The following is a 56024-nucleotide window of genomic DNA, read 5'->3' as shown; positions in this document are numbered from 1 at the left end:
TCGGAAATCAAGATCTCGGTGCTGATCGACGAGAAGTACATGGAACTGGCCGTGCGCGCGCTGCACAAGGCCTTCGAACTGGAACAGGCGTGATCCGTTCGTGAACACTTCTGGCGGGGCCGCGATTTTTGTGTTGAGTGATCGATTTTTCGTTGACCAACACGTGCGGCGCCGCTAGAATACGCGCTTCGTTGTGTGGCTCCCTCACACAACGCAAGTTTGGGAGACGTGGCCGAGAGGTCGAAGGCACTCCCCTGCTAAGGGAGCATCCGGGCCAAAACCTGGATCGAGGGTTCGAATCCCTCCGTCTCCGCCAGTCATGGCGGCGAAACCCCGGAAGATCGCGGTCTTCCGGGGTTTTTGTTTTTCTGGCCCATCAGATGCCTTGTGCCAGAGGATCGCGCATTCAAGGCATCTCGGACATCCCGGCGCGATGAGCGATCCGCGCTGCGATTTCAGTCCTGCGGCACGATCACGGCGATGGCGTTGTTGATCAGCGCACCGGTCTCGCTTTCGTCCGGCCGCATGCCGGTTGCCAGCGTCCGGTGCAGCACGCTGGCCAGCACCATGCCGTGGAAGAGCCGGGCGCTGGCCTCGGGACTTGCCGCAAGACGGATGCCGTTGGCCTGCTGCGCGGACAGGAAGGCCGCGATATAGGCGCACGTTGCCTCCGGGCCGCGCGTGTACCAGGCACTGCCCAGCGCCGGAAAGCGCCGCGACTCCGCAAAGATCAGCCGCAGGAACGCCAGGTGCCGTTCTTCCAGCAGCGAATGCAGGAAGCTGTGCGCAATCCTGTGCAGGCCCTGCGCGGCGTTGCAGCGCGACAGGTCCAGTCCTTTCTCTGTCTTCTCCAGGAAGCGGTCGCATAGCCGCTCCACCACCGCGACGAAGAGTCCGTCCTTGCCGCCGAAATAGCTGTACACGTTGGTCTTGGAGCCGCCGCACGCCTTGACGATGTCATCCAGGCTGACGCCGTCATAGCCATGTTCCAGGAACATGTCCGCGGCGGTGCTCAGGATCAGCGCGCGTTTCTCTTCGCCGCGGCGCGTGATGCGCACGGGCGGGTGGTGGACCACAGGGGGGGAAGCGCTTTCTGGAGAGTTCATCTGGTGCAGGCGTGGCGGCGCACCCCATGCCGGGGGCCCTGCGCAGTCTACCAAAAGCCGGCAGGCTGCTGCGTTTCCCCATGTGACAAGCTCATGGCTTCAATAAATCAGAACGACTCATTTCGAATTTAAGAATACCATACGGTACGGTTTTAATTATATTTGCCACCATGGGCGACGCGCTGAAGGGCTGGACCCCAGACCCCGGCCAGAACCGGCGCTCTTCTCTTCGATGCTTAACAGGAGCAAGTGATGAAAACGGCAATGTTTGGCGCAGCAGTGGTGCTGGTGATGGCTTCGGCGGCCCAGGCCGCGGTGCGGTCGCCCGATGTCTATACAGATGGCGCACGTGCGGCACATGGCACGATCCCCTCGGCCGGGTCGGCGCAGCGTTCGCAGCCGGGCCGGCTGGTGGACGAGCAGTTCCGCAAGGTCGCAGCGCGCAAGGCCGATCCGTACCTGGACGGCGCGGTACGCGAGGTCGATCCCTTCACCGATGGCGCGCTCGCCCGGATCGGCGAGACCGATCCGTCGGACCGTGCCTGATGATGTGCCGGCGCTGCGCCTGGCGCAGTGCCGGCTGGCTCCCGGTGCAGGTATTCCCGACCTTGCAATGCACTGTGGCACGCCCTAGAATAATTCGTATAACGCATTAGATTGCGCGTAGCGCAAAAATAGGAGACAACGTGACGGATGCCAAACGCACCGGCCACACCGCCATTGCCCATGTGGAACTCCACGGGGTGTCGGTGCATGGCAAGGATCTCAGCCAGGAACTGATCGGCAAGATCGGCTTTACGGCCTACTTTCTGTTCCTGCTTACCGGCCGCCAGCCGGACGAAAAGCTGGTGGCCATCACCGATGCCTGCCTGGTCGCCATTGCCGAACACGGACTGGTGCCCTCGGTGCAGGCCGCGCGCATGACGCTCGCCGCCGCCCCCGACGCCCTGCAGGGCGCGGTGGCCGCGGGCGTGCTGGGCTGCGGCTCGGTGATCCTGGGGGCCTCGGAAACCGCCGGGCAGATGCTGGCGCAAGTGCTGGCCGGCCGGGACGCCGGCACGCTGGCAGACAGCGCGCACGCGGTGGTGCGGGCCTTGCGGCAGGCGCGGCAGCCGCTGCCGGGCTTCGGCCATCCCACGCACAAGCAGGGCGATCCGCGCGCGCACCGCCTGCTGGCATTCGCGCGTGAACTCGGCATCGCGGGCGACCACGTCGCCGCGCTCGAGGCGGTGGCCGCGGCGGTCCCCGAGCACTACAGCAAGGCCTTGCCGCTCAATGTGTCGGGCGCGATCCCCGCGGTGCTGCTCGACGCCGGCTATCCCGCCAGCGCGCTCAAGGGCGTACCGATGCTGGCCCGCGTGGCGAGCCTGATCGCCCACCTGCAGGAAGAGCGCGCGCAACCCATCGGCTTTATCCTGGCCGACGCCGCCGAACACGCCATCACCTACAGCGCCGCGCCGGCGCAAGCATCATGAAGCCGCTCGCATCCCCGGCCGGCGACGCGCTGGTGGCGCCGCTCGATGTGCTCAGGCAGTACCGCGCCCACGATGCCACGCTCACCGGTTTCCTTGCCGCCCGCGTGGCGGCGCACCCGGACAAGCCGGCGCTTGTGTTCGAGGGCGAGACCTGGAGCTATCGCCAGCTCGACCAACGGATCGGCCTCACCGCGGACTGGCTGGCGCAGGCGATGCAAGTCGGACCCGGCGACCGTGTCGGCGTGCTCTCGACCAACCATCCGTCCACCGTGGTGCTGATGTTCGCGCTGGCCCGTATCGGCGCGACCATGGTGCCGGCCAATCCCGAGTACCGGCTCGACGAGGCGCTGTACGTATTCCGGCACGCGCAGGTGTGCGGCCTGGTGTGCGCGCCCGGCACGCTGGCGACCGGCGCCGCCGTGGCCGCGGACCTGGGCGGTGACGTCTGGCTGCGCGCCAACGAGGATGGCGATCACGGCGTGCCGACGCTGGCCGCATCGATCGCGGCGCATGCGGCGCAGCCGGCCAACGCTGCCCCGGGCGTCGACAGCGACCGCAGCACCGCCCTGATCATCTACACCTCAGGCACCACCGGCTTTCCCAAGGGCGCCATGCACAGCCATCGCGGCTACGTGCTGACCGCCGAGGCCTTTGTCGGCCGCCTGCACTTGCAGCCGGACGAGCGCGTGATGTGCGTGATGCCGCTGTTCCATATCAATGCGTTGATGTATTCGGTGGGCGGGGCGCTGGCCTGCGGCGGCTGCCTGGTGCTGATGCGCCGTTTCTCGGCGTCGTCGTTCTGGCGCTTCGCGGCCGAGAGCGGCGCGACCGAGGTCAACCTGGTGGCCGCCGCCGGCAGCATCCTGGCGCGGCGCCCGCGCGCGGAATTCGTGCCGGGCCATCACATTACCAAGATGTTCATTGCGCCGCAGACCCAGGAGATGGTGCGGGTGATGAAGCAGGAATTCCACGTGCCGCGCCTGATCGAGTGCTACGGCATGACGGAAATCCCCGGCGTCATCGCCAATCCATTCAACGGCCCGCACAAGCTCGGCACCATGGGCCTGATCTCGCCGCACCCGGACCCGGCCGTGCCGGTGCCCGAGGCGCGCATCGTCGATGACGACGGCCACGACGTGGCACCCGGCGCCGCGGGCGAACTGCTGATCCGCACCCCGACGCTGATGCAGGGCTACTACCGCGACGCCGTGCAGACCGAGGCCGCGTTCCGCGACGGGTGGTTTGCCACCGGCGATCTGGTGCGCCAGGACAGCGATGGCTACTACGTCTTCGTCGCACGCAAGAAGGACGTGATCCGCCGCAAGGGCGAGAACGTGTCGGGGGCCGAGCTCGACCGCATCTTCGGCGAGCACCCCGCAGTCGAGGAAGCGGCGGCCATCGGCGTGCCGGCGGACCTGGGCGAAGAAGAGATCCTGCTGGCGGTGCAGTTCCGCCCCGGGCAGTCGGTCGAGCCGGGCGAGTTGCTCGCCTGGGCTCGGGACCGGCTGGCCGTGCACAAGCTGCCGCGCTATGTCGTCGCCGTGGATGCCATTCCGCACACCCCGACGCACAAGCCGGCCAAGCACAAGCTGAAAGCGGATGGAACCCTGTTCGCCCGCGCCATCGACATGGCCGCCGCCGGCCACTGACACAGAATCACCGGAGACAGCGATGAACAACCCCGACAACTACACCCTGCAACGTGCCTTCGATGCCATGTGCGGCGATGCGCCCGGCGCGGACCCGGTCCTGCAGGCGCAGTTCCGCGTGGCGCTGAAGCACTTCCACGCCATGCTGGACGAACTGAAGCTGACCGACCGGCAGCTCTACCGGATCGCCACCTGGATAGGCAAGGTGGCCCAGCAGGATGAACTGATCATGCTGTGCGACATGATGGGCCTGACCATGCGCGCGCTGGACCTGGCACGCACCGATGACCACGCCACGCCGCAGAACGTGACCGGTCCGTTCCCCAAGGACGAGATCGCCGAAGGCTCCAACCCATGCCATATCGCCACCGACGACGAGCCTGGCCAGCGGCTGGAGGTGCGCGGCCGCGTGCTGGATGCCGCCACCGGCAAGCCGGTACCGGGCGCGATGATGATCGTATGGCAGCCCAACCAGTTCGGCCGCTATGAGAACGAAGATGACTCGCAGTCGGAAGACAACCTGCGCGGCAAGCTGCGTTGCGAGGCCGATGGCAGCTTCCAGGTGTTCACCATCCGCCCGGGTGGCTACATCATCGGCCGCGAGGATACCGAAGTGGGCGTGCTGATGAAGCGGCTGGGCCGCAACCGGCAGCGCGCGCCGCACATCCACTACCGGGTGATGCAGCCAGGCTACCGGAACCTGACGTCGCAGCTGTATTTCGCCGGTGATCCGGCCAATCCGGTCGACTGCATCTTCTCAACCATCGACGACCACATCGTCGACGCGCTGCCGCACCCGGAGCGCGACGGCTACCAGCTGGTCAACCTGGATATCGTGCTGCAGCCTGAAACGGCGCAGTAAGCCGGCGCGCGAGGCCGCTCAGGAGGCGGCGGTAATGGAGTGCGCCAGCGCCGGTGCGCGCCGGATCGCCGCCTCGATCGACGCGGCGGCTTCGCGCAGCGCCGGCAGCCGGGTGGCGACCAGTTCGTCCGGGCTGGTGCGCTCGGTTTCGGTGGAGCAGTTGATGGCGGCGATCACGCGCTGTTGCGGGTCGCGCACCGGCACGGCGATCGACAGCACGCCCAGCTCCAGCTGGCTGTCCTGGATGGCATAGCCCTGCTCGAGCGCGCGTGCCAGCGCCGCGCGCAGCGCGTCGGCATCGCTGAGTGTCAGCGGGGTGAATTTCTGGAATGGCGCCTTGTCGAGGATCTTGTTCTGCTGGGCCTTGGGCGCGTGCGCCAGCAAGGCCAGGCCAAGGGAGGTGCAATGGACCGGCAGCCGGTAACCCACCGAAGCCCGGAAGGCGATGCGCCGGCGGCTGGGCACATGCGCCAGGTAGACCACGCTGTCGCCGTCGAGGATGGCAAGCGAGACCGAATCGCGGAAGCGCTCGGCCACCTCCTGCAGGAACGGCTGCACGATGTCGCGCAGGTTCATCGAGCTGAGGAAGGCGGCGCCCAGCGACAGCACCTTGGGCAGCAGCACGAAGCGGCGGCCGTTGGCGCCGATATAGCCCAGCGCCTGCAGCGTCAGCAGCGCGCGGCGCGCGGTCGCGGGCGTCATGCCGGTGGCCTGCGCCACTTCGCTCAGCGTCAGTTCCGGCGTGGTCTCGGTAAAGGCCTGGATCACCGCCAGGCCCCGCGCCAGCGCCGCGACGTAGTCGCGGTGGCCTTCCTCGAGCTTCGGCGGAGCGTCGTTGTCGACGGGGGCGGACGGTTTGGCGGCGGAGGTCATGGCCGTATTTTAGCCGCAACGGACCGTATGCAACACAAGGGCCGGGGCCATCGCAGGCCACCGGATCCGGGAGACATCGCATCATGAGACTCGACCCCACTTCGCTGCGCCTGTTTGTCGCCGTGGCCGAAACCGGCTCCATCGCCGCGGCGGCGGAGCACGCGCACCTTGCCGCGGCCGCAGTCAGCAAGCGCGTGAGCGAACTGGAGCAGGGGCTGGGCACGGCCTTACTGATGCGCAGCAACAAGGGCGTGCAGCCGACCATGGCCGGGATGGAGCTGGCGCACCTGGCGCGCGGCGTGCTGCACAACCTCGATGACATCCTGGTGCGCATGCGTGACTACGGCGGCGGCTTGCGCGGGCAGGTGAGGGTGATGGCCAATATCTCGGCCATCACGCAGTTCCTGCCGGCGCAGCTCAAGTCGTTCCTGGCCGAATACCCGCTGATCGACGTGCACCTGGAAGAGCGCGTCAGCACCGCCATCGTGCGCGCGGTGGCCGAGAACGCCGCGGACATCGGCATCTTCACCGCGGGCGCGGTGGGTGCGGAGCTGGAGACGTTCCCCTACCGGCGCGACGAACTGGTCGTGGTGGTGCCCGGCGCGCATCCGCTGGCCGGGCGGCACTCGGTGACCATCCGCGAGGCCTTCGACTACGACTTCGTCAGCCTGCACGCAGGCAGCCAGATCCACCTGCAGCTGGCCAAGGCTGCCAGCGAGGCCGGCCGCGTGTTCAAGCCGCGCATCCACGTGCCCGGCTACGACGCGCTGTGCCTGATGGTGCAGGCGGGACTGGGCCTGGGAATCCTGCCCAGGTCCAGTGCCGGGCCTTACCAGCAGACCCTTGGCATCCGCACCGTCGCGCTCGATGAAGCGTGGGCCGCGCGCCAGCTGGTGATCGGCGTGCGTGCGTATGAGGGCCTGTCCGCGGTGGCGCGGCTGCTGGTGGACCGGCTGCGCGAGGATGAATAGCGCGCCAGCGCTGCCATCGTTTTTCGCGATGGCGGGCTCGCCAATGGTTGCTTTACCGCGCGCGCGGGTTCTTCCAATCTTGCATCACAGACCACCGTATCCACAGGAGCAGCAAACCGCCATGGCTAACGAAGCGAACAACGGAACGATGCCGCTGCAGGGCGTTCGCGTGATCGAACTCGGCTCGCTGATCGCAGGCCCGTATGCGGGCGGACTGCTCGCGCAGTTCGGCGCCGAAGTGCTGAAGATCGAATCGCCCAAGGACGGCGACCCGCTGCGCAAGTGGCGCAAGCTGTATGAAGGCACCTCGCTCTGGTGGTATAGCCAGAGCCGCAACAAGAAGTCGCTGACGCTGGACCTGCGTTCGGCGCAGGGCCAGGAGATCGTGCGCAAGCTGGTCACCGAAGCCGATATCGTGATCGAGAACTTCCGCCCCGGCACGCTCGAGAAATGGGGCCTGGGCTGGGAGGACCTGCGCAAGGTGAACCCCGCGCTGGTCATGGTGCGCATCTCCGGCTACGGCCAGACCGGACCCTACAAGGACCGCCCCGGCTTTGCCGCGATTGCGGAATCGATGGGCGGGCTGCGCTATGTCAGCGGCTATCCCGACCGGCCGCCGGTGCGCTCGGGCGTGAGTATCGGCGACACGCTGGCATCGCTGTATGGCGTCATCGGCGCCTTGCTGGCCATGCACCACCTGCGCGCCAACCAGGGCGAAGGGCAGTTTGTCGACGTGGCGCTCTATGAGTCGGTCTTTGCCGTGATGGAGAGCCTGGTGCCGGAGTACGCCAAGTTCGGCCATGTGCGCGAGCGTTCGGGCGCCAGCCTGCCGGGCATCTCGCCGTCGAATACGTATCCGTGCCAGGACGGCCAGTACGTGATCATTGCCGGCAACGGCGACGCCATCTTCCGGCGCTTCATGGCCGCCATCGGCCGCGACGACCTGGGCCAAGACCCGCGCCTGGCGCACAACGACGGGCGCGTGCAGCACAACGCCATGCTCGACGACGCCATCACCGCGTGGACCTCCGCGCATGACCTCGACACAGTGCTGGCAACGCTGGAAGCCGCGGCCGTGCCCTGCGGAAAGATCTACACCGCGGCGGAGATCAGCAGCGACGCGCACTACCGCGCGCGCGACATGATCGAGCCGCACCAGTTGCCGGATGGCTCGCCGGTGGAGCTGTCCGGCATCGTGCCCAAGCTCAGCGGGACCCCGGGGCGCACCAGGTGGATCGGCCCCGAACTGGGCCAGCACACCGAAGAGATCCTGGCGGGCATCGGTATTGCCGGCGACGAGCTGCGCGCGCTGCGCGCCGCCGGCGTGGTCTGAGCCCGCCCCAACGAAAAGGAAAGAAAGGAAAGAACCATGTGGCTTCCTAACGCCCCCCGGCGCGTGCGCATCAATGAAGTGTCCGTGCGCGACGGCTTCCAGATCGAGCCGGAATTCGTCCCCACCGAACAGAAGATCGCGCTGATCGACCGCCTCTCGGAAACCGGCCTGGCCAGGATCGAGATCACCTCGTTTGTCTCGCCCAAGGCGATCCCGAACCTGCGCGATGCAGGGGCGGTCGCGAAAGGCATCCGCCGCCAACGGGACGTGGTCTACACCGCGCTGGTGCCCAATGCGCGCGGCTGCGAGCGCGCACTGGAGTGCGACCTCGACGAGATCAACCTGGTGATGTCCGCCAGCGAGACGCACAACCTGGCCAACATGCGCATGACCTGCGACCAGTCGCTGGAGCAGTTCCGCGGCGTGATGCAGCTGGCGCAGTCGGCCGAGCTGGCCGTCAGCGGCTGCGTGGCGACTGCGTTCGGCTGCCCGTTCGAAGGCGAGATCGCGCCGGAACGGGTGAAGTGGGCCGCGGGCCGCTACCTGGACCTGGGCATGGACAGCATCACGCTGGCCGATACCACCGGCATGGCCGACCCGCGCCAGGTGAGCAAGCTGGTCGAGGCGTTCCTGCGCTGGTTCCCGGGCGTGCCGCTGACCCTGCATTTCCACAACACGCGCGGCATGGGCCTGGCCAATGTGCTGGCCGGCCTGGCGGCGGGCGTGGACAGTTTCGATGCGTCGCTGGGCGGGCTGGGCGGCTGCCCCTTTGCGCCGGGCGCGACCGGCAACATCTGCACGGAAGACCTGGTGCACATGCTGGAGTCTTCCGGCATCGACACCGGTGTCGACCTGGACCGGCTGCTCGGCGCGGCGCGCGAGCTGCCGGCGCTGGTCGGACACGATATTTCCGGGCAGGTGGTCAAGGCCGGCAAGACCACCGAGCTGCATCCGGTGCCTGAGTGGGTGGGCGCAAGGTAACCCGCGTCCGCCACGAGAAATACAAGGAGAGACCCCCATGACCGAACCCGACCGCCCGGCGAGCCTGCTCGACAAGCTCTGGGCCAGCCACGTGATCCACCAGGAGCCGGACGGACCCGCGCTGATCTATATCGACCGCCACCTGGTCAACGAGGTGACCAGCCCGCAGGCCTTCGAAGGCCTGCGCCTGAACGCGCGCAAGGTGTGGCGCGCCGCTTCCGTGCTGGCAACGGCCGACCACAACGTGCCGACCACCGCGCGCAAGCTGGGCATTGCCGATCCCGTCAGCCGCGCGCAGGTCGAGGCCCTGGACCAGAACTGCGCAGACACCGGTATCGTCAACTTCGGCATGGACGATCCGCGCCAGGGCATCCTGCACGTGGTCGGTCCGGAGCGCGGCGCCACCTTGCCCGGCATGAGCATTGCCTGCGGCGACTCGCACACGTCAACACACGGCGCGTTCGCAGCGTTTGCGTTCGGCATCGGCACCTCCGAAGTGGAGCAGGTGCTGGCCGCGCAATGCCTGTGGATGAAGAAGCCCAGGTCGATGCTGGTGCGGGTGGACGGCGAGCTGCCCCGTGGCGTGTCCGCCAAGGACATCGCGCTTGCGCTGATCGGCCGCATCGGCACCGCCGGCGCCACCGGCCACGTGATCGAGTTTGCCGGCAGCACGATCCGCGGCCTCAGCATGGAGGCGCGCATGACCGTGTGCAACATGGCGATCGAAGCGGGCGCGCGCGCCGGCATGGTGGCGGTGGATGAAACCACGCTGGCCTACCTGGACGGCCGCCCGCAAGCACCGGCCGGTGCGATGTGGGACGCCGCCACCGGCTACTGGCGCACGCTGCGCAGCGATCCGGGCGCCGCCTTCGATGCCGTGGTGGAGCTGGATGCCACCGCGATCCGCCCGCACGTGACCTGGGGCACCTCGCCGGAAATGGTGGTGGCCGTCGGCGAGCGCATTCCCGATCCGCGCGACGAGCGCGACCCGGTGCGGCGCAAGAGCATCGAGCAGGCGCTGGACTACATGGGCCTGCTGCCGAATACGCCGATCGAGGCGGTCGCGCTGGACAAGGTATTCATCGGCTCATGCACCAATGCGCGCCTGGAAGACCTGCGCGCCGCGGCGGCGGTGCTGCGCGGGCGCCATGTCTCGCCGCGCATCAGGCAGGCGCTGGCGGTACCGGGCTCCGGGCTGGTCAAGTCGCAGGCCGAGGCCGAGGGGCTGGACCAGGTGTTCATCGCCGCCGGCTTCGAATGGCGCGAACCGGGCTGCTCGATGTGCCTGGGCATGAACGATGACCGCCTGGCGGCCGGCGAACGCTGCGCTTCCACTTCCAACCGCAACTTCGAAGGCAGGCAGGGGCCGGGCGGGCGTACCCACCTGGTCAGCCCGCAGATGGCGGCCGCGGCCGCGGTGGCGGGCCACTTCATCGATGTGCGCTCGCTGTAGACCACCGGAGGAAACCGAGCAATGAGAGCCTTTACTACGCTGGACGGCCTGGTGGCGCCGCTGGACCGAGCCAATGTCGATACCGACGCCATCCTGCCCAAGCAGTTCCTGAAGTCGATCCGGCGCAGCGGCTTCGGCCCCTACCTGTTCGACGACTGGCGCTACCTGGACCACGGCGAGCCCGGACAGGACTGCAGCAGCCGGCCCCTCAACCCGGATTTCGTGCTGAACCAGCCGCGCTACCGCGGCGCCTCGATCCTGCTGGCGCGCGAGAACTTCGGTTGCGGCTCATCGCGCGAGCATGCGCCGTGGGCGCTGGAGGACTTCGGCCTGCGCGCGCTGATCGCGCCCAGCTTTGCCGACATCTTCTACAACAACTGCCTGAAGAACGGCCTGCTGCCGATCGTGGCGGCGCCGGACGTGGTCGAGCGCCTGTTCGCCGAGACCGCGGCCACGCCGGGCTACCGGCTGCAGGTGGACCTGGCCGCGCTGCAGGTGGTGACGCCGTCGGGCGAGGCCATTGCCTTCACGCTGGATCCGTTCAAGCAGCACTGCCTGCTGAACGGCCTGGACGATATCGCGCTGGCGCTGCGCCATGCCGGGCAGATCCGGGATTACGAGCAGGCGCGGCGGCAATTGGAGCCCTGGCTCTTTGACTGAATGATCCCCTGACGGCAGCCGGCCGTCCGAGCCGGCACCGTCGACACAGACAATGGATGGAGACCCTATGTCCTGGCAATTTCATACGACCCACGCGCTGCGTGCCGCAGCCTTCGGCCTGGCCTGCCTGGCAGGCACGGGCGCCGCACTGGCGCAGACCTATCCCGCGCAGCCGATCCGCATGGTGGTGCCTTACGCACCGGGCGGAACCACCGACATCATCGCCAGGCAACTGGCGCAGCGCATGTCCGAGAAGCTGGGCCAGCCGGTGGTGGTGGAAAACAAGAGCGGCGCCAATACCGTGATCGGCGCCGACGCGGTGGCCAAGGCGCAGCCCGACGGCTACACGCTGCTGCTGACCAACGATGCCACCTTCGTGCTCAACCCGGTGGTGCTGCCGTCGGTGTCGTACAACGTCGCGCGCGACTTTGCCCCGGTGGCGACGATCGGCTACGTGCCGCTCGTCATGGCCGTCTCGGGCAGCCTGCCGGTGGACAGCGTCAAGGACCTGGCCGCATATGCCAAGGGCCGTCCGCAAGCCCTCAGCTACGGCTCGTTCGGCAGCGGCAGCCAGCCGCACCTGATGGGCGCGCTGTTCAACAAGCTGGCCGGCACCGACCTGGTCCACGTGCCGTACAAGGGCTCGGCGCCGGCGGTGGCAGACGTCGTCGGCGGCCAGATCCTGATGACCTTCCCGGCGCTGCCGACGATCCAGAGCTTTGTTGCGGCAAAGAAACTCAAGGTGCTCGCCGTCAGCGGCGACAAGCGCACGCGCGCGCTGCCGCAGGTGCCCACCTTTGCCGAGGCCGGCTACAAGGACATGGACATCTCGGCCGTCTACGGCGTGCTGGCCCCGGCCAAGGTGCCGCGCGCGGTGGTCGACAAGCTGAACGTCACCATCCGCGAGATCCTGGACGACAAGGACTTCGTCGAGAAGCACTTCGCCGCGCAGGGGATGGTGCCGATGAAGCTGAGCCCGGCGCAGTTCTCGCAGTACATCGAGACGCAGACGCGCCAGACGCGCAAGCTGGTCGAGCTGTCCGGCGTCAGGGTCGAGTAGGGGGGGCGGGCCATGATCAACACAAGCAACGCGTACGCGGTGCAATCACCGCGGCTTGGATGGATCGGCGTTGGTGCCATGGGCCGACCGATGTGCCTGAACCTGCTGAAAGCCGGCTACCGGCTCACGGTCTTTGACCGCGTGCCGGCGCAGTGCGAGGCGGTGGCCGCCGCAGGGGCGGCAGTGGCGCCTGCCGCGCAGGCACTGGTGGCGGACTCGGATGTGGTGTTCTCAACGATCTTTGACGATGGCGGGCTGCGCGACCTGTTCCTGGCCTCCGGCGGCGCTGCCGGCGCCGCGACGGCGGACAAGGTCTTTGTCGACATGAGCACGGTCTCGCCCGATGCCTCGGCAGAGGTGGCTGCCGCGCTCGCGCGGCGCGGCGCCGCTTTTCTGCGCGCGCCGGTGTCGGGCACGGTATCGCTGGCGGCGAGCGCGCAGCTGAGCTGTTTCGTGTCCGGGCCGCGGCCGGCCTTCGACGCGGTACAGCCCGTCCTCGCGTGCCTGACCGCGCGCCAGTCATACGTGGGCGGCGCGGACGAGGCCCGCGTCATCAAGCTGATGATCAACATGATGGTGTTCATGAGCACCGCGGTGATCGGCGAAGGGCTGGCCTTCGGCGCGCGCGCCGGGCTGGACCGCGCGCTGATGGTCGATGCGATCAACGACAGCATCGTCGGCAGCGCCCACTACCGCACCAAGGCAGAGCAGCTCAAGCAGCGCGACTACGCCGCCGTCGGCCCGATCTCGCTGGTGGTGAAGGACCTCGACCTGGCATTGGCGGTGGCCCGCGACAACGCGGTCGCGCTGCCGATGTCGTCGCTGGTGCGGCAATACCTGGCGCTGATGCAGCAGCGCCGGCAGGGCCATCTCGACATCGCCGCGCTGGCCGATGTGCTCGAGTGGGCAGGCGTGCCCGGCGCAGTGTAATCGGGCCAACCCGATACCTACAACAAGGACGGAGACATGAACCACAACCCGATCACCCGGGCGCCACGCGCCCTGTTTGCCGCCGCCGGGCTTGCCCTGGTCCTGGCGATGCCGCCGGTGCTGGCCCAGGGCAAGCCCGGCGCCGAACCGGTCCGCATCGGCGGCCTGTTCTCGATCACCGGCGGCCTTGCCGCCGTGGGCCAGGCCGAGCGCGAAGGCGCGCTGCTGGCGCAGAAGGTCGTCAATGCCCGTGGGGGTATTGGCGGGCGGCCGCTGGAAATGATTGTCGAAGACGACGGCTCCAGCCCGGATTCCGCCGTCGCCAAGGCGAACGCGCTGCTCCATACGCACAAGGTTCGCGCCATCGTCGGGCCATCGGGCATTGCCCAGACGGTTGCCATCGGCGGCATCACACAGGCGCAGAAGGTGCCACTGTTCTCGTTCTCGGGACTGGGGCCCGCGGTGGAGCGCGAACGCCATTGCGTGTTCCACCTGACGCCGTCGCAGGAGCTCAACGCGCGTGCCGTGCTGGCCTATGCGCGCGACAACGGCCTGAAGCGCGTCGGCGTGCTGCATGACTCGGGCTACGGGCAGGTGGTATGGACCAGCCTGAAGACGCTGGATCGCGAGTACGGCGTCAGCTTCATACAGGTGGAGAAGTTCGAGATCGCCGCCACCGATGTCACCACGCAGGCGGCCAAGATCAAGGCGGCCACGCCGGATGCCATCATCGTCATCTCGACCTCGCCCGCGCCGTTCCGCAACGTGCGCCAGCTGAAGGTCGGCGTTCCCATCATCTCCGTGCATGGCACGGCTACCTACGAGACCGTCAAGGCCATGGGCGAGGCCGCGGACAACATCATCCATCCCGAGTTCATCGTGTCCGAAGACCCGCTGCCGGGACAGAAGGAATTCGTCGAGGCCTTCCGCAAGGAGTACGGCAAGCTGCCCAAGCATTTCTCGGCGGTGGGCTGGGATGCGGTCATGGCCCTGGCCGCAGGCCTGAAGGCGGCCGGTGCCGATGCGCCGGGCGACAAGCTGTGCAGCGCGTTGCGCCGGCCTTACCAGGGCGTCACCAGCGGCTACGACTTCGCCGCGCCCGACATGGGCGGCATGACGCTGGCCGGCTTCACGTACTCGAAGCTGCAGAAGGGCCGGTTCGAGCGGCTGCCCTACAAGGCCAAACCATAGCCTGCGACGCTCGCGGGAAAGGAGCTGGTATGTCCACTACCCTCGTATTCCAGGCGATCCTGTCCGGGATCACCAATGGCTTTGTCTACGCGCTGATCGGCGTGGGCATGGCCATCATCTTCAAGGGCACGCGCATCGTCAATGCGATGCAGGGCGAGTTCGCGGTGATCGGCGCGCTGGTGGCGGTGTTCGCGCTGAAGGCGCTGGGCCTGCCATATGCGTTGGCGATTGCCGGCGGCATTGCCGCCGGTGCCGTCAGCGGCCTGGCCATCGACGTGCTGTTCGTGCGGCCGATGCTGCGCCGCGGCGCCGGCGAAGAGAGCTTCCTGCTGCTGACCATTGGCCTGGCCTTTGCGCTGTCGGCCGCGGCGCTCTACTTCGGCGGCCGGGATTCGCACCTGCTGCCGGCGCTCGGCGGGGAGGGGGTGGTGGAGCTGTTCGGCGCTACCACGCCCGTGCATGCGCTGGCGCTGACCGGCATTGCGGTGCTGCTGGTCGGTGCGCTGCGCCTGTTCTACACCAGGACCCTGGCGGGCCTGGCCATGACCGCTGCCTCGCTCGATCCGGATGGCGCCACCACCACCGGCATCAACGTGCGCCGCATGCGCACGTACACGTTCCTGCTCGGCGGCGGGTTCGGCGCGATCGCCGGCGTGCTGGTCACGCCGCTGCTGTCGATGAACTACCAGATGGGCATCGGCCTCACGCTGAAGGGCTTTGCCGCGGCCATTCTCGGCGGCCTGGGCAATCCGCTCGGGGCCGTGGCGGGAGGCCTGCTGCTCGGCCTGGCGGAATCGCTGGCGGTGGTGGGTTTCCCGTCTGGCTATCGCGACGTGATCGCGCTGTCGATCCTGATCGTCATCATGATTCTGCTGCCCAACGGCGTGCTGGGCCGGGCCGGGCGCAAGGGAGGATAACCATGAACCCGTCACGCGCGTTCATCCTGGCTGGCGTGTTGCTGTGGGTGGCGGCCGGGCAGCTGCTGTCGCGGCACCACGTCGACCTGCTCAACTTCGCCGCCATCCTGGCCGTGGGCGGCCTCGGCGTGGGCCTGCTGCTGGGGCAGTGCGGCATCGTCAATCTGGCGCAGGCCTCGTTCTACGGCATCGGCGCATACGCCTCGGCGTACTGCACCACGGCGCTGGGCTGGCCGGCGTTGGCCGGTGCGGCCGCCGGACTCGTCATTAGCGCCGCGCTGGCTGCGGCCATCGGCGTGCCGGTGCTGCGCCTGGGCGGCTTCTTCCTGGCGCTGGCGACGCTGGCGGTGGGAAGCATCGCCAACGTGCTGTTCTTCGAGTGGGACTGGCTGACCGGCGGCACGCTGGGAATCGGCGGCATTCCCAAGCTGTCCTGGTTCGGCTATGTGCTGGACACCCCGGAGCGCTACTACTACTTCGTCTGGCCGCTGCTCGCGGTGCTGCTGTGGCTGGTCGACAACCTGGTCAAGGGCCGCCCGGGCCTGGCCATGCGGGCGATGCGTGATGCCGCGCCGGCGGCGCAGGTGCTGGGCGTGGACATGCACCGGCTGAAGACCTCGATGTTCGTGCTGTCGGCCATGCTGGGCTCGCTGGCCGGGACCTTGTTTGCCCACTATGTGTCGTTCGTCAGCGTGCAGAGCTTTACGGTGGAGCGCTCCATCGTGTTTCTGCTGGTGCCGGTGGTGGCGGGTGCCCGCTCCACCTATGGCGTGATCCTTGGTGCGCTGTTCGTCTCGCTCGTGCCGGAACTGCTGAGCGGGTTGGGGGATTTCCACCAGGTGCTGTTCGGCGCGGTGCTGGTGCTGGTGGTCACGCTGATGCCCGGCGGGATGACGGGCGGCATCGCTGGTGCGCTGCAGCGCATGCGCGGACTGAAGGCGGCAAGTTGACATCCTCCCCTCCCGAAAGGGAGGAGATTCCCTCTGCAGGCGATCGATGTCCCGATCGGGCAAGGACATTTAGCGCAGCGTTCACATCGCGATCATGTACAGCACCGCATCCACTGCATACCCACTGCCTTATTCCAAGGTCTGCGATACCTTTCGGCGTCTCCGGCGGCATCGCGTCGCACGAAGAACAAACCTGGGTGGTGAAACGTTCGTCGACTTCCTCGTACCACGCGCCATGCACAATCGCCTTGTACGCGAGCATTGTGCGGAAGGACGACCAGCCCGCATCGAGGACGGACTTCGCCACGCTGGTCTTGGCGAGGCCGGCGGCGTTCACATTCCCCACCGCGATGTAGTCGAAGTCCCGCACGATGCGATGCGAGAGCTTGTGCAGAAAGTCACGCCGCCCATTTTTGATGCGCGCGTCGAGGTTCGTGGCCTGTCGTTTCTTGCGCGCACGCTGCGCCTTGGCCAGCGCTTGCTCGAGTCGGCCAAGGTGGCGCGGATTCTCGACCTTTTCGCCGGTGGACAGCGGGGCAAGGTCCTTCAAGCCAAGATCGATGCCGACGCCGCGTTCCGGGGGGCGGGCCTGGGTGTCGGCAACTTCAATCACGATGTTCAGGAACCAGTTGCCTCGCGCATCGCGGGAGAAATTGGTGCCGTCCTTGATCTTGCCCTCGGGAAGGGGGCGGAAGCTGAACACGCGAAACGTGTTGCCGGCAAAGCGGAATCCGTCGCCCGAGCGCTTGAGATCCCGGCCCTTGAGCGGTGCCCAACCGAGCGACTTGCGGCCGCGATAGCGCAGGCACGGCCGGCGGTGCTGGCTACGCGACTTGGCGTACTGCTCGCAAACCGCGTTGATTGTGCCGGAATGGATACGGAGTTCCTTGCTGCTGCCGGTCGTCAGCACGTTCAGATCGAAACCCGTGGGCCACTTCTTGCCCCATTTGAGCGCGTGCTTCTGCGTGTCATTGCAGAAGTTCCAGACGTAGTTCACCGCGCGGCTCTGCTGATTGAGCAGGCCGTTCAGCGACTTCACCCGGTAGCGATAGACCAGAGGCATGCCGGTCATTCTAATTTGGGATTGCTTGCTGCCGGCAGCACTCCTTTCACTCCCCGCCCTGAAGGGCGAGGTTTTTCGGAGCAAGTCTGATGAACCATCCCGTTCCTGCTTTTGGCGCGGCGCCACAAGCCGTGCGCCCGGCGCAGGCATTACTGCGCCTCGACGCGGTCGCGCACAGCTTCGGCGGGCTGGAGGTGCTGCGCAATGTCAGCTTCGACGTGCCGGCCGGCCATATCGTCGGCCTGATCGGTCCGAACGGCAGCGGCAAGACCACCTGCTTCAATATCGTCTCCGGCTTTCTGCGCCCGAAGGGGGGCAAGGTGTCGCTGGCGGGGCGGGACATCACCGCCGACACCGTCCAGCAGCGCAGCCGCGCCGGCCTGGTGCGCACCTTCCAGACGCCACAGGTGTTCGAGCACATGACCGTGCTCGAGAACCTGATGGCAGGCTGCCACAAGGCCACCCACGCTGGCGTGCTGCAGGCGATGCTGCGCACGCCGGCGTCGCGCCGCGAGCTGGCGGCCATGCACGACGCCGCGCTGGCATGCGCCGGCAAATTCGGGCTGGAGCGCTTGCTGCAGCACCGGGCCGGCACCCTCCCGGCGGGCCAGCGGCGCATCGTCGAACTGGCGCGTGCCTGCATCGGCAATCCGGAACTGCTGTTGCTGGACGAGCCGTCGTCGGGGCTGAACAGCGAAGAGATCGAACTGCTGCGCGCATGGATCGTGCGCCTGCACCAGGAGGGCATGACCATCCTGCTGGTCTCGCACGACATGGGGCTGATGACGATCTGCGGTACGGCCCATGTCCTCTATTACGGTGAAATCATCGCCAGCGGGGCGCTGCACGAGGTGCAGGCCGATCCGCGCGTGCGTGAAGCCTATCTGGGAGTCTGACCATGCTGAACGTGAAAGGCCTGCGCGCCGGTTACGGCGCGGTGCCGGTGCTGCACGATGTCGACATGACGGTCGCGCCGGGCGAGGCGGTGGCGGTGGTGGGCGCCAACGGCGCCGGCAAGACCGCGCTGGTGCGCACGCTGGCCGGCCTGATCCGGCCGATGGCCGGCAGCATCGTCAAGGACGGGGCGGAGATCGGCCATGTCCCCGGGCATCGCCGCTTCAGGCATGGCATCGGCGTAGTGCTGGAAAACCGCAACCTGTTTGCCGAGCTGTCGGTGCGCGACAACCTGCGCCTGGCCGAGCAGGCCGGCAAGCGCGCCCGCGGCGGCGCGCTGCGCTACACCTATGACGATGTATGCGATCTGTTTGCGCTGCTGCGCGAACGTGCCGACAGCGCGGTCGGGCTGCTGTCCGGGGGGCAGCAGCAGATGGTGGCGATCGCGCGCGCGCTGTTGCTCCAGCCCGACCTGCTGATCATGGATGAACTCACCACCGGCCTGGCGCCCCGCATCGTCAAGGAGATCCTGGCGGTGCTGAACCAGCTGCGCGCGCGCGGGCTGAGCATCTTGCTGGTCGAACAAAGCGTGGCGATCGCCGCGGACATGACGGATCGCGCCTACGTGCTGTCAGTGGGGCGCGTGATCCATGAAGTCCGGCGCGGCGAATGGCAGGCGCTGCTGAACGACAAGACCCTGGTGAAGGCTTACCTTCATGGCTGACCTGGAGACCACGACGATGGCATTGGGCGAACCCGCGGACCTTGCCGCACTCACGCAAGCCGATCAGGCGCGCTATCGCGCCATGCTGTCCGGCGACCTGGCTGCGCTCGATGCCCTGCTGGCCGACGAGCTTTCCTATACGCACTCCTCGGCATTGCGCGAGAGCAAGGCGGAGTACCTTGGCTCGATCCGCAGCGGGCGGGTGCGCTACCTGCAAGCGAGCCTGGCGGAGGTGGGGCAGGCGGTCTACGGCGACATGGCCGTGATGCAGGGCAAGGCCCTGCTCAGGGCCGTGGTCGACGGGACGGAGCGCACGCTCGACAACCGCTTTCTCAGCGTGTGGAGGCGCCATCAGGGCACGTGGCAGATGCTGGCCTGGGCCTCGACGCCGATGCCGGCCGCGAGCGCGCCGCCCGTGCCCGTAGCCTCTTGACGGCAGCATGCGGAGCAGCACCGATGGACCCGGACGACACGTACTTCATCATCCATTGCCCGGACCATGCCGACGCGCTGCCGCGCCGGCTGGCAAGCCATGACGCGCACCGCAGCGCGACACTTGCCACCCTGGGGCTGAACCTGAATGTTCATCTCCATATCTCGCAGAACTGCCACCCCACTTAAGTTGGGGGTTTGCGCCGCGAAAATCAGGGCCCGTTTTTCGCCGCTTGTTATAGATTGTTAAGACATATAAGAGCGTGGGTTTCGCATAGAACCCCAGCCAATAAGTGCACTATTAGCATCAGTCGTTGGTGACGGCCGTTCAGCCGCATGGTTGCCATCGACATCCGGGGGGAAACAATCTTGCGCCAGACGCTTGCGCGCGCGCTGCGCCCGCTTGGACGCCTTGGGTCGCGCACCATCACCGCGGGCACCTTGCTGCTTGGCGTGATGACGACGGCTGTCGTCTATGCGTTCTGCACCGACCTGCTTGAGAAGGACGTCCGCCTGCGTTTTGAGAACGATACCGGCGACGTGATCCAGCAGATCGATACACGGATCCGCCTCTATACCGATGTTCTGGTGACCATGCAGGCGCTGTTCGGCGCCAGCGACCATGTCTCGCGCGGCGAGTTTCGCGATTTCGTCAGCGGCTTGAACCTGCCGCAGCGCTATCCCGGTTTCCAGACGCTGAACTACGCGCCCTACGTGCCGGCGGCCGAGATCGACGCCTTTGTCGCCCGGCAGCGCAGCGATCCGATCCTGCGCGAGGCCGGCGTGACGTTCAACGTCCGCCCTCCCGGCCAGCGGCCGGGGCATTTCGTGCTGACCTATGTCGAACCGCTCGCCCTCAACCTGGCGTCGATCGGCATCGACATGGGCGCCGAGCCACGCCGCCTGGCCGCGCTGGAACGCGCGCGCGATACCGGGCAGCCAGTCAGCAGCGGGCGCCTGATCTTCAGCGAGGCAAAGAACCCGCATGTGGGCATCGCGCTGCGCCTGCCGGTGTACCGCAAGGTGCCCGACCTGGATTCCGTGGAAGCGCGCCGGCGCGCCTATGTCGGCTCGGTTGGCGCGGGGATCCGGGTGGACGACCTGCTGAAGGACCTGGTCAGCAATGAGAACCTGCGCCGGATCCGGTTCCGCGTGCATGATGCCGGAGACTTCGCGCAGGCGGCGGTTCCGCTCTCTGCAGCCAACCTGCTCTATGACAGCGTGACCGGCCTGGCGGCCAGGGAACGCAGCCGGGTTGCTGGCGGCAGCACCGTCCACGCCAGTGCCGCGCATGGCGCGACCGCACTGGCGGACGCCCAGGCGGCCCCGGGCCAGCATGACCTGGCCAAGAGCGTGGTGCGGAATTTCGGCGGACGGCGCTGGGTGATTGCGTTTGCTGCCGATGCCAAGGCCATCAGTGGTCCGCAGCGCTACCTGCCGGGGCTGGTGGTGATTTCCGGCCTGATCATCAGCGTGCTGCTGGGGTGGCTGGCCTACGCGTTGTCGAGTTCGCGCGCGCGCGCCGTGGCCGTGGCCGACCAGATGACGCACAGCCTGCGCGACAGCCAGGCCGCGCTTGCCGAGGCGCAGCAGATTGCCCACCTGGGCGACTGGCGCATCGACCTGGACCAGGACATCGCGCACTTTTCCCAGGAAATGGCGCGCCTGCTAGGCTTGCGCGGCGACAAGCCGACTCCGGAAGCGCTGTTCCAGGCGATCGACGCCGGCCATCGCGCCGTGCTGCGGGAAAGGATGCGGACAGCCCTGCAGGATCGCCAGCCGTTCGAGTTCGAGTGCCCGTACCGGTCGCGGCGCGGACGCCGGGGCTGGCTGCACCTGATCGGCCACGCGCATGGAGCGGCGGACAGCGCAGTGCTGCGGGGCACCGCGCAGGACATCAGCCAGCGCAGGTCCGCCGAGCAGGCTAGGACGCAGGAACACCAGATTGCCCTGCACCTGGCCACCGCCACCAGCGAGATCGAGGTGTTGGAGGGGATTGTCCACACGCTGCTCGAAGGCATGGACTGGGAGGCCGGTGCCTTCTGGCCGGGCGATGACAGCCAGGGGCTGAAGCTGCCGCCGGTCTACCTGGCCCGCGTCAAGACGCTGCAGCCGTGGCTCGCCGAGCGCCCTGCAGGGCCGGCCGGCGCCGCGGTCTTGCCGGCGCCGCAATGGTATGCAAGCCGCAGCGCGATGGCCCGGCATCCGCAAGCCAGGTGGCTCGACGCGGGCGGTATCCGGACGGTGTTCGCCTTCCCGCTGAGCCGGGGCCACGTGAGCCTCGGCGTGGTCGAACTCTATTCCCGCAGCAAGCGCAGCCCCGATACGCATGCGCTCGCGATGGCGAGCGGCATTGCCAATCAGACCGGGCACTTCCTGCTGCGGCGCCAGGCCGAGGAAAACCTGCGCTTCATCGCCAATCACGATGCCCTTACCGGGCTGCCCAACCGCCTCATGTTCAAGGCCGAGTTCGAGCAGGCGCTGACCCGTGCCCGCGCCAGCGGCCAGGCCCTGCATGTCATCTTCGTGGACCTGGACGAATTCAAGGTCGTGAACGACACCATCGGCCACAATGCCGGCGACATCGTGCTGCGCGAGATGGCCGACCGGTTGCGCGGCAGCCTGGAGGAGGTGGAGCTGATCACCCGCTTCGGCGGCGATGAATTCGTCGTGCTGCTGGACCCCAAGGGCGATTCGACGATCCTGGACCGGACCATTGCCCGGATCCAGGCTGCGCTCGCGCCAGGCTTCGTCGTCAACGAGTCGGAACTGCGCATGACGGCAAGCATCGGCATCAGTTCCTTCCCCGAGGACGGCAGCGACTGGCAGACCCTGCTCAAGCATGCCGACCTGGCCATGTATGGTGCCAAGCAGCTCGGCAAGAACGGCTACCAGTTCTACTGCCGGGGCATGAGCGCGTCGCTGCAGCGGCGCATCGACATGGAGTCGCACCTGCACCGCGCGCTCGAGCAGGACGAATTCATCCTCTACTACCAGCCGCGCATTGCGCTCGCGTCGGGAGCGTGCACGGCGGTCGAGGCACTGATCCGCTGGCGCCACCCGGAACTCGGCCTGGTCATGCCCGGAGATTTCATTCCCTTCGCGGAGCAGAGCGGCGCCATTGTCGAGATCGGTGCCTGGGCCCTGCGCGAAGCGTGCCGGCAGAATGCCGCATGGCGCGCGCAGGGACTGCCGCCGGTGCGTGTTTCAGTCAATCTTTCGGCACGGCAGTTCGCCGACAAGTCGCTCAGGCTGACCATCATCGATGCCCTGCGGCAAGCCGGGCTGCCCGGCAACCTGCTGGAGCTTGAACTCACCGAGAGCATGGTCATGCGCGATGCCGAACAGGCGTCCAGCTGGCTCTCGCGCCTGAAGCGCACCGGTGTCCGGCTGGCGATCGACGACTTCGGCACTGGCTACTCCTCGCTCGCCTACCTGAGCCGCTTCCCGATCGATACGGTCAAGATCGACGGCAGCTTCGTCCGCTACATACCGGAAAGCCGCAGCGACACGCAGATTACCAGCGCGGTGATCGGCCTTGGCCACCGGCTTGGCCTCGAAGTGGTCGCCGAAGGCGTGGAAAACGAGGTGCAACTCGAGTTCCTGCGCCGCGAAGGCTGCGACGAAGTGCAGGGCTACTACTTCAGCCATCCGCTGCCGCCGGCGAAGATCACTGCCTTCCTGGCCAGCCGCATGGAGAACGGTCCCGCTCTCGAGCATGGACCGCAACCGATGCGCGCCTGACTGCCCGTCAGTCCGGTGCGTGCTTAAGCAGTCCAATAACAGGGAGCTAGATCATGCAGGACCGTACTATTGAAATCATGTGGCAGGCCATCGACGCCCTGGACTTTTCCAGGATGAAGGCCAAGCTGCTGCATCAGAAGCATGCGCATTGGTCGCCGGAATCGCTGGAGCAGGCGGAGAGCGGCTACCGGCAATTCCTCAAGCTGGCGGCGAAGCATCCGGACACGCCCGCCGTCCCCAGCGAGCAGGTGGATGCCTTCTGGCATGCCCACATCCTGGACACCAGGCGCTATGCGAGGGATTGCGAGCGCATCTTCGGCTATGTCCTTCACCATGACCCCTACGTTGGCATCGACGGTCCGGAGGACGAGGCCCGCCTCCTGCAAATGGCCGCTGCGAGCGATGCGCTGAGCATGCGCGAATTCGGCAGCCCGCTGACGTCTGCCGCATATTGTGCCCGGGCAGCGGCCGACGAGCCCGCGTACTGCGCACGCATTGCCAGGACGGAGGCACCGGCGTACTGCGCACGCATGGCCAAGGCGGAAGAGGCCGCGTACTGCGCACGCATGGCCAAGGCGGAAGAGGCCGCGTACTGTGCACGCATCGCCAGGACGGACGAACCTGCGTACTGCGCGCGCATGGCCAGGGCGGAAGAGCCCGCGTATTGCGCACGTATCGCCAGGGCGGAAGAGCCGGCGTACTGCGCCCGCATTGCCACGGCCGGCGCCCCCGCATACTGCGCACTGGCTTCGCCCCAGGCCGCGGCCTGCTGAAGGCCTGCATTCGTGGCCGGGCGGGCGTCGTCAGCCTGGCCACGTTGCCCACGCCGGCCCTCCCGGTTGCCGCGAGGCACAGGTGCTGCATCGCGCATTGGCCGCGGCACCCATGAAATGAAAAATTTCATTTCTGAAATTCGTTAGGCCTGCCTCGGAAGAAAATCTTCTGCCAAATCAAAGGGATGGTGCATGAACCGGCCGTGGCCCGGTTCTTGCGGCAGCAGGACGGGACGGGCGCGTATTTCATCGTGCCTGCAAACCTGCCGTCGCCCTGCATCGCGCTGCGTCGTGGGCAGGCGAACCTGGTCTTGATGAGGAAGGCATCACGATGTACTACGGAAGAATCGGAGCCCGCGCGCACAGCCGCGAGCTTGCCGGGGACGGCGATCAGCCACTTGCCGGCCAGAACCGAAGCGAGCATGGCGATCGGGACCAGCAGTCGCCAAAGCGGGCCAACTGGGCGTGGGCCGCTGCATCGGCGCACTATGACTGGATGGACTCGCACGTCCCATTTGCCCAATACGACTAGCAGCCCGGGCAAGCCTTGCGCCCGTGCTGCATCCCCGATCACCTGATCCTGCCGTGGCGGTTGCGCGCGGCTGGTTCGCTTCCCTGCATCCCATGGACTACGCCCCTATCCGCTCCCTGCTGATTGCCAACCGTTCCGAGATCGCGATCCGCGTGATGCGCGCGGCCGCCGAGATGAACGTGCGCACGGTGGCAATCTATTCGAAGGAAGACCGGCTCGCGCTCCATCGCTTCAAGGCCGATGAGAGCTACCTGGTCGGCGAGGGCAAGAAGCCACTGGCGGCTTACCTCGACATCGACGATATCCTGCGCATTGCCAGGCAGGCGAAGGTCGACGCCATTCATCCGGGCTATGGCTTCCTTTCAGAGAACCCGGACTTCGCGCAGGCCGTGATCGACGCGGGTATCCGCTGGATCGGCCCGTCGCCCGAGGTCATGCGCAAGCTTGGCAACAAGGTGGCGGCGCGCAACGCGGCGATCGACGCGGGCGTGCCGGTGATGCCGGCAACCGATCCGCTGCCGCATGACCTGGACACGTGCAAGCGCCTCGCCGCCGGCATCGGCTATCCGCTGATGCTCAAGGCAAGCTGGGGCGGCGGCGGACGCGGCATGCGGGTCCTGGAACGCGAGCAGGACCTTGAGGGGGCGCTCGCCGCGGCGCGGCGCGAGGCGCTGGCTGCGTTCGGCAACGACGAGGTGTATGTCGAGAAGCTGGTGCGCAACGCGCGCCATGTCGAAGTGCAGGTGCTCGGCGACACGCACGGCAACCTCGTGCATCTCTATGAGCGCGACTGTACCGTGCAGCGGCGCAACCAGAAGGTGGTGGAGCGGGCGCCCGCGCCATACCTCGACGATGCCGGCCGGGCCGCGCTGTGCGAATCGGCCCTGCGGCTGATGCGCGCGGTCGGCTACACGCATGCCGGTACGGTCGAGTTCCTGATGGATGCCGACTCCGGCCAGTTCTACTTCATCGAGGTCAATCCGCGCATCCAGGTCGAGCACACGGTCACGGAGATGGTCACCGGGATCGATATCGTCAAGGCGCAGATCCGCGTGACCGAAGGCGGCCATCTCGGCATGACCGAGAACACGCGCAATGAGAACGGCGAGATCGTCGTGCGCGCCGCGGGCGTGCCGGTGCAGGAAGCGATTTCGCTCAACGGTCACGCGCTGCAATGCCGGATCACCACCGAGGACCCGGAGAACGGGTTCCTGCCGGACTACGGCCGCCTCACTGCCTACCGCAGCGCGGCCGGCTTCGGCGTGCGCCTGGACGCCGGCACCGCCTACGGCGGCGCGGTGATCACGCCGTACTACGATTCGCTGCTGGTCAAGGTCACCACCTGGGCGCCGACCGCGCCCGAATCGATCCGGCGCATGGACCGCGCGCTGCGCGAGTTCCGCATCCGCGGCGTCGCGTCCAACCTGCAGTTCCTCGAGAACGTCATCAACCATCCCGCGTTCCGGTCCGGCGACGTCACCACGCGCTTTATCGACCTGACGCCGGAACTGCTGGCGTTCACCAAGCGCCTGGACCGCGCCACCAAGCTGCTGCGCTACCTGGGCGAGGTCAGCGTCAACGGGCACCCGGAGATGAGCGGCCGCACGCTGCCATCGCTGCCGCTGCCCGCACCGGTGCTGCCCGCCTTCGACACCAGCGGCGCGCTGCCCTACGGTACGCGCGACCGGCTGCGCGAGCTGGGCGCGGAGAAGTTCTCGCGCTGGATGCTGGAGCAGAAGCAGGTGCTGCTGACCGATACCACCATGCGCGACGCGCACCAGTCGCTGTTCGCCACGCGCATGCGCACCGCCGACATGCTGCCGATCGCGCCGTTCTATGCGCGCGAACTGCCGCAGCTGTTCTCGCTGGAGTGCTGGGGCGGCGCCACCTTCGACGTGGCGCTGCGCTTCCTCAAGGAAGACCCGTGGCAGCGCCTTGAGCAACTGCGCGAGCGCGTTCCCAACGTGCTGTTCCAGATGCTGCTGCGCGGCTCCAACGCGGTTGGCTACACCAATTATGCGGACAACGTGGTGCGTTTCTTCGTGCGCCAGGCGGCCAGCGCCGGCGTGGATGTGTTCCGCGTGTTCGATTCACTGAACTGGGTGCGCAACATGCGCGTGGCGATCGATGCTGTCGGCGAGAGCGGCGCGCTGTGCGAAGGCGCGATCTGCTATACCGGCGACCTGTTCGACAAGTCGCGCGCCAAATACGACCTGAAGTACTACGTAGGCATCGCGCGCGAGCTGAAGCAGGCCGGCGTGCACGTGCTGGGCATCAAGGACATGGCCGGCATCTGCCGTCCGCAGGCCGCGGCGGCACTGGTCAGGGCGCTCAAGGAAGAGACCGGGCTGCCGGTGCATTTCCATACCCACGATACCAGCGGCATCTCGGCCGCTTCGGCGCTGGCCGCGATCGAGGCCGGCTGCGATGCGGTCGACGGCGCGCTCGACGCCATGAGCGGGCTGACCTCGCAACCCAACCTGTCGAGCATCGCCGCGGCCCTGGCCGGCAGCGAGCGTGATCCCGGCCTCAGCCTGGAGCGCCTGCACGAGGCGTCGATGTACTGGGAAGGGGTGCGCCGCTACTACGCGCCGTTCGAATCCGAAATCCGCGCCGGCACCGCCGACGTGTACCGCCACGAGATGCCCGGCGGCCAGTACACCAACCTGCGCGAGCAGGCGCGCTCGCTCGGCATCGAGCATCGCTGGACCGAGGTGTCGCGGGCCTATGCCGAGGTCAACCAGATGTTCGGCGACATCGTCAAGGTGACGCCGACGTCCAAGGTGGTCGGCGACCTGGCCTTGATGATGGTGGCCAACGACCTGAGCGCCGCCGATGTGTGCGATCCCGCCAGGGAGACTGCCTTCCCTGAATCGGTGGTGTCGCTGTTCAAGGGCGAGCTGGGCTTTCCGCCGGACGGCTTCCCCGCGGAACTGTCGCGCAAGGTGCTGCGCGGCGAGCCGCCCGTGCCGTACCGGCCCGGCGACCAGATCCCGCCGGTCGACCTCGACGCGGCGCGCGCCGCGGCCGAAGCGGCGTGCGAGCAGCCGCTCGACGACCGCCAGCTGGCTTCGTACCTGATGTACCCGAAGCAGGCCGGCGAGTACCACGCGCATGTGCGCAACTACAGCGACACCTCGGTGATACCCACGCCGGCATACCTGTACGGCCTGCAGCCGCAGGAAGAAGTGGCGATCGACATCGCTGCCGGCAAGACCCTGCTGGTCTCGCTGCAAGGCACGCACCCCGATGCCGAAGAGGGTGTCATCAAGGTCCAGTTCGAGCTGAACGGGCAGTCGCGCACCACGCTGGTCGAGCAGCGCAGCACCACGCAAGCGGCGGCAGCGCGCCATGGCCGTCCGGTTGCCGAACCCGACAATCCGCTGCATGTCGCCGCGCCCATGCCGGGCTCGATCGTGACGGTGGCGGTGCAGCCGGGGCAGCGCGTGGCCGCGGGCACGACGCTGCTGGCGCTGGAGGCGATGAAGATGGAAACCCATATCGCGGCGGAGCGGGACTGCGAGATCGCCGCAGTCCATGTTCAGCAGGGGGATCGCGTGGCGGCGAAGGATCTGCTGATCGAACTGAAGGGCTGACGTTGGCCGGCAGGGCGCAGGCTCCGATTTGCATCCTGCAGCGAACCGTCCGCCACTTCCACCACGCCGTTCAGACAGATCCCGGCTACGTGCAATTGTCGCGGTACGCCTGCTGCAGTTGCTTGCGCGTCTTGTCGCGTTCGATCTTGGGGATGGTCCGGCCCTGCGCGTTCTGCGTGCCCGGGGCGGAATGGTACGAACGCCTTTTTGATGTGGCGTTGTACTGCTCCTTCAGCTCCTCGCACTTCGCGCGTGCGGCCTCTTCGGGATCCTGGGTGGCGGCCGACGGGGGGCGATACGGATTGGTCCCGCCCTGAACGGCATCCGATATGGCGCTCGCGGCACCCTCGGTCGATGCGCGCTGCGCCAGCGCCGCCGAGGCGCAACCCAGTGCCACCAGGCCGGCTACCAGGCATCTCTTGGATATCGGCATCGTTCTCTCCCCGGTGATGGATAACGGGCATGCCCGCCAGACAACCATCATATGTGCCCGTCGCGGGATTGTCAGAACCTGATGGTTGTCGACAGCGCGCAGACCTGCGCAGGCAGCATGGCAGCACGAGGAGGTGTTGCGATGCAGCATCGGAGCGGCTCGCGGGGGCCTCGGCCTGGTGCCGCCAGCGCAATCCAAAATCCTTTTTTCTTTGCTTCGATGCACATTTGTCGAAGCGCGACCTCCTATAGTCGATGCATACTCCTTGCCTGCCCAGGGCATAACTCGACCCATGCAGCCCCAGAACCTGACCCCCGCCGCGCAGCGCGAAGTCGACAAGGCACCCGGATGGTTGCGCTGGCTCCCGGGACTGCTGGTGTTGAAGAACTATCAGCCGGCCTGGCTGCCGAAAGACCTCGCCGCCGGTCTGGTGCTCACGACCATGCTGGTGCCGGTCGGCATCGCCTACGCCGAGGCCTCCGGCGTGCCCGGTGTCTACGGGCTCTACGCCACCATGGTCCCGCTGCTGGTGTATGCCCTGCTTGGCCCGAGCCGGATCCTCGTGCTGGGGCCGGATTCGGCGCTGGCGGCGCCAATCCTGGCGGTGGTGTTGCAGGTCTCCGGCGGCGATCCGGGGCGCGCGGTCATGGTGGCCAGCATGATGGCGATCGTGTCGGGCGTGGTCTGCATCGTGATGGGGCTGTTGCGGCTGGGGTTCATTACCGAATTGCTGTCCAAGCCGATCCGCTACGGCTACATGAACGGGATCGCGCTCACCGTGCTGGTCAGCCAGTTGCCCAAGCTGTTCGCCATCTCGATCGAAGACGCCGGCCCGCTGCGGGAGATGATCAGCCTCGGCCGGGCGATCCTGGGCGGCGAGACCAACTGGTACAGCTTTGCGGTCGGCGCGGGCAGCCTGGTGCTGATCCTGTTGCTGAAGCGCTTCGAGCGCGTGCCCGGCATCCTGATTGCCGTGATCGTCGCGACGGTGGCCGTCAGCATGTTCGATCTCGACCAGAACGGGGTGAAAGTGCTGGGCAAGACCCCGCAAGGGCTGCCGGGCTTTGTCGTGCCCTGGGTCAGTGGCGCGGACCTGGTTGCGATCCTGCTGGGCGGCATTGCCGTCGCGCTGATCTCGTTCGCGGATACCAGCGTGCTGTCGCGCACCTTTGCCGCGCGCACCAACACCCGGGTCGACCCGAACCAGGAGATGGTCGGCCTGGGCGCCGCCAACCTGGCCGCGGGATTCTTCCAGGGCTTTCCGATCAGCAGCAGCGCGTCCCGTACGCCGGTGGCCGAAGCCGCGGGCGCGAAGACCCAGCTCACCGGAGTCGTGGGCGCACTGGCCGTGGCGCTGCTGCTGATGTTCGCGCCCAACCTGCTGCAGTACCTGCCAAACAGCGCACTGGCGGCGGTGGTGATCGCGGCGGCCATAGGCCTGTTCGAGTTCGCGGACCTGAAGCGCATCTACCGCATCCAGCAGTGGGAGTTCTGGCTGTCGATGGTCTGCTTTGCCGCGGTTGCCGTGTTCGGGGCGATCCCGGGGATCATCCTGGCCGTGGTCCTTGCAGTGATCGAATTCCTTTGGGACGGCTGGCGGCCACACTATGCCGTGCTCGGCCGTGTCGAGGGCCTGCGCGGCTACCACGACACCAAGCGCTACCCGGATGCCGAGCGCATCGACGGGCTGCTGCTGTTCCGCTGGGATGCGCCGCTGTTCTTCGCCAATGCCGAGCTGTTCCAGGCGCGGCTGATGGAAGCGATCGACGAATCGCCGACACCCGTGCGCAGGGTGGTGGTGGCGGCCGAACCGGTGACCAGCGTCGACGTCACCTCGGCCGACATGCTGCGTGAACTGAGCGGCATCCTGCGCGAGCGCGGCATCGCGCTGCATTTTGCCGAGATGAAGGACCCGGTGCGCGACAAGCTCAAGCGCTTCGAGCTGATGGAAGCGATCGGCGACAAGAACTTCCACCCCACGGTGGGCAGTGCGGTGGATGACTACGTCGACAAGCCAGCCTGAACCGTTACGGTCCAGGCTGGTTGCGCCGCGCGCCGGCTACTCCAGCCGGAACCCGGTCTGCTTGATGGCGAGCGCCCATTTCTTCTGCTCTGCCGCCATGAACGTCGCAAACTGGTCCGGAGAGCTCTGGCTGGCCGGCTCATAGCGACCTGCTGCCCTTCTTGCCGGCGTCGCCGGCCTGCAGGCCATTGCGACCGCCAAGCGGCTGGGCGCGGTGATCGAGGCCTCCGACTGGCGGCGCTGGCAGAGTGGCTGCCGCAGTACGTCCCGGACGCGGAGCAGACCAGCGTGGTACATGGCGACTACCGCATGGACAACCTCGTCTTCCATCCCACCGAGCCCCGCGTCATCGGCGTGCTCGACTGGGAGCTGTCCACGCTCGGCCACCCGCTGGCGGACCTGGCCTAGCACTGCATGAGCTGGCATATCCCGGCCGACCTGTGGCGCGGTATCGGCGGGCTCGACCTGCAGGCGCTGGGCATTCCCGACGAGGCGACCTACCTGCGCTGGTACGGCGAGGCCAACGGCACGCACGCGCTCGAGCACTGGGACTTCTATCTTGCCTACAACTTCTTCCGGCTCGCGGCGATCATGCACGGCATCGGGCAGCGAGCCAGGAGCGGCAACGCCGCCGCGGCGGATGCCGTGGAGACAGGCAGGAAGGCGGCGCCGCTGGCCGAACTGGGGTGGCAATTCGCGATGCGCTACCGCGCGGCAGGGCGCTAGTGTCGGCGCACGGTCCGGCGCCAGCCGGATCGAAGCCGCCGCAGGTGGCGGAATCTGCCCTGGACTCCTTATCGGGAATCAAAGTTTGCCTTCCGATCCGGCCTGACTTAAAGATAGGAAGGGGAGATGGGCCCGCGGATTCAAGGGCCGCATCGGAACCGGGCTGTCTGGCATCCCGAGCCTTCAGGAGACGTCAATGAGTGTGCTGATGCTTGTGAATATCGATACGGCGACAACCGACGAGGAAATCCAGGAGTTCATCGGTCGTTACGGCTTCCCGGCCTGCGATGAGATCGAGCGCGTTCCGGGAGACGGCACCCGCCCGGCGGTGTCGCTGCATTTCAATTCGGTCGATGGGGCCGCGCTGCGGCTGCTGCAGCCGCGCATCAACCACCTGTTCTGGAAGCAGCGCAAGGTGGACGCGATGGTGCTGACCGAGCGCTTCGAATAGGCCGCTGCCGCGGCTGGCGGGCATGTGGGTCCGGTGCTTCCGCGCTTGCCCGATTGGGGGCGTGCCATGGCGGAGGAGGCAAGATGAACAGGCGATACACGATCCTGCACGCGCTGGCATGCAGTGCCGCAATGCTGGCGGGTGCAATGTCGGCGGGGCCGGCCGTTGCCTATTTTGACCACTACCTGGGCGGCACCATCGTCGGCACGCTTACCCAGGACCAGCTCACGGCGTTGACGGCTGTCTTCCGCAGGACCCTGGAGCAGGGCGCCGACGGCGCCCGCATGACGTTCAGGCTGCCGCCCGACACGCGCGAGCGGCAGGTCGAAGGTTCCTTCACGCCATTGCAGTCCCGGCGCGACCACGGCGACCGCTGCCGGCAACTGCGCAGTGAATTCCGCCGGGCCGGCGAAACCGAAGCCTGGACCGGGTGGTACTGCAAGGAGAAGGACGGCAACTGGAGGTCGCGCAAGCTGCCGAAGTAGCTAGTACCGGTCTTCGACGTACCGATAGGGATAGTCGGGCTCCCGGTATCCGCCCGCCTTCTGCCTGGCAGGCAGCTTGACCGGCTTGCGTTCGATCGCCTGGTACGGGATCTGTGCCAGCAGGTGCGTGATGATGTTCAGGCGCGCCCGGCGCTTGTCATTGGAATTGGCCACATGCCACGGGGCATAGTCGGTATCGGATGCGGCAAACATGGCGTCGCGCGCGCGTGAATAGTCGTACCAGCGGCTGTACGAGCGCAAGTCCATGTCAGTGAGCTTCCAGACCTTGCGGCCGTCCTTGATGCGTCCCTGCAGGCGGCGGGTCTGCTCCTCCGGGCTGACCTCGAGCCAGTACTTGATCAGGATGATGCCGGAATGCACGATGGCGCGTTCGACCAGCGGGACGGCGCGCAGAAACTCGTCGGCCTGCGCTTCGGTGCAGAATCCCATCACGCGTTCGACGCCGGCGCGGTTGTACCAGCTCCGGTCGAAGATGACGATCTCTCCCGCGGCGGGCAGGTGCGGCAGGTAGCGCTGCACGTACATCTGGCTCTTTTCGCGGTCGGTCGGCGCGGGCAGGGCGACCACGCGGAAAATGCGCGGGCTGACGCGTTCCGTGATGGCCTTGATAGCGCCGCCCTTGCCGGCACCGTCGCGCCCTTCGAACACCACGCAGACCTTGCTGCCGCTGGCCTGCACCCATTGCTGCAGCTTGACCAGCTCGACATGAAGGGTGAAGAGCGCCTTCTGGTATTCCTTCTCCGACATGCGCTCGCGCTGCTGCTGGTCCGGCTTTTCGTCGAGGCTGTCAGCCGGGCCTGGTTCGCGCGGCGGCTCCGCCTGGCTCCCGTTGCCGCCGTGGCGCTTCCCTTTTCGCTTGGCCATGATCTTCCTCCACTGACGTACCGGTGCCTTGAGGGTCCGGTCATGCACCTTCAAACCTGGGGGTACCGCTTGCATGCGCGCTGGCGGCTCGTTTCTACGATAGGAACAAAATCGGGGGAAATCCTCATGCCGATCCGTTTTCCTGTCGCAACCCTTGCCGGGCGGCGACCGGAATTCGGTTGAATTTCAATGTCTTCCGTACTACCTTCGTAGCGCGTATGGAGCAATATCCGCTCTGTATGCCGGCTGGCAATGGCGCGCGGCAGGAGAACATCCTCCAGCCCGGCGCGCTGCCCCAGTACGCCTCGGATGGCTCCGTCACCGGCTGCGAGGAGGGAACATGGCCTTTCTGGTCAGGCGGCTGCTCAGGTCCGGCTGCGCATGGCTGTTTGTCGCGCTGGTGGCGGGAGCGGGCGGCGCCGCTGCCCAAGACTTACAGAACCCGCCCCCCACCTTCAAACCCGAGGAGCTTGAGGCGCTGGTCGCGCCGATCGCGCTCTATCCCGATTCCGTGTTGTCGCAGGTGCTGATGGCCTCCACCTATCCGCTGGAGATCGTGCACGCGGCGCGCTGGGTCAAGGCCAATCCCAAGGTCAAGGGCGACGCCGCGGTCAAGGCCGTGGCCGACCAGCCCTGGGATGTCAGCGTGAAGTCGCTGGTGGCCTTCCCGCAGGTGCTTGAGCCGATGAACGACAAGCTCGACTGGACGCAGAAGCTGGGCGATGCCTTCCTGGCCCAGGAGAAAGACGTGCTGGCCGCGGTCCAGCGGCTGCGCAACAAGGCCCAGCAATCCGGCAACCTCAAGACCACCGAACAGCAGAAGGTCATTGTCGAGCCCGCGACCACGGCGGCGCCAGGCGTGCAGACCGTGGTGCGCATCGAACCGGCCGACCCGCAGGTCATCTACGTCCCGGCCTACAACCCCACCGTGGTCTACGGCTCCTGGGGTTATCCGTCCTACCCGCCGTACTACTGGCCGCCTTATCCCGCCTACTACCCGGGCGCCGCGCTGGCCACGGGCTTTGCCTGGGGCATCGGGCTGGCCGCCGCCGGGGCGATCTTCGGCAACTGCAACTGGGGCGGCGGCGACGTGAACATCAATGTCAACCGGGCCACCAATATCGACCGCAACTTTGACCGCACCAAGGTACAGGCGGGCGGGCGCTGGCAGCATGACGCCAGTCACCGCCAGGGCGTGGCCTACCGCGACAACGCCACCCGCGAGAAATTCTCGCGCGATGTGCCAGGCGGGGACCGGCGCAATGAGTTCCGCGGTCGCGAGGGCGGTGCCGGCGTGTCCGACCGCGCGGCGCGCGACCGGGCAGGCGGGCAGGAGCGGCCGGGTGCCGGGGATCGGGCCGGAGACCGGGCGGGTGATCGGGCAGGAGACCGGGTCGGAGATCGCGCTGGCGAACGGGGTGGTGATCGGGCCGGGGTCTCTGACCGGGCCGGAGTTTCCGATCGAGGCGGCGTATCTGACCGGGCCGGTGCATCGGACCGCGCGGGGGCCGCCGACCGGTCGCGGGGCGGCGGTGAACGGGCCACCACCGTAGCCGACCGCGGCGGCGGTGGCGGGCGGGACAACGCCTTCCAGGGCGTGGGCGGCGGCGCGGCGTCGCAGCGCGACTTTGATCGCGGACGCTCCAGCATGCAGTCGGCCGGAGGCCGCGCAGGCGGCGGCTTCAGCGGCGGCGGGGGCCGTGGTGGCGGCGGCTTCGGCGGCGGCGGCCGTGGCGGTGGCGGACGCGGTGGCAGGCGCTAGCGGACCAGGGAGCCTCGATCATGACGTCACCACTAAGCCTTGCCCGATCCCTGCCTGGCCGCCTGGCCTGCGCGCTGGCGCTTGCGCTCGCGCTGACCGTTGCCGGCATGCACGCCGCGCACGCGCAGAAGCCCTTCAAAACCCCCGAGGCCGCCATGAACGCCTTTGGCGAGGCGGTCGCCACCAGCGACGACGATGCCATGAAGGTGCTGCTGGGCGCCAGGTTCCACGACCTGATCCCGCCAGTCGGCGCCGACATCCGATACCGCTTTCTCGAGGCCTGGCGGATCTCGCATGCGGTCAAGCCAGAGGGCGACAGCCATGCCCGCATCGCCGTAGGCAATGACGGCTGGACCCTGCCAGTGCCGCTGGTGAAGACATCGAAGGGCTGGCAGTTCGATACGCGTGCCGGGGTCGACGAGATGCGCATACGCCGCATCGGCCGCAATGAACTCGCGGTGATCCAGGCCATGCTCGCGGTCTATGACGCCCAGCGCGAATACGCCCGGACCGACCATGACGGCGACGGCCTGCTGGCCTACGCGGGCAAGCTTGCGAGTACGCCGGGCAAGCAGGACGGGCTGTACTGGCCGACATCGGATGGCGCACCGCCCAGCCCGCTCGGGGCCGCGTTCCTCACGGCCGGCCAGCGCAACCCCGGGCAGGGCGGCTACTACGGCTATCACTACAAGCTGCTGACCGCGCAGGGCCCCAACGCACCCGGCGGCGCGTACAACTATGTCGTCAATGGCAAGCTGTTCGGCGGCTTCGCCGTGCTGGCCTGGCCGGTGCGGTATGGCGATACCGGCGTGAAGAGCTTCATGGTCAGCCACGATGGCCAGGTCTATGAGCGCGACCTGGGGCCCGACAGCGCCGGCAAGGCCGCGGCGACCAAGACCTTCGATCCCGGCCCTGGCTGGAGCAAGGTGACGCCATGAAGCATGGGCTCGGGCTCCTGGCGGGCGTCGCCGTGTTCGCCGTAGTGCCGGTGCTGACGGCATGCTATCCCTACCCTTACCCTGCCGAGGTGGTCCCGACCACCTACCCGGGGCTGCAGCCCAGCCGTTACGACCGCGCCTTTGCCGCGGCCGCCGGCGCCATGCGCGACCAGGGCGTGGCGATCAGCACCGAGGATGCCGTGGCCGGCACGGTGGAAGGAACCCGCAACAACCTGCCGGTGAGGGCCAGCGTGCGCCGCCAGGCCGACGGCACGGTGCGGGTGCAGTTCGACGGCACCGACCCGTCGGATCCGCGTCTGCTGGAGCGCATCTCGCGCAGCTACGACGCGCGCATGGGCCGCTGAGGCGCGCTGCGCCGCCGTTGCCGCCTACCAGTCAAGGCTGCGCGCGCGGAATGACCGGCGCCCCCGGCGCCGGACTGGCCGGGCGCTGCGGATACACCGACGTGCCGAAGGTGTTGCCCATGCGATGGCTGGTGGCCGCCTCGTTATAAAGGCCGAGCTGGTTCGAGGGCCGCTGCGCGATCGCCTCGGCCGCCAGTCCGCTGTCAGGCCGTGCCGGCCTGCCTGCGTTGGCAGGTTGCAGCTTCTGCGTCAGGCACGGGAACGAAGGCGCGCGCTCGCCGTTGACCTCGACCTCGACGCAGGGCGCGGGTCCCGCAGCGGCGGCGGGTACCATGTCGACCAGTCCAAGCGCCGCAACGGCGCATAGCGTCAGCCAGGTCCGCATCCGATACCTCCTTCGTTGGCCGCCAGGCAGGACGCCGGCGAAGCCGCTGCAGTATAGCCAGCAGGCTGCGCTCGCGGGGACCATCCTCGCGCAGGGATTTGCCGTTGACTCTGTCCCCGCGCCTCCCTCCTTCGTCCTCGATGAATCTTTTGTGACAAACGACAGGCGGCGCCAGTGCCGTCCGTCTAGGCACCCTGCGCAATGCTGACATGAGGGCACGCCATCATGTCCTGCGACCGGATGCGCGCCTGCCGTGCCCTTGGTCAGGGCGTTGCGGCAGGGGCGCGGCGGCAATCGATTCGAACAAGAAGCTTGAGTCAATCCAATGCATGACCCCGCGTGGGCCGCGTGCGCGTGGTCGGTGCCGAGTACAACTCGCCGCGGGAGGTGCGCGAGCAGGTGCCGGCGCTGGCGGAAGGCGTGGTGCCTGATTTCACGCAGGCGCAGACAGAGCTGACTGCGTTGAACCGTAGTGCCAAGCGCCAGGTGGTGGCGCTGGTGTGGCAGGGCGCGATGCCGGGCACCATGGTCGTCGACCTGAAGGTCGACGACAGCAGTCCGTGGCGCGCCAGCGTTGGCCTGAACAACGACTACAGCGCCGATACGAAGGAGCTGCGCGCCTTCGCCTCGCTGGGCCACGACAACCTCTGGCAGCTGGGCCATAGCGCCTCAGTGAGCTTCTTCGGCGCGCCACAGGATTTGAACCAGACCCAGGTGTGGTCCGGCTCCTATGTGGCGCCGATCCGCGGCAGCAACTGGAGCGTGGAGGCGTCGGGCTATCTTTCCGACAGCAACGTGGCCACGGTGAACGGCACCAGCGTGCTGGGCACGGGCCACGCCGTCGGCCTGCGCGGCACCTATACCGTGCCGGACACCGGGGCATGGTGGCATACGCTGAGCCTGGGCGTGGACTTCAAGGACAACGAAGAGGTCACGCGCCTGGGCAATGCCGGCGACACCGTGCCGCTCAAGTACGCGCCGATCACGCTTGCCTATGCGGGCTTCACCCAGACCGAGCGCGGCCAGCTGGGCGTCATCTGCGCCCCGGAGTCGAGATCGTCAGCGCCACGCCGGACGGCGACCTGCACCTTGACGGCGATATCGACCTGTCGGGTTTCCGCTACGCCACCTTCGCCGCGACTGCCTCCCCCTGGCCGTCCGCCGCTTCGCGCTGGAGCGCTGAAGCGCGCTGCACCAGCTTGCTCAGGCTGGGGTTCATCGGCTTGAGTTCCATGCGCTCGGCCGCCAGCGCGCAGGCCAGGTTGGCGCGTTGGCCTCGCAACGCCGCCTCGATCAGCGTCAGGTTGATGAGATCGCGCTGGGCATGGCTGCCGCCGAACCGATGCGCGATCTGGCGCACCGGCAGCAGCAGCTCGATGGCGTGGTCGTAGTCTTGCCGCGAGAAGGAGAGCAGGGCCTCGGTCACCGGCAGGCCGACCTCGCGGGTGATCATCGCGTTGGAGCCACTGCCACCTGCCGCAGCGCGCATGCCGGCAAGCAGGCCGGCCAGGGCGCTGTCGCGCCCGGCGCAGAGATAGGACATGGCGGCATGGGTATCGTTGAAGGCGTAGTAGCCTTCGGCGCCGCGTGCCTGCCAGGTGTCGGCGACTTCGTTCCAGCGCTCGCCCACGTCGATGCCGCGCAGGTGCAGGCGCCACAGCATGGCGCAGGCATCGATCAGCTCCAGCGCCACCGCGGAGTGGTTCTCGCGGATATGCGCGTCGTAGATGTCCAGCACCTGCCTGGTATGGCCGAGTTCGAGATGGAACAGCGCCAGGTGCCACCAGTTGTGCACGGCCATCATATTGTCCTGCGACCAGTCGGCGGCGCGCCCGCTCAGCCAGTCGATGCCTTCATCCTGGCGGCCCTGCATTTCCATCACGTGGGCGACCGCATGAATGGCCCAGGGATCGCGCGGGTTCAGTTCCAGGGCGAAGCGGCCGCGTTCCTCCGCTTGCTCGTACAAGTTCGTTTCCTCCAGGCCGAACGCATGCATGCCCAGGACGTAGCCGAAGCCGGGTACGCGCGTAGTCCAGTGGGGCAGCACCTGGGCGATGCGGTCGCGCAGCAGGGTGGACTGCCCGAGCAGGAAATCCCCGATATGGGCGATCTGCAGCGCCAGGCTGTCGCGCGGATAGTCGACCACGATGTCGCCGTACAGCTGGATCGAGCGCGCGAAGTGGCCATCCAGCCAGGCGCGTGCCGCCGCGATATGCCGGCGCTCGCGCTCGTTGGCGCTGGCGGACAGCGCTTCGCCTGCCTCGACGCTCTGCCTGAGCATCGGCTCCACGGTGCCATCGCCAGCCGTGATCATCATCCCCGCGCGCATGGCATGGCCCATCACGAAGCCCGGATCGTCGGCCAGGGCATGGTCGATCACCGTAAGCGGGTCGCCATAGTAGCCATGCAGCAATTCCAGGGCGGCTTCGAAGCGCTCCAGCGAGTTGGTGTTGGTGCTCGAGACCGAAACACCGCGCGAGTCAGTATGTGTCATGACGCAATCCTTCCAGTGTGACCGAGGCAGCCCTTGCCTCGATGGCAGCCCCTGTTCGTCCGCTATGTCGGAGCCACGCGGCCCGGGGTTGTCGTCATACTAGGGAGCCGCCGTGAACGGGCCCGGCAATCCAGCGTGAAAGAAGCGTGAAAATTGCGGCAGGCCAAGGAAGTACCGGCTTCATCTCTTTGCGCTGGCGAGGCGCGCGTTGGCCCGTGCCGTCGCCTATAAATGATGGGTTTTCCGGTTTCCCTATCATGGCCCGTGCCCGTCTTGACCTGTTCGGCGGCTTCCAGCTGAGTTCTGCAGACGGAACGCCGATTTCGCTTTCTGCCCGCAAGGCGCGCGCCGCGCTGGCCTATCTCGCGCTGGCGCAAGGGCGCGCCCAGCCGCGCGACAAGCTGGCCGCACTGTGCTGGGCCGAAAGCAATACCGAGCAGGCGCGCAGCAGCCTGCGCCAGGCACTCAGCGCGGCGCGGCGCGCACTGGAAGAAGCTGGCCAGCACGTGGTGCTGGCAGAAGGCGACAGCGTGACGCTAGGCGAGATCGAGGTCGACGTGTGCGAGTTCGAGCAGTGTGCCCGGGAAGCCACGCCCGCGTCGCTGGAGCGCGCCGCGGCGCTGTACCGGGGTGACTTGCTGGAGGGCTTTCATGCCGCCGCGCCGGCGTTCGACCACTGGCTGGCGATCGAACGCGAGCGTCTGCGCGGCGTGGCGTTGGCGGTCATGGCCAGGTTGCTGGCGCACCACGAGCAGGCTGGCGAGACGGAGCGGGCCATCGCCACTGCCACCCGGCTCCTTGCCCTCGACCCGTTGCAGGAAGACGTGCACCGGACGCTGATCCGGCTGTATGAGCGCCAGGGCCGGCAGGCGCTGGCGCTCAAGCAATACCGCTTGTGCCGGGCGGCACTGCAACGCGAACTCGGGGTATCGCCTGAGCCCGAGACCGAGGCGCTGTACCAGGCAATGCTGCGGGCCCGCCGCGAGCCGGTGGCTGGCATGGCTGCGGCCGGTGACGACGGTGCCGCGGTGCCACCTGCTTGCGCCGTGATGGCTGCCGAGCCGCAACTGCGCCACGCAGTGGTCCTGGTAGCCAGCCTGGACGATAGCAGCGCTGGCCTGGAGCCCGAGCCATTGCACGATGCCCTTGCGCGCTGGCGCCAGCATGCCAGGGCACTGGCCAGCGCCTGCGGCGGCCATATCACCGATGAAATCGGCACCCGGCTGACCATCGTGTTTGGCGTTCCGGTGGCGCATGGGAACGACGCCGAGCGCGCCCTGCATACCGCCGGGGCGCTGCATGCCGGTCTGGCGCGGCTGGCGGAATCCGCCAACGCCAGGCTGCTGGCGTGCGTAGGCCTGGCCAGCGGCCAGGTGCTGGCCGCCTGCCGCGAAAGCGGCATGACGCTGACCGGCGGGCCGGTTAGCGTGGCCTTGCAGGCGATGGAGCGCGCCGAGCCTGGCGCAACCATGGTGTCGAATCGGGTCTACCAGGCGCTGCCCGGACGCCTGGAAGCGGACTGCGTGGCGCACGCCGTGCTCCCCGGCGTGGCCGAACCGATTCCGCTCTGGCGCGTGCGGCGCTTTCTCGGGGTGGAACAGGCGCCGGCGCAGCACGCGTTCGTCGGGCGGCAAGCGGAGCTGGCCCAGCTCGCCGGCGTTGCCGACAGCTGCCTGCGTTCCGGCCATGGCCGGGTCGTGCTGATCCGCGGCGAGGCCGGCATCGGCAAAAGCCGGCTCGCCGACCGCTTCGTCGCGCTGGCGCGCGAGCATGGCCTGGAGGCACACCGGGCGCTGGTGCTCGACTTCGGCGCCGGCAGCGGCGGCGATCCGTTGCGCATGCTCGCGCGCAATCTGCTGGGCGTCGCGCCTCGCACGGGCGCGGATGGCGCCGCCGCCGAAGCAGCGACAGGCGCGGCCATCGAGCAAGCGCTCGCGGCCTGGCAACTCGGCGAGGATGAGCTTGGGTTCGCCCGCGACATGTTCGAGCAGCCCCAGTCCCAGGAGCAGGCCGCTGCACTGGCCGCGATGGACGCCGCCAGCCGGCAGCGCGGCGCACAGCGATTGATGGTGACGCTGGCCACCCGCCGCAGCGTGGTGCGCACGCAGTTGATCGTGGTCGAAGACGTCCACTGGGCCGAGCGCACGGTGCTCGATTGCCTGGCGCAGCTGGCCGCGGCAACCCGCAGCCATGCGCTGATCCTGGTGCTGACCGTACGGCCCGAGCATGACCCGCTCGATGCGGCCTGGCGGGCGACCAGCCAGGGAGCATCGCTGACCACCATCGACCTCGGGCCGCTCGACGATGCCGAGGCGCACGAACTGGCAGCCTGCCATCGCCAGGTCGATCCTGCCGTGGCCGCTACCTGCATTCGCCGGGCTGAGGGCAATCCGCTGTTTCTCGACCAGTTGCTGCGCGGCGCGGAGGCGGGTGCGGACGAGTTGCCCGGCACGCTGCAGAGCATTGTGCTGGCGCGGATGGACCGGTTCTCTACCGCCGACCGCCAGGCGCTGCAGGCCGCTGCCGTACTGGGCCAGCGCTTTGGCCCGGCCGCGCTGCGGCATTTGCTCGAGGACCCCGCGTACGCTTGCGAGCGCCTGGTGCAGGAGGCCATGGCCCGGCCGGAAGGCGAAGACTATTTGTTCATGCACGCGCTGATCCATGAGGCGGTGTACGCCTCGCTGCTCAAGTCGCGGCGGCAGAATCTGCACCGGCGCGCGGCCGCCTGGTACGAAGGCCGGAATCCGGCGCTGGCGGCCGAGCACCTGGATGCCGCAGGCGATCCCGGCGCGCCCGAGGCCTATGCCGCCGCGGCGCGCCATGAGGCGGCGCACTTCCGCGGCGAGCGCGCATTGCGCCTGGTCGAGCGTGCGCAGCGCCTGGATAGCGGCGACGCCTGCAGGCACACGCTTGCCTGCCTGCACGGCGAGCTGGCACTTGACCTGGGCCTGCCGACGCAATCGCTGCAGGCGTTCCGGCAAGCGCAGTTGCTGGCGAGCGATGCGGCACAGCGGGCCCGGGTGTGGCTTGGCACGGCGGCCGCCTTGCGCCTGCTCGACCGCTATGACGAAGCCCTGGCGGCGCTGCGCGAGGCGGAGCAGGCCGCCGCCGCGCTGGGCCAGCCCGAGCGGCTGGCCGAGATCGAATCGCTGCGCGGCAATCTCTATTTCCCAAAGGGCGACATGGAAGAGTGCCTCGCCGCCCACCAGCGCGCCCTCAGCCATGCGAGGGCGGCCGGATCGGTGCTGGGCGAGGCGCGTGCGCTGGGCGGCCTCGGTGATGCGTACTACCAGCAAGGCCGCATGCTGACCGCGCATGCGCATTTTGTCCGCTGCGTCGAGCTGGCGCGGGCGCACGGCTTCATCCGCATCGAATGTGCCAACCTGCCGATGGTGGGCGCGGTGGAACTGTTCCGCAACGAACTTGCGGCCGCGCAGGCCAGCTGCGAGGAAGGGCTGCGCCTGGCGCGGCGGATCAGCGATGCGCGCAGCGAGATGCTGGCCTATGACGTGATGGCGTCGACCGCACAGCTCGCCGGCGACTGGCCGGGTGCCGAAGCGCACGCGCGGCTGGCACTGGCGCTGACGCGCCGGCTTGGGGCCCGGCGCTTCGAGGCGGAAGTGCTGGCGCGGCTTGGCCTCGCCATTGGCGCGCTCGGCCAGGTGGACGAGGCGGAGTCCGTGCTCGACGAGGCGCTGCAACTGAGCCACGCCAGCGGCGTGCGGTATTCAGGGCCAACCGTGCTGGCGTTCCTGGCGCGCACTACGCGCGATCCGGACAAGCAGCTCGACGCCCTGCGCCAGGGCGAGGCCATTCTGGCCCAGGGCTGCGTGAGCCATTGCCACGTCGATCTGCTCGAAGCTGCGATCGACGTTTCACTGGCGGCGCGCCGGTGGCAGGAAGCCGAACGCTACCTGGCAGCGCTGCAGGATTACATGCAGCATGAGCCGTTTCCGTGGGGAGACTTTCTGATCCGCAGGGGCCGCGCCTTGATATGCGCCGGACGGGAACAGGGGGCCGGGACCACGCCGCCCCTTTTTGCCCGATTACGGCTGCTCAGGGACGAGGCGCATGCGGCAGGTCTGAATGAGTCCCTGGGTGCCATCGATGCTGCACTGGAGAGGCTGGCAGCGACATCGCGTATCGAGTCGGACGCATCAGGCCGGTCCTGATCGAAATTCCTGCGCTCGCAGATAACGCCTGTAGCAGCAGGCATCATGAGCGGATTCATGCCATGCGTGGTATGCAGATTCACTGAGGGCTCACCGTCAACCCCGCGCAGCGTTCAAGCAGTGCCTCGCCGCTGGTCACGGGCGCGCTACAGGCGCGATGGCGGCACACGTAGGCTGCCGGCCGGCCGTCCACCGGGAGCCGCCCCTGGCCGACGGGAACGTCTTCGGCGAATGCCAGCACGCGTGCCGGAAGATAGGTGCGGTGAACGCTTTCCACCAAGGCGGCGGCCGCCGCCTTGTCGCCGGCAAGAATGATCCCGAACGCGCCGCGCTGCGCGAAGTCCGCGGCGGCCAGGAAGTGCACGAAGCCGGCCGGGGCCGCGCTGGCGGCAGCCCGGTAGCGCTGGAATTCGTGCTCGGCGAGGTCACGATAGCGATCCTCGCCGCTGAGTTCATGCAAGCGCAGGAAGGAGAACACGCTGGCTGAAATGCCGGACGGCCAGGCGCCGTCGTGCGGCGCGCGAGGCCTGTGTATCAATGGCTCGCCATCATTGGGCGTGAAATACAGCCCGTCGTCCCAGAAGTTATCGATGATGAGCGCCACGAGTTCGGCTGCGCGATCAAGGTATCGCCTGTCGAAGCAGGATTCGTAGAGGTCGATCAGCGCGTTAGCCAGGAAGGCATAGTCTTCCAGGAACCCTGGCACCTTGACTGTGCCGTCCTTCCAGTACCGATACACACCGCCGTCCGGCATGGTGAGCTTGTCCTGGATAAAGCTGGCGGCACGCCTTGCGGCGGCGAGGTGTGCGGGGTTGCCCGTTGCCTGGTAAGCGGCGCAGAGTCCCTGGATCATGAGACCGTTCCACCCGGCGAGAATGTTGTCGTCGCGCCCGGGGCGCACGCGCTGGGCGCGCGCAGCCAACAGCCGCTCGCGCCAGCCTTCCAGCCGTGCCTCCTCCAGGGGAGTCAGCGTGACGGCACGCTGGAGCACCGATCTGCCGGGTTCAAAGTTCCCGCCTTCGGTCACGCCGTAGGCGCGACACGCCAGGGCTCCCTCGGATTCGCCCAGGACTGCCTTCACCTCGGCCGCTGTCCAGACATAAAAGCGGCCTTCCTCGCCTTCGCTGTCGGCATCTTCGCCGGCATAGAAGCCGCCGTCGGGGTGCGTCATGTCCCGCACAATGTACGCGATCGTTCCCTCGAATACGCGGCGCCAGGCTTGCTTTCCCGTCAGGCGATAGGCGTTGGCGTAGAGCGTGACGAGCTGGCCGTTGTCGTAAAGCATCTTTTCGAAGTGGGGCACGGCCCAGCGTTCGTCTACACTGTAGCGGGCGAAGCCACCGCCGAGCTGGTCATGGATGCCGCCGGCCGCCATGCCGTCGAGCGTGCGCTCCAGCGCATCAAGCAGCGCGGGTTCATGCGTGCGCTGACAGATGCGCAGCACGAGGTCGTACGCGCTTGCGTTGGGAAACTTGGGCGCTCCGCCCAGGCCGCCATGGGTCGGGTCCGTATTGCGCGCGAGCGCGAGGGCTGTCTGCGCGGGCAGATCCTGGACTTCCGCGGCTTCTTCCGCGTCTTCACGGCTCAGGACCGCATCGTCCAGCTGCCGGAACCCCTGCTGAAACTGCTCGATGGTGTCGCGCAGTGCCTCGCGGCGATGCGTCCAGGCTTCGCTCAGGCTCAGCAGCACGCGCGCGAGCCCGGGGCGGCCATAGCGGTCATCGGGCGGAAAGTAGGTGCCGCCGTAGAATGGCTCTCCTTGCGGCGTCAGGAATACCGTCAGCGGCCAGCCGCCGCCCTGTCCCATCATCTGGGGGACTTTCTGGTAGATATCGTCGAGATCGGGACGCTCCTGCCGGTCGACCTTGATGCTGATGAACCGATCGTTCATCAGGCCGGCGATCCGGGGATTCTCGAACGATTCGTGCGCCATGACGTGGCACCAATGGCAGGTGGCGTAGCCGACGGAAAGCAGGACCGGCTTGTCATCGTCGCGCGCGCGGCGAAACGCCTCTTCGCACCAGGGATACCAGTCGACAGGATTCTCCGCGTGTTGCCGGAGGTAAGGCGAGGTTTCTGTGGCGAGCCGGTTTGTCATCATGGTCTCCAGCCTGGGCCCGGTGGGACCACTGTGGCGCAGAACAGGGCGCCCGGCAAGCGCGTGGCGGGTTTCCGGCATCAGGCCACCCCAACCCCTTGTGACCAGCACTGGTGCCGCCAGGTAAAGCCATCGCGCGGTGGCATGGTGCCGGCGGGTGCTCCACCGCCACGATAGGCGAAGGTGTACAGCACCAGCGCCGTGCGCCGCGAAGAATACCGGTCGCGCAGGGGCATGGCCTCTCTTGCAGGCCACCAGCGCGGTGCGAGCAGCGCGCCGCTGACATAGGCCAGGCCGCAGTGACCCCAGCCGGCGGCAGACAGCTGCCACAGCCAGCGGTAGCCGGCGTCGGGAGGGCGTGAGCGGGCGCGCATGCGACTCCTTGTTTCAGTTCGGATCAGGTACGGCTCTGATCCGATCCGTCCACTTTTGCATTACCCGAATCGCTCAATGGCGGCGCGCGAGGCGAGTGGTCAACGTCGCCCCGTATGCCGCCAATAAAAAGAGCACCTTCCACAGGTGCTCAGCACTTCAATCTGGGTGCATCCGAACCGGGTCAGCAACTTATGATCCGGTCCGGACCTGCAGGCATATGTGGCCTGCACGATCACGCTTCATCTGGCAGATCATCCAGGAAGCATGATCGTTTGGCTGACCTACCTTCGCTTTACTCAAGCGTGTCTCAGCCAGCACTTTAAGTATAGGGCAGCCGACGATCAGGTCAACCTGAATCTGGCTGTGCGCGAGCCGCCTGATCCATCGATCTGCGCTACAGGGCCGCGATGAACTCGTCCCACGGCGTCGCTTGCAGCGTCTCGGTCGCGGCGTGTCCATAGCCCCGGATGATCAACGCCGCCCGCTCGAGCTGCTTCAGGTCGTCCGTCTCGACAATGTCCACGACGTCAAAGCGCCCGAGTGTCAGATAGCTGTCCTTCCAGGTGACGGCAGGGCACTCAGACTTGATTTTCTCGGCCACCGTGGCGGCGAGCTGCTTCATGTCCTTGGGATCCGTGAACGCATCAGGAGCGAGACGGCTGAGGATGACGTATGTAGTCATGGCATACCTCCGTGCAAGAAATTGCTCCGCAAACCGGCACGGCAGTCATGCGGGAACAACCGGCCGCAGGTCTTTCAGTCTATGTCATCGGCGCTCGCCTGCTGCGACGATGGCTTTGATCATCCATGCGCCTGCGAATGCAGTTCCACCACGTCCCGATCGGCTACCGGATGATCGGCGCCCACCTGCTGGCCGCTGAACTTGCCACTCCCCCAGATGCGGGCGAACTTGAACGTACTTGCGAGATCGGGGTGCACCTGCAAGGCGACATCCAGCACGGTGTCGCCGCGGCGCATCGTAAAAGGCCGGCGCTGGTCGACAGGTTTCCCGGGTGCCTTGGTGTAGACACGCACGATGCGCAGAGCCCTGAAAAGGAACGGTCCGACCTCGGCCAGTCCGCGCCCGTCGATGGCCGAGGTTGCGAGCGCCGGAAAGCTTACACCGAGCAGGTCTTCGAGCACGGCCGCGTCTTCCGGATTGGCGAGATCGGTCTTGTTGGCCAGCAGCAGCGCAGGGAGGTGAACACTGAACGGGTCAGCCGCCGGTTCCGCCGTCGCCCCAGGGCTGTCGGCCTGACCCGGCCAGCGCTCCGACAGGATGATCTTTGCCTCGGCGAGGCGCCGCAGAATCAACGCCAACTGTTCGGTACAGTCTGGCGCGCTCAGGTCGACCACCAACAGTACGCCGTCTGTCGCCCGCAATATGTCAGTGAGCCCGGGTTGCATGAATTCGACCGATACAGGTGGCAGGTCCACCAGCTGGAAAGCAATGTCGTCGAACGGCAACATGGCGGGGACCGGCACCTGCGTAGGGTGGGGGGAGGCTCCGACCTCGCTGCCCGATCCTGTCAGCCTTGCGTGCAGGCTGGATTTTCCCGCGCCGGGCGGGCCGATCAGACAGAGCTGGGCCGCGCCTTCGGCATGCACCGCATGTGCCGGCCCTCTGTGAGCGGCCTTCCCGTGGCCCGCAGATGCCTGCGTGAGCTCCCTGATGCGCGACTTGATATCGGCCTGCAGATGCTCCGTCCCCTTGTGCTTCGGGATGACACGGAGCATCTCCTTCAGGCATTCGAGCTGCTCGCGCGGCTGGCGTGCCAGCCGATAGGCTTGTTCGGCCTGCTTGTACTCTGGAGTGAGGTTTGCTGGCATGGGCTGTCGCCAGAGCTTCAGCGTCCGGAAGCCGAAAGAGCGATCCAATCGCCAAAGGGCAGTTTCATTTTAGTCTGCCGTCCGTGCTGCTAATGGCAAGCGGGGCCGGCAGTGGCGGCTCCGTACCCGGTCTCCAGCCCGACCATCCGCTCAGCGCGCAAGGCAGCCCGCCGGCCCCGCATGGTGTTGACCCCGCACAGCAGGCCCAGCCCGACCACGAAGTAGCTGCCGGTGACCAGCAGCGCCTGCCGGTGATCGCCGCCCGTCAGCCAGCTTGCCATGCCATAGGTCAGCGGCCCGGCGATCGAGGCCAGCTTGACCGCCAGGCCCCACAGACCGAAGAACTCGGCCGCGCGCGAGGGCGGGGCCAGCAGCCCCACCATGGCCCGTCCCGCGGACTGGGCGGCGCCCAGGCACAGGCCGGCCACGTTGGCGGCAAGCCAGAACAGCGGCGCTTCGCGCGCGGCGTGCGCCAGCAGGATGGTCAGGATCCAGCCCAGCAGCGTCAGGGCAATGGCGCGCACGTGGCCGATGCGGTCCTGCACAGGGCCGAACAGGAAGGCGCCGGCCGCCGCCGTCAGGTTGACCACCAGCACCAGGGTCAGGGTCTGCTGCATGGTGAAGCCCATGGCCTGGTTGGCGTAGATGGCGGTCAGCGTGATCACTGCCTGGATGCCGGCCTGGTAGAACAGGGTGCACAGCAGGAAGCGGCGCAGGTCCCTGAACTGGCGCAGCTGGCCCAGGCGTTGCCATACCCTGGCCCAGGCCTGTTCGCCAGCCGGCGCGGACGCAGCGATCCGTGGCGCGCCGCGGTCGCGCAGCAGCAGGAAGGTCGGCAGGCTCGCCAGGGCAAAGATGGCCGCCGTGATCAGCATGGTGACGGGAACGAACTGGCTGGCGACGTGGCCGCGTGCGCTGGCCCAGTTGACATAGAGCAGGCATGCGCCCAGCGTGGCCAGGCCACCGATATAGCCAAGGCTCCAGCCCCAGCCCGATACCCTGCCCAGGGCCCGGGTGGTGGAAAGCGACGGCAGGAAGGCTGCGATCAGGTTTTCGCCGCTGCCGAAAAAGAAGTTGGACAGGACCACGCACAGGATGGCCAGGCCAAGGGTGCCGGGCTGCGCAAAATAGAGCAGGGCGGTGAACACCACGCAACCCGCCGTCGTCACCGCAAGCAGTGGCTTCTTGGCTGCGCGCAGGTCGGCGTAGGCACCGACCAGCGGCGCGCTTAGCACCACCAGCGCATAGGAGAGCGAAAGCGCCGCGGTCCACGCCAGCGTGGCCCAGGACGCATTGCCGGCCACCACGGCGACGAAGTAGGCATTGAACAGCGCGGTGATGACCACGGTGGTGTAGCCAGAGTTGGCAAAGTCGTACATGGCCCATGCCCACACTTCGCGCGGCCGTACGTCGACGCCCAGGGCAGTGGGCTCGCTGGGCTCGCGAGCGTGGCCACCAGGTTGGGGCACGGTCATGTTCCTTCCTCCACGATGCGGCGCCGCTTCAGCCGAAGCAAGACGCCATAGACGACCAGCGCCGCGAACACGTGCTTGAGCGTGTGCCCGCTGACCAGCCCCGTGAGCGCGGCGATCTGGTGATCCAGCACATCGCAAGCCAGGGCCAGCACATAGCAGCCGGTGATGGCCAGCACATCCCGGTCGCCAGTGTAGCGCGGCGCATAGAGGCAGAGCAGCAGTGGCACCACCAGCATGGCCGATGCCTGAACCAGCAGATAAGGGCGCAGGTCGCCGATGCCGCGGGCCTCGCTCCATGCCCAGTAGGCGACGCTGGCCGGCCCTGCGATCAGCAGCAGCGGCAGCAGCCGCAAGCCGGCCTTCAGGCTGACCCGCTCGCACAGGTTGGCGCCCAGCCAGGACATCAGCGCGAACGCCAGCGGGGCCCTGTCCCACACCAGCCGCTGGTTGTCCGGCGCAAGGTGGTAATAGGCGGAGCCCAGGCCAACCAGGAAGACGGCGAAGAAAAGCAGCCGGAAAGGCCAGGCCTCGGCCGGCGCGATAAAGGCACGGCTGGCAGCCGTGGTGCCCAGATAGCGCAGGCCTGCCGCGCCCGCGAGCAGGAACAGCAGATTGGAGCCGATGTCGAGGCAGTGGGGCGTGCCGAAGCAGACGTAAGGGTCGGCATAACGATGGTATTGCGGCGGCTGCGCGATGCGCGGCAGCAGCCAGGCCGCGGTGGCCATGGCCGCCACCAGCAGCCAGACTGCGGCGGCCCTGGCGGCAGGGCGGGCTTGTCGGCAGGCGCGCATGATGGCCTCCTTGCGCTTGTGGGCGGCCCCGTGACAGCCGCGTACTACCAAGTTTCGACAATTGTCTGTGGCTTTGCCAATTCCTTGGTCATGACGTCGCATTGTTTCGGCATTGGAACACTGTGTTTGCTTCGGGCAGGCTTCCGCAAATCTGAAGGGCTGCTATCTTCGAGCGCCGTGATCAAAACAAAGTGGCAGCGCCGCGATACACGTCGACGCTGCCCGAAACCCACGGATGTCAGTGAAGATAGCAACCCCATCAAGCCGGCTGGCGCACCTTGCTGCCGCCGTTCCGTTTGCGGCCTGCCTGTGCGCGCTTCCGGCCGCCGCCGACGCGGCAACCTTCTCGATGCAGGGCGGCTATGGCCGCGACAACCGCCACGGCGTTGAAAAATACGAAGTGGCCGCGCGCTGGGACGATATCGTGCAGTGGCAGCTGTCAAGCCGCCTTGCGCTGTCCCTGGACGGCGAGGTCAATCTCGCAAACTGGCGGGCGCTGTCGTCCCGGCCGTCGAGCCAGCTGACGGAGTTCGGCGTGTCACCGATCTTCCGCCTCAGCTATGCGGGCGAGTACGCGACGCCGTTTGTTGAAGCCTCCGTGGGTTTGCGCGTGCTCAGCCATACCGAGATCGCCGACGGCCATCGCATGGGCTCGGCGTTCCAGTTCTCTGACATGGTCGGCGTGGGCATTGCCTTCGGCAAGGCGCAGCGGCTTGCCATCGGCTACCGCTTCCAGCACCTGTCCAATGCCGGCATCAGGCAGCCCAATCCCGGCACCAACTTCAGCATGGGCTACGTGCGCTACCGCTTCTGACGGACGGCGGCCGGGCATCGTTCCAGCCACAGGACACTGCATTGCAATCCCACGGTCTACCGCGCGCCGGCTGCAGCTCCTATCATTGCTCCATGGATCATTGCCTGCCGCTATCGGTCGGCATACTCGGAGATCAGACATGAAGCGCATTCTGGGCGTCTACAGCGCACCGCGTCAGCACTGGGTCGGAGATGGCTTTCCGGTGCGCTCGATGTTTTCGTACATGAGCCACGGCAAGCAACTGAGCCCGTTTCTGCTTTTGGACTATGCCGGGCCGGCCGACTTCACGCCGACGCAGCGCCCGCGCGGGGTTGGCCAGCATCCGCACCGCGGTTTCGAGACCGTGACCATCGTCTACAAGGGCGAGGTCGCGCATCGCGACTCGACCGGGCAGGGCGGCGTGATCGGCCCCGGCGACGTGCAGTGGATGACGGCGGGCGCCGGCATCCTGCATGAGGAATTCCACTCGCCGGCCTTTACGCAAAGCGGCGGCGCGCTGGAAATGGTGCAGCTGTGGGTCAACCTGCCGGCGCGCGACAAGATGACCACGCCCGGCTACCAGGCCATCGTCGACCGCGATATCCCGGTGGTGCCGATGCCCGATGGCGCCGGCACGGTGCGCGTGATCGCCGGCGAGTACGCGGGCAAGGCCGGTCCGGCGCGCACCTTCACGCCGATGCATGTGTGGGATATGCGCCTGAACCAGGGTGCCAGCGCGCGGCTGGCGCTGCCGGAGGGCTGGCATACCGCGCTGGTGGTGCTGCGCGGCAAGATCACCGTCAACGCGGAGGCGACGGTGCGGGATGCCGAGATGGTGGTGCTGGACGGTGCCGGCGAGGATGTGAACATCGAAGCCAGCACCGACGCGGTGGTGCTGCTGCTCAGCGGCGAGCCGATCGACGAGCCGATCGTCGGCCATGGCCCGTTCGTGATGAACACTGAAGAGCAGATCGCCGATGCCTTCCGCGACTTCAGCAGCGGTCATTTCGGCAGCATCGCGGCGGGCGGCCGGTAGGCGCCTGCTGCAGCAACGGGGGGCTCGCCAACGCGAGCCCCCGCTTCAGTGCGGCTGGATTTACTGCACGTTGCCGGCGACCGCGATCACCTGGCCGGTGATGTAGTTGGAATCCGGCGAGCAGAACAGGTACACGCCGCCCGCGGCTTCTTCCGGGGTGCCCCCGCGGCCAAGCGGATTGCGCTGGGCGTGCGACTTCAGCATCTCCGGATTCAGCCCGACGCGGATTTCACGGCCTTCGATGTTGACCGTGGCGCCGGCCTTGGCGTCGGCCGAGGTCATGCGGGTGTGGATCAGCCCAAACGCCACCGCATTCACGTTGACGTTGAAGCGGCCCCACTCGCGCGCCATGGCGCGGGTCATGCCGATCACGCCGGCCTTGGCGCCGGAGTAGTTGATCTGGCCGGCATTGCCGTTCAGGCCCGAGGTCGACGAGATATTGACGATCTTGCGGTACACCTCGCGGCCGGCTTCCTTGTCGGCGGCGGCCAGTGCCTTGATGTGCGGGTAGGCGGCGCGCAGGATGCGGAACGGCGCGGTCATGTGGCAGTCCAGGATGGCGTACCACTGCTCGTCGCTCATCTTCTGCACCACGTCGTCCCAGGTGAAGCCGGCGTTGTTGACGATGATGTCGATGCTCTTGAAATTGCTCATCGCCGTGTTGATGAAGCGGTCGGCAAAGTCCGGTGCGGACACGTTGCCCACGCAGGCCACGGCTTCGACGCCCATTGCCTTCAGTTCCTCGACGGTCTGTTGCGCCGGCTCGGCGTCCAGGTCATTGATGACCAGGCGCGCGCCTTCGCGTGCCAGCCGCATGGCGATGGCGTTGCCGATGCCGCGGCCCGAACCGGTGACCAGTGCCACCTTGCCTTCAAGTGCTCCCATTTCAGACTCCTTGTGCTTGATTGGATTTACAGGGCAACGACGGCGTCGCCGAGGATCTTGCTTTCGCCATACTGGTTGGCGGTCTGGATTTCCAGCCTGACGCGCTTCTCGCCGTCGACTTCCAGCTTCTCCACCACGCGGCCGGTGCAGGTGATGCGATGGCCCAGGTGGGTGATGCCGACAAAGCGCACGCCGAACTGGCGCAGCTGGCGCTGGTCCACCCACTGCGTCAGCAAGCGGCCCAGCCAGGCCATCGCCAGCATGCCGTGGGCAAACACGTCGGGGTTGCCGGCCTTGCGTGCGAAATCGATGTCGATGTGGATCGGGTTGTGGTCGTTCGACGCGCCGGCGAACAGCGCCAGCGTGGTGCGGTTGACCGGCTCCAGCGTCAGCGGCGGCAGGGTGTCGCCTACCTTGACCTGGTCGAAGCCTAGTTTGCTCATGCGGGTTCTCCGGTTCAAGTGCGATGCACCAGCACGCTGCGCAGGTCTGCCACGTGCTCGCCATCCTGGTTGGTCACGCGCGTCTCGCGCACTACGAATTCAAGCGCGCCCCCCTTCTTGTCGTAGATGTCGGCGATGGTGGACTTGAAGTGCAGGGTGTCGCCGGCGTAGGCCATGCGGTGGTAGGCAAAGGATTGCTCGCCGTGCAGGATGCGGTCGATGCGGATGCCCAGCTCATCTCGCCAGCCGGTCGCCGGCCCGGCCAGTTCCAGCGAAAAGAGGAAGGTCGGCGGCAACGGCAGGCCTGGGTGGCCGGCGTCGCGCGCGGCGGCTTCGTCGAGATAGACCGGATCGGTCTGGCCGGTGGCCTTGGCGAAGAAGCGCAGCTGGCTGGCCGGTGCGCAGGCGCGGAAATCCGCCACCACCTTGCCGATGTGTTTCTTGTCGATCATGGATGGACTCCTGTGTCAGTGTGCTCAGGCGTGCTTCTGGTACAGCGTGACCACGCAGGCGCCGCCCAGGCCGAGGTTGTGCGTCAGGGCCAGGCGTGCGCCTTCCACCTGGCGCTGGTCGGCGGTGCCGCGCAGCTGCTGGACCATCTCGTAGCATTGCGCCAGGCCGGTGGCGCCCAGCGGATGGCCCTTGGACAGCAGGCCGCCTGACGGGTTGACCACCCACTTGCCGCCGTAGGTGTTGTCGCCGTCGTTGACCAGCTTCTCGGCGCCGCCTTCCGGGCACAGGCCGAGGCCTTCATAGGTCAGCAGCTCGTTCTGCGCGAAGCAGTCGTGCAGCTCGATCACGTCGAGGTCCTGCGGGCCGACGCCGGCCTGCTCATACACCTGCTGCGAGCCTTCGCGCGTCATGCCGAAGCCGACCACGCGGATCATGTCGCGTGCGTCGTAGGTGCTGGGGCGGTCGGTGGTCAGCGACTGGCCGGCGATCAGCACGTCGGTCTTCAGGCCCTTCCTGCGCGCGAATTCCTCCGACACCACGATGGCGGCAGCGGCGCCGCAGGTTGGCGGGCAGGCCATCAGGCGCGTGAGCACGCCTTCCCACAGCGCCGGCGCGGCCAGCACGTCCTCGGTGGTCAGCACGTTGCGGAATACGGCCAGCGGGTTGTTGGCGGCGTGGCGGCTGGCCTTGGCGCGGATCCTGGCGAAGGTTTCCAGCCTGGTGCCGTACTTTTCCATATGGGCCTTGCCGGCGCCGGAGAACTGGCGGATGGCATTGGGCAGGTCCTTGCGGTCGACCAGTTCGTCCACCAGGCCGATGGCGCGCTCAAGCGCCGGGGCGCGGTCGTCCCAGCGCGACTTCAGCGCGCCGGGCTGCATGAACTCGAAGCCGACCGCGAGCGCGCAGTCCACCGCGCCGCTCTGCACCGCCTGGCGCGCCAGGAACAGCGCCGACGAGCCGGTGGCGCAGTTGTTGTTCACGTTGATGACGGGGATGCCGGTCATGCCGACCTGGTACAGCGCCTTCTGGCCGCAGGTCGAGTCGCCATACACGTAGCCGGCGTAGGCCTGCTGTACGTCCTCATAGCCAAGGCCGGCGTCTTCCAGCGCCTGGCGCACGGCGGTTGCGCCCATCACGTCATAGGTGTCGCTGCTGCCCGGCTTCTTGAACGGGATCATGCCGGCGCCGGCGACGAAAACCTTGCGAGTCATAGGTGTGCTCCGATGATTGTTTGTCTTGGGGTCAGTGCTTACAGCTTGCGCGCGATCAGATCGCGCATCACTTCGCTGGTGCCGCCGTAGATGCGGGTCACGCGCATGTCGGCAAAGGCGCGCGCCACCGGGTACTCCATCATGTAGCCGTAGCCGCCGTGCAGCTGCACCATCTGGTCCAGCGCGGTGCCCAGCACTTCGGTCGCATGAAGCTTGGCGATGGCCGCTTCTTCCAGCGTCAGGCGGCGGCGGATGTGCTCGCCGAGGTAGTGGTCGACCAGCAGCCGCACCGAGATCGCCTGCGTCTTGATGTCGGCCAGCTTGAACTTGGTGTTCTGGAAGTCCCAGACGGTCTGGCTGAAGGCCTTGCGGTCCTTGACGTAGGCCAGCGTGTGTTCCAGGCAGACCTCCAGCTTGGCGGCGGCGCTGACCGCGATCGACAGGCGCTCCTGCGGCAGTTCGGCCATCAGGTAGGCAAAGCCCTTGCCTTCCTCGCCCAGCAGGTTGGCCACCGGCACGCGCACGTTGTCGAAGAACAGCTCGGCGGTGTCCTGCGCGTGCTGGCCGACCTTGTCCAGCTTGCGGCCGCGGCGGAAGCCCTCGCGCTCGGCTTCGACCACGATCAGGCTGACGCCGCGCGCGCCGGCGGTCGGGTCGGTCTTGCAGACCATGATGATCAGGTCGGCGTTCAGGCCGTTGCTGATGAAGGTCTTGCTGCCGTTGATCACGTACTCGTCGCCATCGCGGGTGGCAGTGGTGCGGATCGCCTTGAGGTCGCTGCCGGTGCCGGGCTCGGTCATGCCGATGGCGAGGATGTATTCGCCGGAGCAGACCTTGGGAAGCCAGCGCTGCTTCTGTTCCTCGTTGCCGATGCGGGCGATATACGGCGCGATGATGTCGGAGTGCACGCCGAAGCCGACCCCGCTCAGGCCGGCGCGGGCATACTCTTCGGCATAGATGGCGGAGTGGCCGAAGTCGCCGCCGCCGCCGCCGTACTCGGTCGGCAGCGTCACGCACAGCAGGCCTTCGCGGCCGGCCTTGAGCCAGGTCTCTCGGTCGACCTTGCCGGCCTTGTCCCATTCGGCTTGCCTGGGCAGGCATTCGCGTTCGAGGAAGCGGCGCACGGTGGTGCGGAACATCTCGTGGTCGTCACGATAGATGCTGCGGTTGATTTCCATTGAGTACTCCGGATGTCGGTCTGCGGAAGGTTGCCTCAGCCCAGCAATGCGGCCGTTGGTATGGCGCTAAGGTACCGGGGAGGAGGGGGCCGCGAACACCACCCGCGTCAGGTGGCCGGAGACAGCAAAGGGGCGGCCGCGCATGGGTTGCGCGGCGTTGGGGAAGGG

At 67.4% G+C, this 56024-nt stretch carries 51 protein-coding genes, 1 tRNA gene and 2 pseudogenes (1 of these 54 running past the window's edge); 35 read left to right on the top strand and 19 right to left on the bottom strand.

Going from position 1 to position 56024, the window contains the following annotated elements; genetic code table 11:
- Both AC3WRR_RS26395 and AC3WRR_RS26390 read left to right on the top strand, forming a co-directional pair.
- Positions 1-93: the 3' portion of an aspartate kinase gene (locus AC3WRR_RS26395; RefSeq protein WP_010808959.1), read on the top strand. Its footprint begins 1158 nt before the window's first position; 93 of the gene's 1251 nt are visible here — the last part of the coding sequence; its start codon lies off the left edge, out of view; it ends in the stop codon at positions 91-93.
- 129 nt (positions 94-222) lie between these two features.
- A tRNA-Ser gene (locus AC3WRR_RS26390) sits at positions 223-316 on the top strand.
- A 139-nt stretch (positions 317-455) separates the two neighbouring features.
- Here the strand turns inward: AC3WRR_RS26390 and AC3WRR_RS26385 are convergent.
- A complete protein-coding gene (locus AC3WRR_RS26385; RefSeq protein ID WP_492298565.1) occupies positions 456-1106 on the bottom strand; it encodes a TetR/AcrR family transcriptional regulator in 651 nt (216 codons plus the stop codon).
- Positions 1107-1358: 252 nt separating this feature from the next.
- On the opposite strand from AC3WRR_RS26385, the gene AC3WRR_RS26380 reads away from it, so the two are divergent.
- From AC3WRR_RS26380 to AC3WRR_RS26365, 4 genes are all read left to right on the top strand, one after another.
- Entirely contained in the window at positions 1359-1652 is a 294-nt protein-coding gene (locus tag AC3WRR_RS26380; protein ID WP_492298563.1) for a hypothetical protein, read from the top strand.
- A 140-nt stretch (positions 1653-1792) separates the two neighbouring features.
- Positions 1793-2581, top strand: a complete 789-nt coding sequence (locus tag AC3WRR_RS26375; protein ID WP_439668689.1) for a citryl-CoA lyase — start codon at positions 1793-1795, stop codon at positions 2579-2581.
- Positions 2578-4230, top strand: coding sequence for a class I adenylate-forming enzyme family protein (locus AC3WRR_RS26370; RefSeq protein ID WP_492298561.1), 1653 nt, complete (start codon positions 2578-2580; stop codon positions 4228-4230). Before AC3WRR_RS26375 ends, AC3WRR_RS26370 begins: the two co-directional genes overlap by 4 nt.
- 22 nt (positions 4231-4252) lie before the next feature.
- Positions 4253-5092, top strand: a complete 840-nt coding sequence (locus tag AC3WRR_RS26365) for a dioxygenase family protein (RefSeq protein ID WP_439671530.1) — start codon at positions 4253-4255, stop codon at positions 5090-5092.
- An 18-nt stretch (positions 5093-5110) separates the two neighbouring features.
- Here AC3WRR_RS26365 and AC3WRR_RS26360 read toward each other — a convergent pair whose 3' ends face one another.
- Positions 5111-5965 carry an IclR family transcriptional regulator domain-containing protein gene (locus AC3WRR_RS26360; protein WP_010808953.1) on the bottom strand — a complete coding sequence of 285 codons (855 nt, stop codon included), beginning with the start codon at positions 5963-5965 and terminating at the stop codon, positions 5111-5113.
- Positions 5966-6048: 83 nt separating this feature from the next.
- Between AC3WRR_RS26360 and AC3WRR_RS26355 the strand changes: the two genes are divergently transcribed.
- The 10 genes from AC3WRR_RS26355 to AC3WRR_RS26310 all read left to right on the top strand — a co-directional run bounded on the left by AC3WRR_RS26355 (position 6049) and on the right by AC3WRR_RS26310 (position 16411).
- A complete protein-coding gene (locus AC3WRR_RS26355) occupies positions 6049-6936 on the top strand; it encodes a LysR family transcriptional regulator (protein WP_010808952.1) in 888 nt (295 codons plus the stop codon).
- A 121-nt stretch (positions 6937-7057) separates the two neighbouring features.
- Entirely contained in the window at positions 7058-8269 is a 1212-nt protein-coding gene (locus tag AC3WRR_RS26350) for a CaiB/BaiF CoA transferase family protein (protein WP_010808951.1), read from the top strand.
- Positions 8270-8305: 36 nt separating this feature from the next.
- Positions 8306-9250, top strand: a complete 945-nt coding sequence (locus AC3WRR_RS26345; protein WP_011614946.1) for a hydroxymethylglutaryl-CoA lyase — start codon at positions 8306-8308, stop codon at positions 9248-9250.
- Between the two features lie 37 nt (positions 9251-9287).
- Complete coding sequence (gene leuC / locus AC3WRR_RS26340) at positions 9288-10703, top strand: 3-isopropylmalate dehydratase large subunit (protein ID WP_058696893.1); 1416 nt, start codon at positions 9288-9290, stop codon at positions 10701-10703.
- A 21-nt stretch (positions 10704-10724) separates the two neighbouring features.
- Complete coding sequence (gene leuD, locus AC3WRR_RS26335) at positions 10725-11363, top strand: 3-isopropylmalate dehydratase small subunit (RefSeq protein WP_011614948.1); 639 nt, start codon at positions 10725-10727, stop codon at positions 11361-11363.
- 67 nt (positions 11364-11430) lie between these two features.
- A complete protein-coding gene (locus tag AC3WRR_RS26330; protein WP_492298558.1) occupies positions 11431-12423 on the top strand; it encodes a Bug family tripartite tricarboxylate transporter substrate binding protein in 993 nt (330 codons plus the stop codon).
- A 12-nt stretch (positions 12424-12435) separates the two neighbouring features.
- On the top strand, positions 12436-13353 hold the full coding sequence (locus AC3WRR_RS26325) for an NAD(P)-dependent oxidoreductase (protein WP_492298556.1): 918 nt from the start codon (positions 12436-12438) through the stop codon (positions 13351-13353).
- Between the two features lie 36 nt (positions 13354-13389).
- On the top strand, positions 13390-14544 hold the full coding sequence (locus tag AC3WRR_RS26320; protein ID WP_010808945.1) for an ABC transporter substrate-binding protein: 1155 nt from the start codon (positions 13390-13392) through the stop codon (positions 14542-14544).
- Positions 14545-14573: 29 nt separating this feature from the next.
- Positions 14574-15461: a branched-chain amino acid ABC transporter permease gene (locus AC3WRR_RS26315; protein ID WP_010808944.1), complete on the top strand. Its 888-nt coding sequence runs from the start codon at positions 14574-14576 to the stop codon at positions 15459-15461.
- Positions 15462-15463: 2 nt separating this feature from the next.
- Positions 15464-16411, top strand: a complete 948-nt coding sequence (locus AC3WRR_RS26310; protein WP_010808943.1) for a branched-chain amino acid ABC transporter permease — start codon at positions 15464-15466, stop codon at positions 16409-16411.
- Here the strand turns inward: AC3WRR_RS26310 and AC3WRR_RS26305 are convergent.
- A complete protein-coding gene (locus AC3WRR_RS26305) occupies positions 16332-17474 on the bottom strand; it encodes an RNA-guided endonuclease InsQ/TnpB family protein (RefSeq protein ID WP_246840210.1) in 1143 nt (380 codons plus the stop codon). The genes AC3WRR_RS26310 and AC3WRR_RS26305 overlap by 80 nt on opposite strands.
- Positions 17475-17563: 89 nt before the next feature.
- Here AC3WRR_RS26305 and AC3WRR_RS26300 point away from each other — a divergent pair, with 89 nt between their 5' ends.
- The 6 genes from AC3WRR_RS26300 to AC3WRR_RS26275 all read left to right on the top strand — a co-directional run bounded on the left by AC3WRR_RS26300 (position 17564) and on the right by AC3WRR_RS26275 (position 24041).
- Positions 17564-18370, top strand: a complete 807-nt coding sequence (locus AC3WRR_RS26300) for an ABC transporter ATP-binding protein (RefSeq protein WP_010808941.1) — start codon at positions 17564-17566, stop codon at positions 18368-18370.
- A gap of 2 nt (positions 18371-18372) precedes the next feature.
- On the top strand, positions 18373-19092 hold the full coding sequence (locus AC3WRR_RS26295; protein ID WP_010808940.1) for an ABC transporter ATP-binding protein: 720 nt from the start codon (positions 18373-18375) through the stop codon (positions 19090-19092).
- Positions 19085-19525 carry a nuclear transport factor 2 family protein gene (locus AC3WRR_RS26290; protein WP_010808939.1) on the top strand — a complete coding sequence of 147 codons (441 nt, stop codon included), beginning with the start codon at positions 19085-19087 and terminating at the stop codon, positions 19523-19525. Before AC3WRR_RS26295 ends, AC3WRR_RS26290 begins: the two co-directional genes overlap by 8 nt.
- A 23-nt stretch (positions 19526-19548) precedes the next feature.
- Entirely contained in the window at positions 19549-19713 is a 165-nt protein-coding gene (locus tag AC3WRR_RS26285; RefSeq protein WP_010808938.1) for a YciI family protein, read from the top strand.
- A 147-nt stretch (positions 19714-19860) separates the two neighbouring features.
- Positions 19861-23268 (top strand): bifunctional diguanylate cyclase/phosphodiesterase, encoded by a 3408-nt coding sequence (locus AC3WRR_RS26280; RefSeq protein WP_037024349.1) that lies wholly within the window; start codon positions 19861-19863, stop codon positions 23266-23268.
- 53 nt (positions 23269-23321) lie between these two features.
- Positions 23322-24041 carry a glycine-rich domain-containing protein gene (locus tag AC3WRR_RS26275; RefSeq protein WP_492298552.1) on the top strand — a complete coding sequence of 240 codons (720 nt, stop codon included), beginning with the start codon at positions 23322-23324 and terminating at the stop codon, positions 24039-24041.
- 127 nt (positions 24042-24168) lie between these two features.
- Here AC3WRR_RS26275 and AC3WRR_RS26270 read toward each other — a convergent pair whose 3' ends face one another.
- Complete coding sequence (locus AC3WRR_RS26270) at positions 24169-24465, bottom strand: hypothetical protein (RefSeq protein ID WP_037024347.1); 297 nt, start codon at positions 24463-24465, stop codon at positions 24169-24171.
- Positions 24466-24665: 200 nt separating this feature from the next.
- Here AC3WRR_RS26270 and AC3WRR_RS26265 point away from each other — a divergent pair, with 200 nt between their 5' ends.
- Positions 24666-28169, top strand: a complete 3504-nt coding sequence (locus AC3WRR_RS26265) for a pyruvate carboxylase (protein WP_037024380.1) — start codon at positions 24666-24668, stop codon at positions 28167-28169.
- An 85-nt stretch (positions 28170-28254) separates the two neighbouring features.
- Here AC3WRR_RS26265 and AC3WRR_RS26260 read toward each other — a convergent pair whose 3' ends face one another.
- Complete coding sequence (locus AC3WRR_RS26260) at positions 28255-28602, bottom strand: hypothetical protein (RefSeq protein ID WP_010808933.1); 348 nt, start codon at positions 28600-28602, stop codon at positions 28255-28257.
- Positions 28603-28894: 292 nt separating this feature from the next.
- On the opposite strand from AC3WRR_RS26260, the gene AC3WRR_RS26255 reads away from it, so the two are divergent.
- From AC3WRR_RS26255 to AC3WRR_RS26235, 5 genes and pseudogenes are all read left to right on the top strand, one after another.
- A complete protein-coding gene (locus AC3WRR_RS26255) occupies positions 28895-30625 on the top strand; it encodes a SulP family inorganic anion transporter (protein WP_010808932.1) in 1731 nt (576 codons plus the stop codon).
- Positions 30626-30770: 145 nt separating this feature from the next.
- Positions 30771-30863 (top strand): annotated as a pseudogene (locus AC3WRR_RS26250) (hypothetical protein); the annotation flags it as partial.
- Positions 30833-31351: pseudogene (locus AC3WRR_RS26245) on the top strand (phosphotransferase); the annotation flags it as partial. The pseudogenes AC3WRR_RS26250 and AC3WRR_RS26245, both read left to right, overlap by 31 nt.
- Before the next feature lie 196 nt (positions 31352-31547).
- The gene (locus AC3WRR_RS26240; RefSeq protein WP_010808930.1) at positions 31548-31802 is read left to right on the top strand and encodes a hypothetical protein; all 255 of its coding nucleotides are present in this window, start codon (positions 31548-31550) and stop codon (positions 31800-31802) included.
- Between the two features lie 83 nt (positions 31803-31885).
- Positions 31886-32287 (top strand): hypothetical protein, encoded by a 402-nt coding sequence (locus AC3WRR_RS26235; RefSeq protein ID WP_010808929.1) that lies wholly within the window; start codon positions 31886-31888, stop codon positions 32285-32287.
- Here the strand turns inward: AC3WRR_RS26235 and ppk2 are convergent, their stop codons facing one another.
- Complete coding sequence (ppk2, locus tag AC3WRR_RS26230; RefSeq protein WP_010808928.1) at positions 32288-33172, bottom strand: polyphosphate kinase 2; 885 nt, start codon at positions 33170-33172, stop codon at positions 32288-32290.
- 340 nt (positions 33173-33512) lie between these two features.
- Here ppk2 and AC3WRR_RS26225 point away from each other — a divergent pair, with 340 nt between their 5' ends.
- From AC3WRR_RS26225 to AC3WRR_RS26215, 3 genes are read left to right on the top strand one after another with little or no spacing between them, the layout of a single operon-like run.
- On the top strand, positions 33513-34934 hold the full coding sequence (locus AC3WRR_RS26225; RefSeq protein ID WP_010808927.1) for a DUF3300 domain-containing protein: 1422 nt from the start codon (positions 33513-33515) through the stop codon (positions 34932-34934).
- Positions 34935-34954: 20 nt separating this feature from the next.
- On the top strand, positions 34955-35872 hold the full coding sequence (locus AC3WRR_RS26220; RefSeq protein WP_010808926.1) for a DUF2950 domain-containing protein: 918 nt from the start codon (positions 34955-34957) through the stop codon (positions 35870-35872).
- The gene (locus AC3WRR_RS26215; RefSeq protein ID WP_010808925.1) at positions 35869-36237 is read left to right on the top strand and encodes a hypothetical protein; all 369 of its coding nucleotides are present in this window, start codon (positions 35869-35871) and stop codon (positions 36235-36237) included. The genes AC3WRR_RS26220 and AC3WRR_RS26215 overlap by 4 nt, the downstream gene beginning before the upstream one ends.
- A 31-nt stretch (positions 36238-36268) precedes the next feature.
- Here the strand turns inward: AC3WRR_RS26215 and AC3WRR_RS26210 are convergent, their stop codons facing one another.
- Entirely contained in the window at positions 36269-36622 is a 354-nt protein-coding gene (locus tag AC3WRR_RS26210; RefSeq protein ID WP_010808924.1) for a hypothetical protein, read from the bottom strand.
- A gap of 339 nt (positions 36623-36961) precedes the next feature.
- Here AC3WRR_RS26210 and AC3WRR_RS26205 point away from each other — a divergent pair, with 339 nt between their 5' ends.
- Positions 36962-37849 carry a ShlB/FhaC/HecB family hemolysin secretion/activation protein gene (locus AC3WRR_RS26205; RefSeq protein ID WP_010808923.1) on the top strand — a complete coding sequence of 296 codons (888 nt, stop codon included), beginning with the start codon at positions 36962-36964 and terminating at the stop codon, positions 37847-37849.
- Here the strand turns inward: AC3WRR_RS26205 and AC3WRR_RS26200 are convergent.
- On the bottom strand, positions 37743-39116 hold the full coding sequence (locus AC3WRR_RS26200; protein ID WP_010808922.1) for a tetratricopeptide repeat protein: 1374 nt from the start codon (positions 39114-39116) through the stop codon (positions 37743-37745). The two genes, AC3WRR_RS26205 and AC3WRR_RS26200, sit on opposite strands and share 107 nt — an antisense overlap.
- A gap of 257 nt (positions 39117-39373) precedes the next feature.
- On the opposite strand from AC3WRR_RS26200, the gene AC3WRR_RS26195 reads away from it, so the two are divergent.
- Positions 39374-43288 carry an ATP-binding protein gene (locus AC3WRR_RS26195; protein WP_492298548.1) on the top strand — a complete coding sequence of 1305 codons (3915 nt, stop codon included), beginning with the start codon at positions 39374-39376 and terminating at the stop codon, positions 43286-43288.
- Between the two features lie 79 nt (positions 43289-43367).
- Here the strand turns inward: AC3WRR_RS26195 and AC3WRR_RS26190 are convergent, their stop codons facing one another.
- From AC3WRR_RS26190 to AC3WRR_RS26165, 6 genes are all read right to left on the bottom strand, one after another.
- On the bottom strand, positions 43368-45386 hold the full coding sequence (locus AC3WRR_RS26190) for a thioredoxin domain-containing protein (protein WP_010808920.1): 2019 nt from the start codon (positions 45384-45386) through the stop codon (positions 43368-43370).
- An 80-nt stretch (positions 45387-45466) separates the two neighbouring features.
- Positions 45467-45760, bottom strand: coding sequence for a hypothetical protein (locus tag AC3WRR_RS26185; RefSeq protein ID WP_010808919.1), 294 nt, complete (start codon positions 45758-45760; stop codon positions 45467-45469).
- A gap of 395 nt (positions 45761-46155) precedes the next feature.
- Complete coding sequence (locus AC3WRR_RS26180; RefSeq protein ID WP_010808918.1) at positions 46156-46443, bottom strand: GYD domain-containing protein; 288 nt, start codon at positions 46441-46443, stop codon at positions 46156-46158.
- A 119-nt stretch (positions 46444-46562) separates the two neighbouring features.
- On the bottom strand, positions 46563-47591 hold the full coding sequence (locus AC3WRR_RS26175; RefSeq protein ID WP_010808917.1) for a TGS domain-containing protein: 1029 nt from the start codon (positions 47589-47591) through the stop codon (positions 46563-46565).
- Positions 47592-47680: 89 nt separating this feature from the next.
- Entirely contained in the window at positions 47681-49066 is a 1386-nt protein-coding gene (locus AC3WRR_RS26170; protein ID WP_037024344.1) for an MFS transporter, read from the bottom strand.
- Positions 49063-49857, bottom strand: a complete 795-nt coding sequence (locus AC3WRR_RS26165) for a hypothetical protein (protein WP_010808915.1) — start codon at positions 49855-49857, stop codon at positions 49063-49065. Before AC3WRR_RS26165 ends, AC3WRR_RS26170 begins: the two co-directional genes overlap by 4 nt.
- Before the next feature lie 235 nt (positions 49858-50092).
- On the opposite strand from AC3WRR_RS26165, the gene AC3WRR_RS26160 reads away from it, so the two are divergent.
- A complete protein-coding gene (locus tag AC3WRR_RS26160) occupies positions 50093-50671 on the top strand; it encodes an acyloxyacyl hydrolase (protein ID WP_010808914.1) in 579 nt (192 codons plus the stop codon).
- 139 nt (positions 50672-50810) lie between these two features.
- Complete coding sequence (locus AC3WRR_RS26155; RefSeq protein ID WP_010808913.1) at positions 50811-51686, top strand: pirin family protein; 876 nt, start codon at positions 50811-50813, stop codon at positions 51684-51686.
- A gap of 60 nt (positions 51687-51746) precedes the next feature.
- Here AC3WRR_RS26155 and AC3WRR_RS26150 read toward each other — a convergent pair whose 3' ends face one another.
- Genes AC3WRR_RS26150 through AC3WRR_RS26130 form a run of 5 tightly spaced genes read right to left on the bottom strand, consistent with a single transcriptional unit; the run spans position 51747 to position 55856 of the window.
- The gene (locus tag AC3WRR_RS26150) at positions 51747-52571 is read right to left on the bottom strand and encodes an SDR family NAD(P)-dependent oxidoreductase (RefSeq protein WP_010808912.1); all 825 of its coding nucleotides are present in this window, start codon (positions 52569-52571) and stop codon (positions 51747-51749) included.
- Between the two features lie 26 nt (positions 52572-52597).
- Positions 52598-53014: a MaoC family dehydratase gene (locus AC3WRR_RS26145; protein ID WP_010808911.1), complete on the bottom strand. Its 417-nt coding sequence runs from the start codon at positions 53012-53014 to the stop codon at positions 52598-52600.
- A 14-nt stretch (positions 53015-53028) separates the two neighbouring features.
- The gene (locus AC3WRR_RS26140; protein ID WP_010808910.1) at positions 53029-53466 is read right to left on the bottom strand and encodes a MaoC family dehydratase N-terminal domain-containing protein; all 438 of its coding nucleotides are present in this window, start codon (positions 53464-53466) and stop codon (positions 53029-53031) included.
- A 24-nt stretch (positions 53467-53490) separates the two neighbouring features.
- Positions 53491-54678, bottom strand: a complete 1188-nt coding sequence (locus AC3WRR_RS26135; RefSeq protein ID WP_010808909.1) for a lipid-transfer protein — start codon at positions 54676-54678, stop codon at positions 53491-53493.
- A 38-nt stretch (positions 54679-54716) separates the two neighbouring features.
- Complete coding sequence (locus tag AC3WRR_RS26130; protein WP_010808908.1) at positions 54717-55856, bottom strand: acyl-CoA dehydrogenase family protein; 1140 nt, start codon at positions 55854-55856, stop codon at positions 54717-54719.
- Positions 55857-56024: the final 168 nt, after the last annotated feature.

It is taken from the genome of Cupriavidus sp. FW305-3-2-15-C-LB2 (assembly GCF_058787575.1).
Note: the sequence above shows the minus strand (reverse complement) of the source record. Positions and strands in the feature narration are given on the sequence as shown.

Coding starts and splice junctions, on each gene's coding strand:
- AC3WRR_RS26325 (WP_492298556.1), top strand. CDS start 12,436: ATGATCAACACAAGCAACGCGTACGCGGTGCAATCACCGCGGCTTGGA.
- AC3WRR_RS26220 (WP_010808926.1), top strand. CDS start 34,955: ATGACGTCACCACTAAGCCTTGCCCGATCCCTGCCTGGCCGCCTGGCC.
- AC3WRR_RS26265 (WP_037024380.1), top strand. CDS start 24,666: ATGGACTACGCCCCTATCCGCTCCCTGCTGATTGCCAACCGTTCCGAG.
- AC3WRR_RS26235 (WP_010808929.1), top strand. CDS start 31,886: ATGAACAGGCGATACACGATCCTGCACGCGCTGGCATGCAGTGCCGCA.
- AC3WRR_RS26160 (WP_010808914.1), top strand. CDS start 50,093: ATGTCAGTGAAGATAGCAACCCCATCAAGCCGGCTGGCGCACCTTGCT.
- AC3WRR_RS26315 (WP_010808944.1), top strand. CDS start 14,574: ATGTCCACTACCCTCGTATTCCAGGCGATCCTGTCCGGGATCACCAAT.
- AC3WRR_RS26170 (WP_037024344.1), bottom strand. CDS start 49,066: ATGACCGTGCCCCAACCTGGTGGCCACGCTCGCGAGCCCAGCGAGCCC.
- AC3WRR_RS26370 (WP_492298561.1), top strand. CDS start 2,578: ATGAAGCCGCTCGCATCCCCGGCCGGCGACGCGCTGGTGGCGCCGCTC.
- AC3WRR_RS26290 (WP_010808939.1), top strand. CDS start 19,085: ATGGCTGACCTGGAGACCACGACGATGGCATTGGGCGAACCCGCGGAC.
- AC3WRR_RS26385 (WP_492298565.1), bottom strand. CDS start 1,106: ATGAACTCTCCAGAAAGCGCTTCCCCCCCTGTGGTCCACCACCCGCCC.
- ppk2 (WP_010808928.1), bottom strand. CDS start 33,172: ATGGCCAAGCGAAAAGGGAAGCGCCACGGCGGCAACGGGAGCCAGGCG.
- AC3WRR_RS26175 (WP_010808917.1), bottom strand. CDS start 47,591: ATGCCAGCAAACCTCACTCCAGAGTACAAGCAGGCCGAACAAGCCTAT.
- AC3WRR_RS26305 (WP_246840210.1), bottom strand. CDS start 17,474: ATGCCTCTGGTCTATCGCTACCGGGTGAAGTCGCTGAACGGCCTGCTC.
- AC3WRR_RS26185 (WP_010808919.1), bottom strand. CDS start 45,760: ATGCGCGCCCGCTCACGCCCTCCCGACGCCGGCTACCGCTGGCTGTGG.
- AC3WRR_RS26360 (WP_010808953.1), bottom strand. CDS start 5,965: ATGACCTCCGCCGCCAAACCGTCCGCCCCCGTCGACAACGACGCTCCG.
- AC3WRR_RS26355 (WP_010808952.1), top strand. CDS start 6,049: ATGAGACTCGACCCCACTTCGCTGCGCCTGTTTGTCGCCGTGGCCGAA.
- AC3WRR_RS26225 (WP_010808927.1), top strand. CDS start 33,513: ATGGCCTTTCTGGTCAGGCGGCTGCTCAGGTCCGGCTGCGCATGGCTG.
- AC3WRR_RS26300 (WP_010808941.1), top strand. CDS start 17,564: ATGAACCATCCCGTTCCTGCTTTTGGCGCGGCGCCACAAGCCGTGCGC.
- AC3WRR_RS26145 (WP_010808911.1), bottom strand. CDS start 53,014: ATGAGCAAACTAGGCTTCGACCAGGTCAAGGTAGGCGACACCCTGCCG.
- AC3WRR_RS26285 (WP_010808938.1), top strand. CDS start 19,549: ATGGACCCGGACGACACGTACTTCATCATCCATTGCCCGGACCATGCC.
- AC3WRR_RS26345 (WP_011614946.1), top strand. CDS start 8,306: ATGTGGCTTCCTAACGCCCCCCGGCGCGTGCGCATCAATGAAGTGTCC.
- AC3WRR_RS26330 (WP_492298558.1), top strand. CDS start 11,431: ATGTCCTGGCAATTTCATACGACCCACGCGCTGCGTGCCGCAGCCTTC.
- AC3WRR_RS26380 (WP_492298563.1), top strand. CDS start 1,359: ATGAAAACGGCAATGTTTGGCGCAGCAGTGGTGCTGGTGATGGCTTCG.
- AC3WRR_RS26135 (WP_010808909.1), bottom strand. CDS start 54,678: ATGACTCGCAAGGTTTTCGTCGCCGGCGCCGGCATGATCCCGTTCAAG.
- AC3WRR_RS26210 (WP_010808924.1), bottom strand. CDS start 36,622: ATGCGGACCTGGCTGACGCTATGCGCCGTTGCGGCGCTTGGACTGGTC.
- AC3WRR_RS26150 (WP_010808912.1), bottom strand. CDS start 52,571: ATGGGAGCACTTGAAGGCAAGGTGGCACTGGTCACCGGTTCGGGCCGC.
- AC3WRR_RS26200 (WP_010808922.1), bottom strand. CDS start 39,116: ATGACACATACTGACTCGCGCGGTGTTTCGGTCTCGAGCACCAACACC.
- AC3WRR_RS26310 (WP_010808943.1), top strand. CDS start 15,464: ATGAACCCGTCACGCGCGTTCATCCTGGCTGGCGTGTTGCTGTGGGTG.
- AC3WRR_RS26280 (WP_037024349.1), top strand. CDS start 19,861: ATGGTTGCCATCGACATCCGGGGGGAAACAATCTTGCGCCAGACGCTT.
- AC3WRR_RS26190 (WP_010808920.1), bottom strand. CDS start 45,386: ATGACAAACCGGCTCGCCACAGAAACCTCGCCTTACCTCCGGCAACAC.
- AC3WRR_RS26270 (WP_037024347.1), bottom strand. CDS start 24,465: ATGCTCGCTTCGGTTCTGGCCGGCAAGTGGCTGATCGCCGTCCCCGGC.
- AC3WRR_RS26365 (WP_439671530.1), top strand. CDS start 4,253: ATGAACAACCCCGACAACTACACCCTGCAACGTGCCTTCGATGCCATG.
- AC3WRR_RS26195 (WP_492298548.1), top strand. CDS start 39,374: ATGGCCCGTGCCCGTCTTGACCTGTTCGGCGGCTTCCAGCTGAGTTCT.
- AC3WRR_RS26350 (WP_010808951.1), top strand. CDS start 7,058: ATGGCTAACGAAGCGAACAACGGAACGATGCCGCTGCAGGGCGTTCGC.
- AC3WRR_RS26180 (WP_010808918.1), bottom strand. CDS start 46,443: ATGACTACATACGTCATCCTCAGCCGTCTCGCTCCTGATGCGTTCACG.
- AC3WRR_RS26320 (WP_010808945.1), top strand. CDS start 13,390: ATGAACCACAACCCGATCACCCGGGCGCCACGCGCCCTGTTTGCCGCC.
- AC3WRR_RS26130 (WP_010808908.1), bottom strand. CDS start 55,856: ATGGAAATCAACCGCAGCATCTATCGTGACGACCACGAGATGTTCCGC.
- AC3WRR_RS26260 (WP_010808933.1), bottom strand. CDS start 28,602: ATGCCGATATCCAAGAGATGCCTGGTAGCCGGCCTGGTGGCACTGGGT.
- AC3WRR_RS26155 (WP_010808913.1), top strand. CDS start 50,811: ATGAAGCGCATTCTGGGCGTCTACAGCGCACCGCGTCAGCACTGGGTC.
- AC3WRR_RS26255 (WP_010808932.1), top strand. CDS start 28,895: ATGCAGCCCCAGAACCTGACCCCCGCCGCGCAGCGCGAAGTCGACAAG.
- AC3WRR_RS26240 (WP_010808930.1), top strand. CDS start 31,548: ATGAGTGTGCTGATGCTTGTGAATATCGATACGGCGACAACCGACGAG.
- AC3WRR_RS26275 (WP_492298552.1), top strand. CDS start 23,322: ATGCAGGACCGTACTATTGAAATCATGTGGCAGGCCATCGACGCCCTG.
- AC3WRR_RS26215 (WP_010808925.1), top strand. CDS start 35,869: ATGAAGCATGGGCTCGGGCTCCTGGCGGGCGTCGCCGTGTTCGCCGTA.
- AC3WRR_RS26295 (WP_010808940.1), top strand. CDS start 18,373: ATGCTGAACGTGAAAGGCCTGCGCGCCGGTTACGGCGCGGTGCCGGTG.
- AC3WRR_RS26140 (WP_010808910.1), bottom strand. CDS start 53,466: ATGATCGACAAGAAACACATCGGCAAGGTGGTGGCGGATTTCCGCGCC.
- AC3WRR_RS26165 (WP_010808915.1), bottom strand. CDS start 49,857: ATGCGCGCCTGCCGACAAGCCCGCCCTGCCGCCAGGGCCGCCGCAGTC.
- leuD (WP_011614948.1), top strand. CDS start 10,725: ATGAGAGCCTTTACTACGCTGGACGGCCTGGTGGCGCCGCTGGACCGA.
- leuC (WP_058696893.1), top strand. CDS start 9,288: ATGACCGAACCCGACCGCCCGGCGAGCCTGCTCGACAAGCTCTGGGCC.